This window comes from Streptomyces sp. NPDC001194, from assembly GCF_042896985.1.
Classification (GTDB): Bacteria; Actinomycetota; Actinomycetes; order Streptomycetales; family Streptomycetaceae; genus Streptomyces.
Window position 1 is genome coordinate 113536 of sequence record NZ_JBIAXU010000020.1, and the last position, 46237, is coordinate 159772.

The 46237-nt window shown below is 75.3% G+C and carries 36 protein-coding genes (1 of these 36 cut by a window edge); 24 read left to right on the plus strand and 12 right to left on the minus strand.

The window, feature by feature from the left end; translation table 11 throughout:
- The 4 genes in view from ACFY1T_RS30095 to ACFY1T_RS30110 are tightly spaced (at most 44 nt apart) and all read left to right on the plus strand, a layout consistent with a single transcriptional unit that may run on beyond the window.
- On the plus strand, positions 1-743 hold the 3' portion of the coding sequence (locus tag ACFY1T_RS30095) for an ABC transporter substrate-binding protein (protein WP_390790946.1). Its footprint begins 562 nt before the window's first position; only the last 743 of its 1305 coding nucleotides appear in the window; the start codon falls outside the window, past its left edge; its stop codon occupies positions 741-743.
- On the plus strand, positions 730-1707 hold the full coding sequence (locus tag ACFY1T_RS30100; protein WP_390790947.1) for a carbohydrate ABC transporter permease: 978 nt from the start codon (positions 730-732) through the stop codon (positions 1705-1707). The genes ACFY1T_RS30095 and ACFY1T_RS30100 overlap by 14 nt, the downstream gene beginning before the upstream one ends.
- Positions 1704-2537, plus strand: a complete 834-nt coding sequence (locus ACFY1T_RS30105; RefSeq protein ID WP_390790948.1) for a carbohydrate ABC transporter permease — start codon at positions 1704-1706, stop codon at positions 2535-2537. Before ACFY1T_RS30100 ends, ACFY1T_RS30105 begins: the two co-directional genes overlap by 4 nt.
- Before the next feature lie 44 nt (positions 2538-2581).
- A complete protein-coding gene (locus tag ACFY1T_RS30110; RefSeq protein WP_390790949.1) occupies positions 2582-4000 on the plus strand; it encodes a GH1 family beta-glucosidase in 1419 nt (472 codons plus the stop codon).
- Here ACFY1T_RS30110 and ACFY1T_RS30115 read toward each other — a convergent pair.
- The 4 genes from ACFY1T_RS30115 to ACFY1T_RS30130 all read right to left on the minus strand — a co-directional run bounded on the left by ACFY1T_RS30115 (position 3972) and on the right by ACFY1T_RS30130 (position 8155).
- Positions 3972-4586, minus strand: coding sequence for a HutD family protein (locus tag ACFY1T_RS30115; RefSeq protein WP_390790950.1), 615 nt, complete (start codon positions 4584-4586; stop codon positions 3972-3974). The two genes, ACFY1T_RS30110 and ACFY1T_RS30115, sit on opposite strands and share 29 nt — an antisense overlap.
- Positions 4587-4674: 88 nt before the next feature.
- Positions 4675-6423, minus strand: coding sequence for a glycosyl hydrolase family 18 protein (locus ACFY1T_RS30120; RefSeq protein ID WP_390790951.1), 1749 nt, complete (start codon positions 6421-6423; stop codon positions 4675-4677).
- 109 nt (positions 6424-6532) lie between these two features.
- Positions 6533-7267: a hypothetical protein gene (locus ACFY1T_RS30125; protein ID WP_390790952.1), complete on the minus strand. Its 735-nt coding sequence runs from the start codon at positions 7265-7267 to the stop codon at positions 6533-6535.
- A 156-nt stretch (positions 7268-7423) separates the two neighbouring features.
- Positions 7424-8155: an NADPH-dependent F420 reductase gene (locus ACFY1T_RS30130; RefSeq protein ID WP_390790953.1), complete on the minus strand. Its 732-nt coding sequence runs from the start codon at positions 8153-8155 to the stop codon at positions 7424-7426.
- Between the two features lie 381 nt (positions 8156-8536).
- On the opposite strand from ACFY1T_RS30130, the gene ACFY1T_RS30135 reads away from it, so the two are divergent.
- From ACFY1T_RS30135 to ACFY1T_RS30180, 10 genes are all read left to right on the plus strand, one after another.
- Positions 8537-10501, plus strand: coding sequence for a BTAD domain-containing putative transcriptional regulator (locus ACFY1T_RS30135; protein ID WP_390790954.1), 1965 nt, complete (start codon positions 8537-8539; stop codon positions 10499-10501).
- 120 nt (positions 10502-10621) lie between these two features.
- Positions 10622-12859 (plus strand): TOMM precursor leader peptide-binding protein, encoded by a 2238-nt coding sequence (locus ACFY1T_RS30140; RefSeq protein WP_390790955.1) that lies wholly within the window; start codon positions 10622-10624, stop codon positions 12857-12859.
- On the plus strand, positions 12849-14810 hold the full coding sequence (locus ACFY1T_RS30145) for a TOMM precursor leader peptide-binding protein (RefSeq protein ID WP_390790956.1): 1962 nt from the start codon (positions 12849-12851) through the stop codon (positions 14808-14810). Before ACFY1T_RS30140 ends, ACFY1T_RS30145 begins: the two co-directional genes overlap by 11 nt.
- Before the next feature lie 103 nt (positions 14811-14913).
- Positions 14914-16593: a SagB family peptide dehydrogenase gene (locus ACFY1T_RS30150; RefSeq protein ID WP_390790957.1), complete on the plus strand. Its 1680-nt coding sequence runs from the start codon at positions 14914-14916 to the stop codon at positions 16591-16593.
- An 80-nt stretch (positions 16594-16673) separates the two neighbouring features.
- The gene (locus ACFY1T_RS30155) at positions 16674-19412 is read left to right on the plus strand and encodes a lantibiotic dehydratase (protein WP_390790958.1); all 2739 of its coding nucleotides are present in this window, start codon (positions 16674-16676) and stop codon (positions 19410-19412) included.
- On the plus strand, positions 19400-20488 hold the full coding sequence (locus tag ACFY1T_RS30160) for a lantibiotic dehydratase C-terminal domain-containing protein (protein ID WP_390790959.1): 1089 nt from the start codon (positions 19400-19402) through the stop codon (positions 20486-20488). Before ACFY1T_RS30155 ends, ACFY1T_RS30160 begins: the two co-directional genes overlap by 13 nt.
- A complete protein-coding gene (locus ACFY1T_RS30165; protein ID WP_390790960.1) occupies positions 20485-21612 on the plus strand; it encodes a peptidase M50 in 1128 nt (375 codons plus the stop codon). Before ACFY1T_RS30160 ends, ACFY1T_RS30165 begins: the two co-directional genes overlap by 4 nt.
- A 39-nt stretch (positions 21613-21651) precedes the next feature.
- On the plus strand, positions 21652-22617 hold the full coding sequence (locus ACFY1T_RS30170) for an ABC transporter ATP-binding protein (RefSeq protein ID WP_030864046.1): 966 nt from the start codon (positions 21652-21654) through the stop codon (positions 22615-22617).
- Entirely contained in the window at positions 22614-23369 is a 756-nt protein-coding gene (locus tag ACFY1T_RS30175; RefSeq protein ID WP_390790961.1) for an ABC transporter permease, read from the plus strand. Before ACFY1T_RS30170 ends, ACFY1T_RS30175 begins: the two co-directional genes overlap by 4 nt.
- Positions 23366-25309, plus strand: a complete 1944-nt coding sequence (locus ACFY1T_RS30180) for a TOMM precursor leader peptide-binding protein (protein ID WP_390790962.1) — start codon at positions 23366-23368, stop codon at positions 25307-25309. The genes ACFY1T_RS30175 and ACFY1T_RS30180 overlap by 4 nt, the downstream gene beginning before the upstream one ends.
- A gap of 88 nt (positions 25310-25397) precedes the next feature.
- Here ACFY1T_RS30180 and ACFY1T_RS30185 read toward each other — a convergent pair whose 3' ends face one another.
- Positions 25398-25571, minus strand: a complete 174-nt coding sequence (locus ACFY1T_RS30185) for a thiazolylpeptide-type bacteriocin (RefSeq protein ID WP_007268044.1) — start codon at positions 25569-25571, stop codon at positions 25398-25400.
- Positions 25572-25728: 157 nt separating this feature from the next.
- Here ACFY1T_RS30185 and ACFY1T_RS30190 point away from each other — a divergent pair, with 157 nt between their 5' ends.
- Together ACFY1T_RS30190 and ACFY1T_RS30195 are read left to right on the plus strand one after the other, a co-directional pair.
- Entirely contained in the window at positions 25729-26961 is a 1233-nt protein-coding gene (locus tag ACFY1T_RS30190; RefSeq protein ID WP_390790963.1) for an amidohydrolase, read from the plus strand.
- A gap of 122 nt (positions 26962-27083) precedes the next feature.
- On the plus strand, positions 27084-27584 hold the full coding sequence (locus ACFY1T_RS30195) for a hypothetical protein (RefSeq protein ID WP_390790964.1): 501 nt from the start codon (positions 27084-27086) through the stop codon (positions 27582-27584).
- Between the two features lie 66 nt (positions 27585-27650).
- Here ACFY1T_RS30195 and ACFY1T_RS30200 read toward each other — a convergent pair whose 3' ends face one another.
- Positions 27651-29012, minus strand: a complete 1362-nt coding sequence (locus ACFY1T_RS30200; protein ID WP_390790965.1) for an FAD-dependent oxidoreductase — start codon at positions 29010-29012, stop codon at positions 27651-27653.
- Between the two features lie 174 nt (positions 29013-29186).
- Between ACFY1T_RS30200 and ACFY1T_RS30205 the strand changes: the two genes are divergently transcribed.
- A complete protein-coding gene (locus tag ACFY1T_RS30205; RefSeq protein WP_390790966.1) occupies positions 29187-30236 on the plus strand; it encodes a PHP domain-containing protein in 1050 nt (349 codons plus the stop codon).
- Between the two features lie 54 nt (positions 30237-30290).
- Here ACFY1T_RS30205 and ACFY1T_RS30210 read toward each other — a convergent pair whose 3' ends face one another.
- Positions 30291-31205 (minus strand): UbiA family prenyltransferase, encoded by a 915-nt coding sequence (locus tag ACFY1T_RS30210; RefSeq protein ID WP_390790967.1) that lies wholly within the window; start codon positions 31203-31205, stop codon positions 30291-30293.
- 76 nt (positions 31206-31281) lie between these two features.
- Here ACFY1T_RS30210 and ACFY1T_RS30215 point away from each other — a divergent pair, with 76 nt between their 5' ends.
- Genes ACFY1T_RS30215 through ACFY1T_RS30225 form a run of 3 tightly spaced genes read left to right on the plus strand, consistent with a single transcriptional unit; the run spans position 31282 to position 33945 of the window.
- The gene (locus ACFY1T_RS30215) at positions 31282-32343 is read left to right on the plus strand and encodes a type III polyketide synthase (protein ID WP_390790968.1); all 1062 of its coding nucleotides are present in this window, start codon (positions 31282-31284) and stop codon (positions 32341-32343) included.
- A 28-nt stretch (positions 32344-32371) separates the two neighbouring features.
- Positions 32372-32923, plus strand: coding sequence for an isoprenylcysteine carboxyl methyltransferase family protein (locus tag ACFY1T_RS30220; protein ID WP_390790986.1), 552 nt, complete (start codon positions 32372-32374; stop codon positions 32921-32923).
- Entirely contained in the window at positions 32920-33945 is a 1026-nt protein-coding gene (locus tag ACFY1T_RS30225; RefSeq protein WP_390790969.1) for an NAD(P)/FAD-dependent oxidoreductase, read from the plus strand. The genes ACFY1T_RS30220 and ACFY1T_RS30225 overlap by 4 nt, the downstream gene beginning before the upstream one ends.
- An 87-nt stretch (positions 33946-34032) precedes the next feature.
- On the opposite strand, the gene ACFY1T_RS30230 is transcribed toward ACFY1T_RS30225, so the two are convergent.
- Positions 34033-35079 (minus strand): hypothetical protein, encoded by a 1047-nt coding sequence (locus ACFY1T_RS30230; RefSeq protein WP_390790970.1) that lies wholly within the window; start codon positions 35077-35079, stop codon positions 34033-34035.
- A gap of 236 nt (positions 35080-35315) precedes the next feature.
- Here ACFY1T_RS30230 and ACFY1T_RS30235 point away from each other — a divergent pair, with 236 nt between their 5' ends.
- The 3 genes from ACFY1T_RS30235 (at position 35316) to ACFY1T_RS30245 (ending at position 37772) form a co-directional block, all read left to right on the plus strand.
- Entirely contained in the window at positions 35316-35504 is a 189-nt protein-coding gene (locus ACFY1T_RS30235; protein ID WP_372481535.1) for a DUF6381 family protein, read from the plus strand.
- A 91-nt stretch (positions 35505-35595) separates the two neighbouring features.
- Positions 35596-36105: a DinB family protein gene (locus tag ACFY1T_RS30240; RefSeq protein WP_390790971.1), complete on the plus strand. Its 510-nt coding sequence runs from the start codon at positions 35596-35598 to the stop codon at positions 36103-36105.
- Positions 36106-36170: 65 nt separating this feature from the next.
- Positions 36171-37772, plus strand: coding sequence for a carboxylesterase/lipase family protein (locus ACFY1T_RS30245; RefSeq protein WP_390790972.1), 1602 nt, complete (start codon positions 36171-36173; stop codon positions 37770-37772).
- A 7-nt stretch (positions 37773-37779) separates the two neighbouring features.
- On the opposite strand, the gene ACFY1T_RS30250 is transcribed toward ACFY1T_RS30245, so the two are convergent.
- A complete protein-coding gene (locus ACFY1T_RS30250; RefSeq protein WP_390790973.1) occupies positions 37780-38493 on the minus strand; it encodes a hypothetical protein in 714 nt (237 codons plus the stop codon).
- Positions 38494-38564: 71 nt separating this feature from the next.
- On the opposite strand from ACFY1T_RS30250, the gene ACFY1T_RS30255 reads away from it, so the two are divergent.
- Complete coding sequence (locus tag ACFY1T_RS30255) at positions 38565-39095, plus strand: hypothetical protein (protein ID WP_390790974.1); 531 nt, start codon at positions 38565-38567, stop codon at positions 39093-39095.
- 150 nt (positions 39096-39245) lie between these two features.
- Here ACFY1T_RS30255 and ACFY1T_RS30260 read toward each other — a convergent pair whose 3' ends face one another.
- Genes ACFY1T_RS30260 through ACFY1T_RS30270 form a run of 3 tightly spaced genes read right to left on the minus strand, consistent with a single transcriptional unit; the run spans position 39246 to position 46062 of the window.
- Positions 39246-41222, minus strand: a complete 1977-nt coding sequence (locus tag ACFY1T_RS30260) for a hypothetical protein (RefSeq protein ID WP_390790975.1) — start codon at positions 41220-41222, stop codon at positions 39246-39248.
- A 32-nt stretch (positions 41223-41254) separates the two neighbouring features.
- Entirely contained in the window at positions 41255-44902 is a 3648-nt protein-coding gene (locus tag ACFY1T_RS30265) for a DUF5682 family protein (protein ID WP_390790976.1), read from the minus strand.
- Entirely contained in the window at positions 44899-46062 is a 1164-nt protein-coding gene (locus ACFY1T_RS30270) for an AAA family ATPase (protein ID WP_390790977.1), read from the minus strand. Before ACFY1T_RS30270 ends, ACFY1T_RS30265 begins: the two co-directional genes overlap by 4 nt.
- Positions 46063-46237 lie beyond the last annotated feature (175 nt).

Consider the following 46237-nt stretch of genomic DNA (forward strand, 5'->3'; position numbering starts at 1 on the left):
GGGACGGTTACCTCGAACTCGGCCGCCAGTACAAGGCGAAGGCGCCCGCGGGCAGCGCCTGGCTCGACAGCGTGGGCAGCCTGAACGCGATCATGGTCGGGCAGGCGAAGGAGCGCTACTACGACGCCTCGGGCGCCCTGATCTACGAGAACAGTCCCGCGGTGAAGGCCGCCTGGGACGCCTCGGTCAAGGCCGCGGGCGAGGGGCTCAGCGCCAAACTGGACCAGTGGTCGCCGCCGTGGAACCAGGCGTTCTCCTCGGGCTCCTTCGCCACCCTGCCCTGCCCCGCCTGGATGCTCGGCTACATCAAGGGCCAGGCCGGGGACGCCGCCAAGGGCAAGTGGGACGTCGCGAAGCTGCCCGGCGGCGCGGGCAACTGGGGCGGCTCGTACCTGGCGGTGCCGACCGCGGCCGCCCACAAGAAGGAGGCGTACGAGCTGATCAAGTGGCTCACCGCGCCCGAGCAGCAGACCAAGGTCTTCCGCGGGCAGGGCAACTTCCCCTCCGCCACCAAGTCGATCAGCCGGATCGCCGACGCCAAGGACCCGTACTTCTCGGACGCGCCGATCGGGCAGATCTTCGGTGACGCGGCCGAACAGGCCCCCGTCCAGGTGCTCGGCCTGCACGACAAGGACATCGCCGACCAGATCAACAACGCGCTCAGCGAGGTCGAGCGCAAGGGCACGGCGCCCGAGACGGCCTGGTCGAACGCGAAGAAGGCCGTCAAGAATGCCCTCGGCTGAGCCGCTGTCCGCGCAGGCCCCGCCGGTGCCCGCGACCGTCCCGGAGCCGCCGGGGCCACTGCCCCGGCGGCGCGGGCGGCCCGTCCCGCTGTCCCCGTACGCCTTCCTCGTCCCCTTCTTCACCCTGTTCGCCGCGTTCGGGATCTTCCCGCTGCTCTACACGGCGTACGTCTCCCTCTACCGCGCCGAACTCCAGACCCCGGGCGAGCTGGAGTGGCGCGGGCTCGGCAACTACACGGCACTGTTCACCGATCCGTTCTTCTGGACGGCGCTGCGCAACACCTTCACCATCGGCGTGCTGTCCACCGTGCCCCAGCTGCTGATGGCCCTGGGCCTGGCCCACGTCCTCAACTACCGGCTGCGCGCCCGCACGTTCTTCCGCACCGCGCTGCTGCTGCCGTACGCCACCTCGGTCGCCGCCGCCTCGCTGATCTTCGCCCAGCTCTTCGGGCACGATTTCGGGCTGATCAACCGCCTGCTGGACCTGGTGGGCATCCACCCGGTCGACTGGCAGAACGGTACGGCGGCCTCCCAGATCGCCGTCTCCTCCATCGTCGTCTGGCGCTGGACCGGCTACAACGCGCTGATCTACCTGGCCGGCATGCAGACGATCCCCGTCGAGCTGTACGAGGCGGCCGAGGTCGACGGCGCCTCGCGCCTGCGGCAGTTCCTCCACGTGACCCTGCCCGGGCTTCGCCCCACGATCGTCTTCACCTCGGTCGTCTCGACGATCGGCGCGACCCAGCTGTTCGGCGAACCCCTCCTGTTCGAGGGGTCGGTGTCCGGCGGCATCTCGCACCAGTACCAGACCCTGGGGCTCTACATGTACGAGCAGGGCTGGGGCTTCTTCCACCTGGGCCGGGCGGCGGCCATCGCCTGGGTGATGTTCCTGCTGATCGTGGTGCTGGTCGGGGCCAACGCCCTGCCCGCGCGCCGCCGTTCCCGTAAGGAGGCCGGCCGATGAGCGCACGCGTCTGCGCCCGGCGTGGCGGCAGGCTGACGTACGCCGTCCTGATCTGCGCGGTGCTGGTCTCGGCCTTCCCGCTGTACTGGACCCTCGTCGCCGCGAGCCGCTCCAACGCCGAACTGGCCCGCCCCCTGCCGGCCTTGCTGCCCGGTCCGCGCCTCCTGGACAACCTCCGCTCGGTCCTGGACGAGGCGGCGATCGGCAAGGCGCTGCTCAACTCGCTCATCGTCTCGGGGGCGATCACCGTCGGCACGGTGCTCTGCTCCACGCTGGCCGGGTTCGCCTTCGCCAAGCTCCGTTTCCGCGGCCGCGGGGCGCTGCTCGGCGCCGTCGTCGCCTCGATGATGATCCCGCCGCAGCTCGGGGTGATCCCGCTCTTCATGCTGATCGTCGAACTGCACTGGGTGAACCAGCTGCAGGCCGTCATCCTGCCCGGACTCGTCTCGGCCTTCGGGGTGTTCTTCATGCGGCAGTTCCTGGTGCAGTCGCTGCCCGACGAACTGATCGAGGCGGCCCGGGTGGACGGGGCCTCGCACGCCCGGATCTTCTGGTCGATCGTCGTGCCGATCGCCCGGCCGGCCATGGCCGTCCTGGCCCTGCTGACCTTCATGACCGCCTGGAACGACTTCTTCTGGCCGGTCGTCGCGCTGTCCTCGCAGGAGCCGACGGTCCAGGTCGCGCTGCGCCAGCTGGGCGGCGGCTACGTCCACGACCAGTCCGTGATCATGGCGGGCACCCTGCTCGGCACCCTGCCCGTGCTGCTGGTCTTCGGGCTGCTCGGCCGCCAGATCGTCGGCGGCATCATGCAGGGCGCGGTGAAGGGCTGACGCAGCAGCCCCCGGCCCTCCCCTCATCCCTTTGGAGCCTTTCCATGACCACGCTCGACGCGTCCGCCCTCACGAGGACGGGGCTCGCCTTCCCGGCCGGTTTCCGCTGGGGCACGGCCACCGCCGCCTACCAGATCGAGGGCGCGGCCGCCCTGCACGGCCGGACGCCCTCCATCTGGGACACCTTCAGCCACACCCCCGGCAAGGTCCTCAACGGAGACACCGGGGACACGGCAGCCGACCACTACCACCGCATGGCCGAGGACGTGGCCCTGCTGCGGGACCTCGGCGTGAGCGACTACCGCTTCTCGGTGGCCTGGACGCGGGTCCAGCCCACCGGCCGGGGGCCCGCCGACCGGCGCGGCCTGGACTTCTACGGCAGGCTCGTCGACGCGCTGCTGGAGGCCGGGATCCGGCCGGTGGCCACGCTCTACCACTGGGACCTTCCGCAGGAGCTCGAGGACCTCGGCGGCTGGCCCGTACGGGAGACGGCCGAGCGGTTCGCCGAGTACGCGGGGCTCGTGGCGGCGGAGCTCGGCGACCGGGTGGCCGGCTGGACCACCTTCAACGAGCCCTGGTGCTCGGCCTTCTTCGGCTACGCCTCCGGCGCGCACGCCCCGGGGCGCACCGAGCCGGAGGCCGCGCTGCGGGCCGCGCACCACTTCAACCTGGCCCACGGCCTGGGCACGGCGGCCCTGCGCGCGGCCCTCCCCCCGTCGGCGGAGGTCTCCCTGACCCTGAACCTGCACGCGCTGCGGCCGCTGACCCTCTCGGACGCCGATCTGGACGCGGTGCGCCGGATCGACGCGGTGGGCAACAGGATCTTCCTCGATCCGGTCTTCCACGGGCGCCTGCCGCAGGACCTGGTCCGGGACACCGCCGGAGTGACGGACTGGTCCTTCGTCCGGGACGGCGATCTGGCGGCGGCCGCCCGGCCGATCGACTGGCTGGGCGTCAACTACTACTCCCCGACGGTGGTCGCGGCCGCCGGGCCCGGACCGGACATCGCGCCCGCCGGGCCCTCGCCGTGGGTGGGCGCCGAGGAGCACGTGCGCTTCCTGCCGGCTCCGGGACCGCGGACGGCCATGGACTGGCCCGTGGACGCGGGCGGTCTGCACGAGCTGCTGGTCCGGCTGCGCGACGAACTGCCGGGCGTACCGCTGCTGATCACGGAGAACGGCGCGGCGTACGGGGACTACGCCGACCCGGAGGGCCGCGTGCACGATCCGGAGCGCATCGGCTATCTGCGCGGCCATCTGGCCTCGGTGCACCGGGCGATCGAGGACGGGGCGGACGTGCGCGGGTACTTCGTGTGGTCGCTGCTGGACAACTTCGAGTGGGCCTACGGCTACAGCAAGCGGTTCGGCCTCGTCCACGTGGACTTCGCGACCCAGCGGCGCACCCCGAAGGACAGCGCCCGCTGGTACGCCGACGTCATCGCGCGGGGCGGACTGCCAGCCTGACCACCGCCGCGTGACCCCGGGTGCGCAGGCCGGCGGCGGCGCCGCCGGTGATCCGGACCGCGTCGTACGGACCGAGGGCGACGGGTCCGGGTCCGGGCCCGGCTCCGGCGTCGGCTCGCGCCTCGAGTTCCGCCGGCCCCCGCAGGGCCACGACCAGCAGGGTCTCCCCCGGCTCGGCGCGGAGCGCGAGGGCGCCCCGTACGACCGCGGTCTGCGCCCTCACCCGGTCCCGGCGGTACATCACGTTGAAGTTCACGACGGGCCCGTCGAGGAGCCTGCATGCGGTGGGGACGTCACCGGGGAAGTCCTGCGGTGCGCAGCGCTCGTCGACGAGGCGGCGGGCGCCGTCCACCGTGAGGTCCATGCCCGCGCCCTCGGCGAGGGTCAGTGTGCGGTCGACCCCGGGAAAGGCGGAGAACGGACCGTCGGCAGCCACCTCCGCGAGGCTGATCCGCCACCCGAAATCGGCCATCGCGGCGCCTTCGGGCCAGGCGGCGATCTCGCGGGTCACCCCGCCGCCGTTCTTCCAGGCGACCGCTTCGCGGTCGCCCGCGCGCAGGATCCGGACCTCGTCGCCGCCGGCCATGGCGCTGTTCCTTCCGTCGGGTACGCACCGCCCTGCGCGGGGCGGTGCGTACCCGGGCGGCCGTGGCCGAGCCTATCGACTCCGGGACCTATCCGAGCGAGAGGTCGTCCCCGTAGACCGCGCCCTGTCCGTACCAGCCGTGCAGGTAGACGGTGACCGTGCCGGAGGCGCCGGTCGTGAAGGGGACCGTCAGCTTCGACCACCCGGTCGAGCTGGTCCACGCGCTGGCGCTCGCGCCGCCGCGGACGCCCAGGTAGGCGTAGCCGCCCTGGACCCACCCGGCGAGCGTGTACTTCGTGTTCGGGGCGAGGGTCAGGGTCTGGGCGCACTCCCCCGTCCCGGAGGAGGTGGGTGCGCTCTTCAGGGCGTACGAGCCCCCGTGCGCGGGGGTGCCCACCACCGCGCCGCCGCTCTCGCAGGTCCACGGGGCGAGCGCGCCGCTTTCGAAACCGCCGTTGACCAGGGCGCCGCTCCCGCCGCCCGGTCCGGAGACCGTGAGGGTGAAGGCGGCGGTGTGCGTGAGTCCGCCCGAGGTGCCGGTGACGGTGATCGGGTACGTGCCCGGCGCGGCGGAGGCGGAGGCGGCGACCGTGAGCCGGGCCGAGCCGCCCGCCGTGACCGAGGCCGGGTCGAGGGACGCCGTCACTCCGGCGGGGGCGCCGGAGGCCGTCAGGGCGACGGTGTGCGCGGTGCCCGAGACCACCGCCGTGTTCACGGTGGCGGAGGTGGAGCCGCCGGGCGCCACCGAGGCGGAGCCGGGCGCGACGGCGAGCGAGAAGTCGTCGGCGACGGGACCGCCGCCGCCGGTGAACGGCGCGAAGGTGTGGCTGAAGTACCAGGGGTCCTGGACGATGCCCGAGCAGGAATCGGAGCCGCCGGTGCCGGGGCAGCCGCCGTTGTCGCGCTGGAGCGCCCAGAAGGACAGGGTGTTGATGCCCTTCTCCACCGCCCAGTCGCGGACGGCGGTGGCATCCGCGGTGGTGAAGGTCTCGGCGGGGCCGTAGTCGTCGATGCCCGGCATCTCGGTGACGCCGATCATGCCCCAGAGCTGGGCGGGGGTCTTGGCCGGGTAGAGGGCGGCGAGCTGGTCGTGCAGGCCGGCGGCGGCGGTCCGGGTGTCGGCCGCCATCCGGTGGGTGGCGCCGTCGTAGTAGTCGAAGGTCATCAGGTTCACGACGTCCACCTGCGCGCCCGCCGTCCTGGCGCTCTTGAGGACGGCGAGCCCGCTGCTCGCGAGGCCGCTCGTGGTGGTGGGGAGGGTGTACGAGACCTGCAGCGGGCGGCCGTTCGCCGCGGCCCAGTCCTGGACCTTCTTGATCGCCTGGTTGCGCCGGTCGATGCCCGCCTTGTCGGTCAGCGAGTTGTCCTCGATGTCCATGTCGAGCCGGGAGACCTCGTAGGTGGTGATCACCTTCTCGTACGCGGCGGCGATCGCGTCCACGCTGGTGCAGCTGTCGGCGATCTCGGTGCCGCCGTTGTCGGCCGCGTAGCCGCCGAAGGAGGGGATCACGTCGCCGCCGCGCGAGCGGATGGCGGCGAAGTCGGCGCCGAAGACGGAGGCGGAGACGGGCTGTCCCGTGTCGCCGTTCCAGTACGGGGTGCAAGAGCCCCTGGCCTCGGTCTGCACGAAGGCCATGGTCAGGTACTTGGCTCCGGACTTCTGGGCGAGGTCGGCGGGGCTGTCGCCGTTGTACGCCTCGAAGTACGGGGCGAAGACGTGCGCGGGCAGCGGGGTCGCGGCGTGGGCGGCGCCGCCGGCCCCGAGCACGAGACCTGCGGAGGCGAGGACCGTGGTCAGGACCGCGGATAAGGCATGGAGGGGCCTGGGACGTCTCATCGATGCTCCCGGTGGGGCGCGAGCGAACGGGCGGACGCCTCATGATTGGTCTGGACCAGGTGCGGGTCAAGGGTCCGGACCCCTTCGGTTGCCGCGGCGGGAACGGGAGTTACACGAGGCGCCGGGTGGTGAGGGGCACCGAGACGTGTCCGGGGTGTGCGAAGTCGGCGGAGCCGCCCTCGGCGGCGTCCGCGTCGATCGCGTACACCATGAGCGGGCTGCTGCCGGTGGGACCCGTGGCGGTGGCGCGCAGCCGGTAGCGCTCGGTGCGGACGGCGTCGGGGGCGAGGGCGGTGCCGCCCGCGTAGAGGTGGGCCGGCTTGGCGTCGGTGGCGATGCGCAGGTCCACGGGGCGCCAGGCACCGGTGGCCGGGTCGCGGTGTTCCAGGACGAAGGGGGCCGCGGGGCCGGGGAGGTCGCCGGGCTCGCCGGTGAGCGGTTCCATCTGGAAGGCGACGAGGAGGTGCCGGTAGGCCTGGGCATTGCCGTTGCGGACGGTGACCGTGAACTCCTGGGCGGGACCCCCGCGGACCAGGCGCAGCGCGCCTCCGGGGGCGGCCGCGGTGAGCGACAGCCGGGTCGCGGGGGCCGGGGGCGCCGTCGGCGCCTTCGCGGGCGCGGCCGAGGTCGCGGCGACGGGAGTGGCGGTCGGGGTCGGCGTGGGCGCCGGCGCGGCCGGGGTGGCCGGCGCGGTCGCCGTCGGGGACCCGGAGCCGGAGGGCGAGGGGCTCGACGACGGGGCGTGGGCGGCAGGGTGGTCCGGCCGGCCGGAGCAGGCCGTCAGGACGGCCGCGAGCGCGGCGAGTACCGCCGAGGCGATCAGCAGACGGGGTCTGACGTGCATGGTGGGCCCTCCTACGGCTCCGCGAGGGCAGGACCGTAGCAAGCCCGGCCCTCCCGGGCGCAGGGGCTGCGGATGACGCTTCGGTATCGGTTGGCCGCGCGGGACGCCGGGGGCGGGCGCGGGAGCCCCGTGAACTCCCGCGCCCGCGCGGGGTCGTCAGCCCTTGAAGGCCTCCTGGCGGACGGGAGACGCCTCGGCGAGGGCCTTCACGACCGCGTCGGTGCCCGCCCGGAGCCCGTACACGGGGGTGCCCGGCTGCTGGCGCCAGGAGTCGTCGATGCCGCCCGCGTCGACGGTGTCGAAGCCGAGCTCGTCGATGAGCTCCCGTACGGTCCGCTTCGCCCCGGCGTCGTCGCCGGCCACCGGGAGGGCCACCCGGTCCGGCGCCCCGGCCGGACGGTGCAGGGTCAGGATGTCCTCGGCGTAGGTCCCGTTGAAGGCCTTGACCACCGGATGCCCGAGGCGGCGCTGGCTCCAGCCGCTTTCGGTCAGCCCCTCGTCCTCGATCTCGTCGATGCGGCCGTCGCGCTGCTGCGGGTAGTAGTTCCCGGTCTCGATGAGGACGAAGTCCTCGGCCGCTCCGTCGAAGAGGCCCGCGGGCAGGTTCGCCACGTTCTTCAGGGGGACGGTGACCACGACGACCTCGGCGCCCCGCGCCGCCTCCGCGACGGTGACGGGCGTGGCTCCGGTCTCCTTCGCCAGGTCGGCCAGGGTCTCGGGGCCGCGGGAGTTCGCCACGGACACCTCGTGTCCGAGGGCGGTGAGGCGGCGGGTGAGGTTGCCGCCGATGTTGCCTGCGCCGATGATGCCGATCTTCATGAGCTCTCCAGTGCGTGCAGGGTGGTCGGGTGCTGCGTGGAGTCCGAACCACCGGGCGCCGCCGGGCATTCCGCCTCCGGCCCCGCGGGCTCCGCGGTTCCCCCGTACGGGTGGCCGGTTCACGTCCGTTCGAAATCAGCCAGGGAACTCCTGCGGCGCATGACCGGAAATCGACTTCGATAGCCGCGTGACGAGATCTGCACTCGGAATTCGTTTACACCTGAACATCCCGGCCAACCGGTGGTAACTTCACGGGACTCCAGAGTGACGGGAAGAAAGAGAATCGCGGTGCGGTCGAAAACAAGCCGTACACCACTCGACTTTCACAAGATCCCTTATGTAGTGTTTCATTCATTCGCCGCCCCACCGGGGGGCGGAGAGCAGGCGCGGCCGACCACCGCCCCTGTCCTGCTCGTTCGCGAAATATGTGACCCGACACGAGGGACCAGTATGCGGTTCCAGCTTTTGGGGCCGCTGAGTATTGCCCACGGCCCGGAAACCGTAGTTCTCAAGCCATCCAAGCCGACCAGCCTTCTCGCCGCTCTTCTTCTGCACCCCGGGGTCGTTGTTTCGACCACCTATCTGGTGAGCGCCGTGTGGGACGAGGAACCGCCTGCCACCGCGCGAGCCGCGTTGCAGACGTGCGTCCTGAGGCTTCGGAGGTTATTCACGAAGTACGGCATATCCACGACCACCATCGAGGCCGTGCCCGGCGGATACCGGATGCACAACGACGCCGAGACCCTCGACCTCGTCCTTTTCCGCTCCCTGACCTCGCAGGCACCGGCCGCGGGCGGGCCGGGCGAGGAGCTGTACCGGCTGCGCGAGGCGCTCTCGCTGTGGCACGGGCCGCCGCTCGCCAACGTGGCCTCGCGGATGCTGCGGCGCGACGCGGTGCCCTCGCTCGAACAGGAGCGGCTGCGCGTGCTGGAGCGGGTCTGCGATCTCGAACTCGCCGCCGGGAACTGCCATCAGGTGCTGGTCGACCTGTACGAGAGCGCCCGCCGCCACCCGGTGCGCGAGCGCTTCACCGAGCAGCTCATCGAAGCCCTGTACCGCACCGGGCGACAGGCGGAAGCCCTCGCCGAGTACCGCACGGTACGGGACCGGCTGCGCGACGAGCTCGGCGTCGACCCGGGGGCAGGGCTGCGCCGTCTGGAACTCGCGATCCTGCGCGCCGAGGAGATCGGCGGGCCGGAAGCGGCGGCCACGGGCACTGCGCCGCGGTCCGCTCCCGGGCCTGCAACCGGCCCTGGAACCGGTCCCGGACCCCGGCCCGGGAGCGGGCCCGGGAGCAAGGTCGCGGCGGCCGGACCCGTCACGGCTCCGGGGCCCGCGGCGCGGCCTGCCACCCGGCCCGAACTGCCGCGGGCGGCCGCCGCCCCCGGGGCGCCTCCCGTGCCGTCGGCGCGGGAGGGCGGGCCGGCGGCGGACAGCGGCTGGCGCGGGGTGCCCGCGAAGGGCCGCCCCGGCAGACCGGGCCTGGCTCCCGTGCCCGGGTTCGCCGGCCGGGAGGCCGACCGCAGGGCCATCGCCGCCCGGCTGACCTGCGCCGACGGACCCCGGCTGGTCGTCGTCTCGGGGGCGCCCGGCATCGGCAAGTCGGCGCTGGCCCACCAGTGCGCGTACGAGGTCCGCGGCGAGTTCCCCGGCGGGGTCTTCACGCTCGCGCTGACCCGGCCCGACGGAAGCCCCCTCGCCCTGGACGAGGCGCGGGAACTGCTGCCCGGGCCCGGCGACGCCGAGGACGGCCGCCGGCTGCTGGTCCTCGACGACGCGGCCGGCGCCGGGCAGGTGCTGCCGCTGCTGCCCGCTCCCGAGGACGCCGCCGTACTGGTCACCAGCAGACGGGGGCTCGCCGCGGTCGTCGCCACGCACGGAGGCGCCGTCCACCGGCTGGACGTCCTCGGGCCGGACGAGGCGTACGCACTGCTCGCCGGGCTCGTCGGCGCCGACCGGATCGCGGCCGAGGCACGAGCGGCGGCGGAACTCGCCGACGTCTGCGGCCGCTTCCCGCTCGCCCTGCGCATCGCGGCCGGCCGGCTGCTGACCCGGCCCGGACTGTCCGTGGCCGACTGCACGGCCTGGCTCGCGGAGGACCCACCCGCCCGGCTCGCCCTCGCCGAGGATCCGCGGCTCTCCGTACCGGAGGTGTTCGGGCAGGCCGTCGGGGCCCTCTCGCCCGAACTGCGCGAGGTCTTCCTCCGCCTGGGCACGCTCGGTCCGCGGGCCCCCCTCGCGGACGCCGGCTCCGAGACCGAGCTCGAACAGCTCGTGGAGGCCGGGATGCTGGAGGACGGACCGCCGGGCAAGCCGCCGTACCGCCTCCATTCCTTCCTTCTCGTCTACGCGCGTTGGCTGGCCCGCGGGCCCCTCCCGGCGCCCACGGCCCCCACCGCCCCCGTCACCCGCTGACCCCGTCACCCGCTGACCCCGTCACCCGCTGACCCTGTCACCCGCTTCCCCCGCTCTCCGCTCCTCCCCGCGTCTGCCTCCGTCGTCCGCCTCCACCCACACCGCACCCAGGGGTGTCCCATGTCCCAAGCCAGCTATGAGACCGTCGCCGCCTCCCGGCCCCGGATACGCCGGGACGTGCTCTTCACCGAGACGCCGGACGGTGTGCTGTTCCACAACTCCGACGGCGGGTTCCGCCTCACCGCCCGCACGGCGTACCGGTTCGCCGCGCTGATCGTCCCGCACCTCACCGGGGAACACTCCGTCGCGGAGATCTGCCAGGGCTTCGGCGACGCCCAGCGCGCGATGGTCGGCGAACTCGTCAAGACGCTGTACGAACGGGACTTCGCCCGCTCCGTCCCCGCCCCGCGGACCCCGGCCGCTCCGGCGCCCGCACCGGACGTGGCGCGGCGGTTCGCGCCGCAGATCGCGTACGTGGACCACTACGCCGACGAGGCCGAGGACCGCTTCCTGCGCTTCCGCGGCACCCGGGTCGCCGTCCTCGGCGAGGACCCCGTGGCCCGCTGGTGCGCCCTGAGCCTGGTGCGCAACGGCTGCGCGGTCGTCGGCGTCCTGCCCGGCGCGGAGCTCGGCCCCGTCGAGGCGGACGCGCAGGAGGCTCGGGCGGACGGCTGCCCGGTGGAGATACGGACCCTGGACCCGGGCGGGGAGTCCCTCGGGTGGGCGGAGCTGGACGGATTCGACTTCGTCGTGGTCACCGGGGGGCACGAGGCCCCCGCGCGGCTGCTCCCGCTGCTGCGCGCCGGGATACCGGAGGGCCGCAGCCTGCTTCCGGCCTGGTCGTACGGCACCGACGCCGTCGTCGGCCCCCTGATGACCGCGGACTCCGAGGGCTGCTGGGCCTGCGCCGCGCTGCGGCTGGGCTCCGCCCGCCCCGGCTCCGGGGCCGCCGACCTGTGGAGCGCGCTGGCCCTGCCGGGAAGCGTGCCCGTGTCCCGCACTCCCGTGCCGGGCCGTCCGCTGGCCGCGATGCTCGGCAATCTGCTCGGGTACGAGGTCTTCCGCGCGGCCACCGGAGCGCTGCCCGCCGAGACGTCCGGGCGGCTGGTCGTCCAGGACACGGAGTCGCTGGACGTCACCGCCGAACCGCTGTTCCCGCACCCGCGCTGCCCGTTCTGCGCCGGGGGTGACACAGTGGACGAGCGGGCGGCCGCCGAGCCGGTGGAGCTGACCGCGGCGGGGGCCTCGGGCGCACCCGAACTCCCCACCCTCCACACCGCCCGCGAAGCGGACGCACTGGTCGAGGAGTTGAACCGGCGCTCCGCCGTCGTCCGCCCGTACGCCGGGGTGTTCACGGGCTTCGCGGACGAGGCGCTCACCCAGATCCCGCTCAAGCTGGGCGTGGTCGAGCTGGGCATCGGACACGCCGGTGCGCGCTCCATCGCGGCCTTCGACATCCACCACGTCGCGGGCGCCCGGATGCGCGCGCTGGACGCGGCGGCGCTGGTGTACGCCGAGCACGTCGTCCCGGCGCGCGGACTCCTGACCGGCTCCCCCGGGCTCCTGCCCGGTTCCCGCGCGAAGGCCCCCGCTCTCGCCGTCGGCTCGGGGCTGCCCGGCGGGGCCACCGTCCACCAGCGGGCCGTCTCGCTGCTGACGAAGGAGCCCGTCCTCGTCCCCGCCGGAGCCGTCCGCCCCTTCGGACCCCACAACGCCGAGCGGCTCTTCGAGCGGACCCGGGCGGGGGCCGGTGCGGGTCCCGCGCCCGCCGACGCCGCCGCCGCGGGGCTGCTCTCGGCCCTCGCCCACGACGCGCTGCAGCGCACCGTACGGGGCACCCCCGCCACCCCGGTGCCGCTGCCGGACCCGGACGGGCCCGACGCCGAACTCGGCTTCCTCGTACGGTCGGCGGACCGGCTGGAACTGCCGGTGGAGCTGCTCGACCTCGGCGAGGGCGCCCGCAGCGGCGTGACCGTGCTGCTCGCCCGGTCCGCGGAGCGCTGGGCGGTCGGCACCGGGCTGGACCGGCGTACGGCGGCGGTGGCCGCGCTGAGCGAACTCCTGGGCGCGGCCCAGTACGAGGGCGACGGGGCGGGCGGCGGCCGGCCGGCCGACACCGGCGATCCGCTGCTGCGCGATCTCGATCCCCGGGCCCTGGCGGTCCGCGGCCCGCACGAGGGCGGCGGGGCGTACGGAACGGAAGGCGCGGTCGGCTGGCCGGAGGTGCTGGAGCGGATCGGCTCCGCCGGGCGGGACGCGTACCTGGTCCCGACGGGCGCGCCCGAGCTGGTGTCCGCGGGCGTCCACACCGTGCGGGTGCTGCTCACGGCGGTGCGGGAGCCCGGCGATGACGCGTAGCCGCCCCGCCGGGGTCCGCGCCGATCCCGCGGTGCGGGACGTGCTCGGGGCCGGAGCGGCCGAGCGGTTCACGACGCTGCTGGAGCGGGCCCTGGGCGCGCTCGGCGGGCCTCCGGTGGACCTTTCGGTGCTCGGGGCGGGCAATGCCTTCGCCGGGTCCGCTCGCTCCGGCGCCGCGGGCGCCGCCTTGCCCGTACGGCTGTACGGCCGCCAGGCCGTGGTCGGGCCGGCGCCGCTCCCGGGCGGCGGTCCGGGGTGTGCCCGGTGCCTGGAACGGCGCTGGCAGGCCGTACGGTCCGTCACCCTGCGCGATGCCCTGGAGCTGGGCGGGGGCACCCGGCCCGCGGGCGAGTGGCCGCACGCCCACGCCTTCGCCGCCGACGCCCTCGCGGCGCTGGTCGCGGGGGTCTCGGGGGGCGCCGACGACGCGGCCCCGCGGGGGCCGTTCCCCGAGGTGCGCTCCCTGGACCTCGGCACCGGCGCCGTGCGGCGGTACCCGCTCGTGCCCGACCCCGAGTGCCCGGTGTGCGCGGCGCCCGTCGCGGACGAGCCGCGCGCGCTGGAGCCGCTGCCGCCCGCGCCGAAGTACCGTCCCGGGGCCTTCCGCACCCGCCCCGTGGAGTCGTACGCCCTCGACGTGGCCGCCTTCGCCAATCCGCTCTGCGGGGCCCTGGGGCCCTCCCTCGTACAGGACATCTCCTCCACCTCCACCTCGGCGACCATCGGCTGCTTCTCGCTGCGCTCGGGCCCCTACCTGCGCGAGACCTTCTGGGGCGGCCACACCGACTCCTTCGACCGCAGCGCCCGCGTCGGGGTCCTGGAAGGGCTGGAGCGGTACGCGGGGATGCGCGCCCGGGCCCGGACGACCCGCGTCCGGGGCTCGCTCCGGCAGTTCGGGTCCGAAGCCGTGGACCCGCGCCGCGTCGGCCTGTACGGCGATCGGTTCTACGCGGACAACCCGCGCGTGCGGCCCTTCGACCCGGACCGGGAGATCCCGTGGGTCTGGGGCTGGTCGATGCGCGACCGGGCGCCGCGCCTGGTCCCCGAGGTGCTGACGTACTACCACTCGCCCGGTCTGGAGAACCGTTTCGTACAGGAGAGCTCCAACGGCTGCGCCACCGGCGGCAGTCTGGCCGAGGCGGTCTACTTCGGGCTGATGGAGGTCATCGAGCGGGACGCGTTCCTGCTCGCCTGGTACGGGCGCGAGCCCCTGCCCGAGATCGACCCGGCGTCCAGCGGCCGCACCTCGACCCGCGTGATGGTGGACCGGCTGGCCCTGTACGGGTACCGCGCACGGTTCTTCGACACCCGGATCACCTTCCCCGTCCCGGTGGTGACCGCCGTCGCCGAGCGGTTCGACGGCGGGACCGGCCGGATGTGCTTCGGGGCCGGCGCCGGACTGGACCCGGAGTCGGCCCTGGACTCGGCGCTGTGCGAGATCGCGACGGACGCCGTGAACCTGCCGGGGCGCACCGAGCGGGACGAGGCCCGGTTGCGCGCGATGGCCTCAGACTTCAACCTGGTCACCGCGCTCCACGACCACCCGCTGGTGTACGGGATCCCGGAAATGGGCCGGCACGCGGACTTCCTGCTGCGCCGTCCGGCCACGGAGCGGCTGCGGCCCCTCTCGGCGTTGCGCCCGCCCGGGGAACGGCGGGACGGCGCCGCCGCCCCGGACGACGTGCGCGAGGACCTCGCGCGGTGTGTCGCGGCGGTGACCGCCGAGGGCTTCGACGTGGTCGTGGTCGACCAGAGCCTGCCCGAGCAGCGGGTCCTGGGGCTGCACACGGTGAGCGTGATGGTGCCCGGGCTGCTGCCGATCGACTTCGGCTGGTCGCGCCAGCGGGCGCTCGGCATGCCCCGGCTGCGCACCGCCCTGCGAGCGGCGGGGCGGCGTGAACGGGACCTGGAGCCGGCCGAGTTCAATCCGGCGCCGCATCCCTTCCCCTGACCGGCCGCCTCCGCGTCCGCAGAGCCGTCCGACAGGCCGTCCGTCCGCCCGCCAGTCAGTCAGTTCGTCCGTCCGTCCGTCCGTCCCGACCGTAGGAGGACCCGTGGGCTACGCCCATGACTACGCCACCGCCATCATGCACCGCGGCCGGGTGCCGATGGAGCCCGTCGACTTCGTGCCCGACTGGGCCGACCGCCCGCGCAAGGCGAAGTTCCATCCGGGTGCGGAGACCCTGCCGTTGCCCGAGCCCGCGCACCACTCCTCGACCGGGCGCGCCGAGGGTTTCGACCTGCCGCTGCTCTCCGGGCTGTTGGAGGACTCGTACGGGCTGACCGGCCGGCGGCTCGGCATCCAGGCCAATACGGATCTGGCGGCGCTGCCGCACTACACCCAGGCCAACTGGTCCCGCGGGACGGCCTCCGGGGGCGGGCTCTACCCGGTCGCCGTCCACTGGGCGGCCGGACCGGGCGGGCCGCTCACGCCGGGTGTGTACCACTACGCACCGCACCGGCACGGGCTGCGGCGGCTGCTGACCGGCGATGTCACGGGTGACATCCGGGAGGCACTGGGGTCCGGCGCCCCCGCGCAGGCCCTGGGCGCCGGCCAGTACCTGATCCTCAGCGTCAAGTACTGGCAGAACTCCTTCAAGTACAACAGCTTCTCCTTCCACGCCGTGTGCATGGACGTGGGCACCGTGCTCCAGACCTGGCGGCTGTGGGCCCGGGAGCACGGGCTGCGGATCGCGCCCGTGCTCTGGTTCGACGAGGAGCGGATCGCCCGCCTGCTCGGCGTGGACCACCGGGAGGAGGGGGTCTTCGCGGTGGTGCCGCTGGAGTGGGCGGGCGACCGCGCGGCCGGGGACGGGGGCCCGGCGGACGCCCGTCGCAGCCCTGCCGGCTCCCCCGGCTCCCCCGGTTCTCCCGCTTCTCCCGCTTCTCCCGGTTCTCCCGGTTCTCCCGGTTCTCCCGGTTCTCCCGGTTCCGCGAACTCCCCCGTCCCCGCCGCCGTCCGCCACCGCGACCTCGAACGCTCCCGCCGCGTCCTCGCCTTCGAGACCCTGCACCGCATCCACGAGGCCACCCTCGGCCGCGCCGCCGACCGCCCGGCACCCGGCGCGCTCGACCGCGCCGCCGCGCTCGCGCCGCGCGGTGCGGACCCGCTGCCGCTGCCCGCGCCCGCCACCGCCCCGATCGGCGTCCACGCGGCGCTGCGGGCCCGGCGCAGCAGCTTCGGCCGGTTCGATGCGAGCCGCGCGCTCGCGCCGGAGCGGCTGGCCGCCGTACTGGCGGACTGCGCCGCGACGGCCGTCGGCAGCGAGGCCGAACGGCCCGAGGGGCCGGGGCTGACCTCGCTGTACGTCTTCGTCAACCACGTCGAGGGCCTCGCCCCCGGCGCGTACGCCTACGACCCGGCCGCCCGCGGCCTGCGCCTGGTGGTCCCGGGCCCGCCCGGCCCCTTCCTCCAGCGCAGCTACTTCCTCTCCAACTACAACCTGGAGCAGGCCGGTGCGGTGATCGTGCCGACCGTACGGACCACCGCGGTGCTCGACGCGGTGGGCGAGCGCGGCTACCGGCTCGTGGGCGCCGCCGTCGGGGCCGTCGCGCAGACCTTCTACACCAGCGCCGCGGCCCACGGGCTCGGCGCCGGGGTGGCACTCGGCTTCGACACCGTCAGCCACATCGAGGAGCTGGGGCTGACCGGCACCGACGAGGCACCGCTGCTGATCATGCTGCTCGGCCACGAGCGGCCGCGGCCCGCCGACTTCCGCCACGAGATCGCCTGAACCCGCCCCGCCCGCCCCGTAACCGACCGCGACCCGTTCCCGACCTCGACACCACCGACGACAGAACCAGGACGACCAGGATGAACAGCACCACCGAATGGCAGGCGGGCGACCGCTTCATGCTGCGCGTGGCCGGTCTGCCCCTGACCGCGGTCGACGCGCTGCGCTGCCCGGACACCAGCCGCTGGGCAGCCGAGGTGCTGTCGGCCGAGGAATCGCTGCGCGCCGACGCGGAACAGCTGAGCGAGGCGCTGCACAAGGCGGTCGGCGCGACCGACCCCGGCTCCGGCGGCGAGGGCGCGGCCCGGCGCCGCGCGCTGCTGCGGCTGCGCCGGCAGGTCCACAACGGCAGGCTGCCCGCCGACCCCGACACGGCCGTCCGTGAGGTCTCCGACGTGGACGGGGTCGCCGCCGGCCACCTCTGCGCGTGGGTGCTGCGGCGGCGCCGGCTGGACGCCCTGCTGACCGAGGGGGCCGGGCTGCTCGGCGCCGATCTCGGGCGGGGCCGTGCCGCGCTGCGCGAACTGCTCGGGGACGACCGGCTGCGCAGGGGCCTGCTGCTGGCCTCACCGGTCCTCGAAGCGCAGCTCGACGCGTACGTGCGGGCCACCGGCGTGCCCGGAGGCCGGGCCCGCAAGGTGGAGCGCTCGGCGCTCTCGTACGTCTACCGCACGGCCTGCAAGACGAGCCCGTTCAGCACCTTCACCGCGGTGGCCACGGGCCGGTTCACCCCCGGCGCGGCGCCCGGTGACGGCATCCGCACCGCGGACACCTGGACCAGCCATGTCCGGCTGAACGTCGTGGTGCTGGCCAGGATCGCCGAGCTGATCCTCGCCGATCCGGTCCGGCGGCGGGACCTGCCGCTGCGTCCGGCTCCCGGCTGGGGGCGGGAGGACGACCGGATCCGCTACGTACGGCGCTCGGTCACGGCGGGGGACGACGCGGCGGCCGTCACCTTCGACGCCGTCAAGGACCGGCTGTTCTTCCTGCGCCGCAGCGGCACCCTCGACCGGCTGCTCGCCCTGTTCGCGCAGCGCCCGGAGCTGCGCCACCGGGAGCTGGCCGACTGGCTGGCCGCCGAACACGGCGCCGCGCCGGCCGACTGCGAGGCGTACATCGGCGCGCTGCTCCAGCTGGGCATGGTGCGGGCGCCCTGCCTGGACACCGAGGTCCACGACGGGGATCCGCTGCGCGCGTTCCAGCGCTCGCTGTCCGCCCTGGAGCGGCCCTGGGCGGACGACCTCGCCGCCCTGCTCGACGCGCCCGCCGCCGTGCTGGAGCGGTATCCGGCGGCGGCCGCCGGCGAGCGGGCGGAGCTGTTGCGCGGACTGCGCTCGGGCCTGCGACGGGTACAGCTCGAGCTCGGCTGCCCGGACGCCGCGTTGCCTCAGACCCTGCTGTACGAGGACGTGAGCGCGGGCCGGGAGCTGGCCTGCCCGGAGCCGGCCTGGGCGGCGGCGGACGCCGGCGGCGGGGCGCTGCGCGCCGTCGAGCGGATCCTGCCGGCCTTCGACCTCACACTGGCCCAGCGGATCACCTTCGAGGGGTTCTTCACCGCACGCCACGGCTCCGGGGGCCGCTGCGAGGACCTGCTGGGCCTGGTGCACGACTTCCACGAGGACTTCTTCGACCAGTACCTGTCGTTCACGGCCCGCCGTACGCCCTTCGACGCGCGCGGGGAGTACGTGCCCGAGGAGAACTGGCTCTCCCTGCCGGGCATCCGGGCCCTGGACTCGGCGCGGCGCGCCTTCGTCGCCCGGATGCGGGCGGCGTGGGCCGCGTACGGGGAGCAGGGCGCGGGCGAACTGCGGCTCGGCGAGGCGGACATCGAGGAGGTCGCGGGCGAACTGGAGCCGGTACTGCCCGGTTTCGCACCGCGCTGCCACCATCTCCAGCAGGCCCGCGATCCGGCCACCGGGGAGCGGCTGACCGTGCTGAACCGCTCGTACGGCGGGCTGTCCTTCCCCTTCAGCCGGTTCACCCACGTGTACGGGGACGCCGGGCGCGGCCCGGAGCTGGCCGATCGGCTGCGGGCCACCGCCGCCGAAGTCACCCCGGAGGGTGCGGTGTTCGCGGAGGTCACGGGCGGCCCGGTGACCACCAACCTCAATCTGCACGGCCGGCTGACCGACTACGAGATCGTCTGCCCGGGTGAGAGCGGCACCCTGCCGCAGGACCGCCGGCTCCACCTCGACGACCTGTACGCCGAGCACGTCCCGGACACCGGCCGGGTCGTGCTGCGCTCGCGCCGGCTCGGCCTCGAGGTGATCCCGGTCTACCTCGGCTATCTCGTACCGCTGGCCCTGCCCGCGATCCCGCGGACACTGCTGCTGCTCTCCCCCTCCTCGATGTCCCCGCTGGACGTGTGGGCGGGGGTGCCGGAGGGCGACGCGCAGGGCGGTGTCCGCACCCGGCCGCGCGTCGTCCACGGGGACCTCGTGCTGAGCCGGCGCAGCTGGACCACCACGGCCGGTGGACTTCCGGTGCGGGGTGCCCGGGAGGCCGGGCACTTCCTGGACTGGCAGCGCTGGCGGCGGGCGCACGGGCTGCCGGAGCGGGTGTTCGCGACCGTTTCCGCCGGGCCGTCGGCACTGGGGGCCAAACCGCAGTACGTGGACTTCTCCAGCCTGCTCTCGCTCGCGGCGTTCGAGCCGCTGCTGCGCGATCCGGGCCACCGGGTGGTCTTCCGCGAGATGCTCCCGGACCCCGGCGGCCTGCACACGTACTCCGAGCACGGCGCCCACGTCGCCGAACTCGCCGTCGAGACCTTCACCACCCTCATCCGACGCCCGGAAGGCGGACCCCGATGTCAGGACTGACCGAGGCGCGCGGCGCCGACGAGCGCGGTGCGTGGCAGGCCGTGCACATCTTCTACGCCGCCAACCCGACGCCCCTGCTGGTGCAGTGCGTTCGGCCGCTGATCGCCGGTCTGTCGCGCGACGGGCTGCTCGCCGGGCACTTCTTCATCAACTACTGGCTGGAGGGCCCGCACGTACGGCTGCGGCTGCGCCCCGCGACGCCCGACGCCGGGCCCGAGGTGCGCCGCCGCACGGAGGAGGCCGTCACGGCCTTCCTCAAGGCCCGGCCCGCCCTCTACGAGGTCGATTCAGGCTTCCTCAACGAGTTCTACAACACCCTCTTCGACATCGAGTTCCCCGAGGGCGACCGGGCCGCGTTCATGGGCCCCGACGGCCGCATGAACCTCCGGCCCAACAACAGCCACGCCTACGAGCCGTACGAACCCGAGTACGGGAAGTACGGCGGCCCGGCCGGAGTCGAGCTCGCCGAATGGCATTTCGCGCACTCCAGCGACCTCGTCATGGACGCGCTGAGCGGGATGAACCTGCACCTGCGCACCGTGCTGCTGGGCACCTCGGCGCAGCTGATGATGGTGATGGCGGGGGTGTTCCTGCCCGACCGGGAGGAGCTCGGCGGCTACCTCGACCGTTACTACGAGTTCTGGCACCGGGCGTTCCCCGGCACCGGGTTCATCGGCTCGGCCGAGTACGACCGTACGTACGAGCAGACCGGGCCCGGGATCGCGCGCCGCTTCGCCGCCGTCCGCGAGGCGCTTGCCGAAGGGGAGACGGGCCGGCTCCCGGGCTTCCTGGCCGGGTGGGCGGAGCACTGCCGCGAGCTGCGCGGGCGGGCCGAGGAGCTCGCGAAGGCCGGGGAGCTGGTCTTCCGCTCCTGGGACGGCACCCGCGACGAGCGGGTGGACGACCCGGCGGCGGCCCTGCCGCTGCTGCTCTCCCCGTACATGCACATGACCAACAACCGGCTGCACGTGACCATCCGGGACGAGGCCTATCTCGCACACCTGCTGGGCCGGGTGCTGCGCGAGGGCGGCGGCCCGGCAGCCGGCTCCGGCCCGGCCGGGGCGGTCCCGGCGTGAGCACCTCCGCCGGGCTGCCGGAGTACCGGCCGGCGCTGCGCCCCGACATCCTGCTGTCCCCGCCGCTGCTGAACGGGCCGGCCGTGGTCCACCTGGTCAAGGACCCGGTGTCCGGGGCCTCGTTCGAGATCGGCCCGAAGGAGTTCTTCCTCGTCTCCCGCCTCGACGGGACCCGTACGCTCGCGGAGATCGGCGCGGCTTACGGGGAGGCCTTCGGCCGCCGGCTCGGCGAACGGAACTGGCAGCAGCTGCTGGCCCTGCTCGGCACCCGGCGGCTGCTCGCGGGCGGCCCGCCGCCGGCGGCGCCTCGGGCCCCCGGCCCACCGCGGACCGGGAACCTGCTGCGGGGCACCCTGCGGCTGGTCGCCGACGCCGACGCGACCACGGCCCGGCTGCACCGGTTCCTGCGGCCCGCCCTGCACCCGGCGGTACTGGGCCTGCTGCTCCTCGGCTGCCTGGCCATGGAGGGGGTGCTCGCCGCCTCGGCCGGTGAGCTCCTGCGCGATCTGCGGTGGCTGGCCTCGCACCCGGTGCCGCTGCTGGCCGTGGCCACGCTGCTGTGGCTCAGCACGGTCCTGCACGAGTTCGCGCACGGGATCGCCGCCCGCCACGTCGGCGGGACCGTGGGCGAGATCGGGCTGCGCTGGCGGCTGCCCGTCGCGATCATGTACTGCACCGTCGACAACTACCGCTATCTGCGCCGCCGCCGGGACCAGCTGGCCGTCGCCGCAGCGGGGGCCTTCGCCAACCTGCTCTTCCTGCTGCCGTTCTTCGGCTGGTGGACGGCTGGGCCCCCAGGTGACGCGACCGGCAGGGTGCTCGGCGCGCTGCTGTTGCTCGGCAGCGCCCAGGCCCTGGTCAACCTCGTCCCGCTGCCGCCGCTGGACGGCTACACGATGCTCGGCCACGCGCTGCGCGTGACCCGGCTGGCGCCCGCCGGTTCCGCGTACGTGCGGCTGCGGCTGCGCGACCGGGCCGCGGCGGCCGGCTATCCGGCGCGGGCCCGCCGGATCTACCTCGGCTACGCCGTCGGCTCGACCGTCCTCGTCCTGCTGGCGGCCTGCGCCCTGACGGCCGCCGCCTGGTACGCGATCGCCGCCGCCTCCTCCGTTTCTCCTTCCTGATCCCCGCATCCGCGACAACACCGAGGGAATGCACCGCCCATGACGACCGACAGCACCCAGCCTCCCGACTCCTCGGCCATCGCCGTCCGCGACGTACGCAAACGCTACGGCGACCGGCAGGCCGTGGACGGGGTCTCCCTCGACGTCCGGCGCGGCGAGTTCTTCGGACTGCTCGGCCCCAACGGCGCGGGCAAGACCACCCTCATAGAGATCATGGAAGGACTGCGGCAGGCCGATTCCGGCACGGTCCGGGTCCTGGACCACAGCCCCTGGCCGCGCAACACCGCGCTGCTGCCCCGGATGGGCGTGCAGACCCAGGCCTCGGCCTTCTTCGTACGGCAGAGCGCGCGCGAGCACCTGGCCACCGTCGCCGGGCTGTACCGCGCCGGACCGCAGGCCGCGGACCGCACCCTGGAGACCGTGGGGCTGACCGGGCAGCGCGACGTGCTGGTCGAGAACCTCTCGGGCGGGCAGCGCCAGCGCCTGGCCATCGCCTCGGCGCTGGTCCACGGCCCGGAGCTGATCTTCCTGGACGAGCCGACGGCCGCCCTCGATCCGCAGGCCCGCCGCGACCTGTGGGAGGTGCTGCGCGTCCTCAAGAGCGAGGGCCGCACGATCGTCTACACCACCCACCACCTCGACGAGGCCGAGGCCCTCTGCGACCGGGTGGCCATACTCGTCGACGGCAAGGTGGCAGCCCTGGACTCCCCGCACCGGCTGGTCACCGCCGCCGGGGCCCCCTCCCGGCTCCTCCTGCCCGTCGGCAGGATCGAGCTGGAGCGGGCCCGGGCCCTGCCCGGGGTGGACCGGGCGAGCCTCCAGGGCGGCTCGCTGGTCCTGGAGACCGCCGCGCCCGGCAAGGTGCTCCAGGCCGTCGACGCGCTGACCGGGCTCGACGGGGTGCTGACCCGTACGGCCACGCTGGAGGACGTCTACCTCGAACTCACCGGCCACGCCCACCCCGAACACCCCGCACACCCCCACACCACGGAGTCCCAGGCATGAGCGCGTACACGGCCCTGACGGCCGCCGGCTACCGGGCGCAGGTCCGGGACAAGGCCACCCTCTTCTTCACCTTCGCCTTCCCCCTGCTCTTCCTCGTCGTGTTCGGCCTGATCTTCAGCGGGCAGGACGTGGAACAGAGCGGCCGCCCGTACATCTCGTACATCGCGCCGGGCGTGATGGCGTGGGGCGTCGCCAACGCGGCGGTGTTCGGCATCGCGTTCACCCTGATGCAGTGGCGGCGCGACGACCTGCTCCGGCTGATCCGGCTCACCCCGACCCCCCTGACGACCGTCCTGGCCTCGCGGTACGTGCTGGCGCTCGTCGTCGGCGTCGTCCAGGCCGCGGTGTTCATCGCGGTCGCGATGCTGCCCGGCTTCGGGCTGGTGCTGGACGGGCGCTGGCCGCTGGTGCTGCCCGCGCTGGTCCTCGGCATCACCGCGTTCATGGCGATCGGCGTGATCGTCGGGACGTACGCGAACACGCCCGAGGCGGTCGCCGCGATCGCCAACTGCATGATGGTGCCGATGGCGTTCCTGTCCGGCTCCTTCCTGCCGCTGGACATGATGCCGTCCTGGCTCCGGTCGGTCTCCCGGGTGCTGCCGCTGCGCTACCTGAACGACGCGGCGACGGGCGCGCTCACCGGCTCCGGCTCGCTCGGGGCGATCGGCACCGGCTGCGCGGCCCTGGCCGGCTTCGCCCTGCTGTTCGGCGCGATCGGGCTCAAGACCTTCCGCTGGAGCAACCGGGCATGACCGACATGACGGCGACCCTCCCGGCCTCCCCGCTGGAGGCCACCCGGCGCGAACTCGCCGCGGCGCTGGCCGGACTCGGCGCCGGGGTGGTCACCCTGGGCGTCCACGACGCCCTCGGGCCGCGCACCGCCGACCCGTTCGCGCGGGCGCGCCCGGCGGCCACCGTCCACCTCAGCGGCCGGGCCGTGCTGATCGGCCCCTGGGGCGGGGACGGTACCGCACCGGCCTGCGGCCAGTGCCTGGCGATGCGCTGGCAGCGGCTGCGCAGCCGCAGCGAGCGCGACGCCCTGGAGACCGGCAGCGGCCCGCCCACCCCGGTGGCGGCGCGGTGGCCGCTGCTGACCCCTGCCCTGCGGGACGCCGCGTACGCGCTCCACCAGGCGGTGTTCGGCGGGTACGTGAGCGCCCCCGGGCCGGCGGCGGCCGACCGGGCGCTGCCCCAGGTCAGCCGGCTGGACCTGGAGACCCTCCAGGTCCGCACGTACCCGCTGGCCGCCGACCCGCTCTGCCCCGACTGCGGGCCGCGCGGCACCGACGGCCCGGCTCCCTTCACGCCCGTCCCGCGGCCCAAACCCGCCCCGGGAGCACAGCGGCTGCGCGCGGCCGGCTCGTACCCGATGCCGTACGCGGCGCTGGCCAACCCGGTGACCGGGGTCCTCGGCGGGGGCACCTGGACCGACATCACCTCGCCGACGACCGCGCCCGTCGCCGGCAGTGTCTTCATGCGCGGCTACGCGGGCCTGACCGACGTCACCTGGAGCGGTCAGGCCAACCGCTACACCGCCAGCCGCGACCTGGCGTTCCTCGAAGGGCTGGAGCGGTACGCCGGCACCCACCGCCGCACCGGGAGCCGGCTGCTCACCGCCTCCTACGCCGAGTTGGGCGAACGGGCGCTGGACCCGGCGGAGTGCGGGTTCTACGCCCCGCGGACCTACCGCGAGGATCCGCTGGTCTCGCCCTTCGACCCGCAGCGGCCGATCCCGTGGGTGTACGGGCATTCGCTGCGCGACGACCGGCCGGTGCTGGTCCCGGCACGGCTGGTGCACTACAGCGCGGGGCTGGCGGCCGACAATTTCGTCTTCGAGTGCTCCAACGGCTGCGCGATCGGAAGCTGTACGGAGGAGGCGCTGCTGGGCGCGCTGCTGGAACTGATCGAGCGGGACGCCTTCCTGCTCGCCTGGTACGGCGGGCTGCCGCTGACCGAGATCGACCTGGCCTCGGTACCGGGGCGGGCCGTCCGGACGATGGCCGACCGGGCCGCTCTCCAGGGGTACGAGGTGCACGCGTTCGACAACCGGATCGACCTGGCGGTGCCCGTGGTCACCGGGCTCGCGGTACGCCGGGACGGCGGGCCCGGCCTGTTCGCCTTCGGCGCGGGCGCGGCGCTCGATCCGGCGGCCGCGGTGGAGGCAGCGCTCTCCGAGGTCCTCACCTACATCCCGCACCTGCCCCGGCAGGTCGCGGAGCGCCGGGGCGAACTGGAGGCGATGGCAGGTGACTTCGGCCTGGTGCGCCACCTCAAGGACCATGCCCAGCTGTACGGGCTGCCCGCGATGGCCCCGTACGTACGGCCCTACACGGAGCCGGCGGGGATCCGGCCGATGGACGCTCTGTACCGTTCGTGGCGGAACCCGCCGGAGGGCTCGGCCGGACGGCCGGCCACCGGGGATCTCCGCGATGATCTGCTGTGCTGCGTCGGCGAGTTGACGGGCGCCGGGCACGATGTGATCGTCGTCGACCAGACCACTCCCGAGCAGCTGCGGATCGGGCTGCGCACCGTGTGCGCGGTGGTGCCCGGGCTGCTGCCGATCGACTTCGGCTGGTCGCGGCAGCGGGCCCCGTACCTGCCGCGGCTGCGGACGGCGCCGCGCCGGGCGGGGCTGCGCAGGACGGATCTGACGGAGGCGGAGATCCGGATGGTCCCGCACCCGTTCCCCTGACCCCGCCCCTTCCTCGTACGACGGTGCCCCGGCCCCCGCGCAGTGCGCGGGGGCCGGGGCACCGGTGTGCCTGCGGTCCGACCCGGGGTCAGGCGCTGCAGGAGGTCGTGCTGGTGGTGGAGGAGCAGGTCGAGGTCGAGCTGCAGCTCGTGGAACCGGCGAGCACGACCTCGCTGGCGTCCGAGTAGTCGGAGATCTCGAACGTCTCGGATTCGAGCTCGAGGATCTCGTCGGCGAGCGAGGCGAGGGGCGACTTCTCCATGATGGCTCCTTCGGTCGGTGGGCGGGGGTGTGCCGCCGCCCCTCCATCAGAGCCGGTCGCGCCGTCAGCTCACCCTCCGGACCGCTGGCACCTCTCTGACAGGAAGTGTCAGCGCCCTGACGCGTCCGCCCCGCGGGCCCTGTCCGACCATGGGTCCATGCTCTCCGCTCTGATCAGGCCGCTGACCACGCTCTACCTGGAACTGCACCGGGATCCCGAGCTGTCGGGCGAGGAGCGGCGCACGGCGGCGCGGTTCGCCGGCGCGCTCGAAGCCGAGGGGTACGCGGTGACGCGCGGCATCGGCGGGCACGGCGTCGCCGGAGTGCTGCGGGGCGGCGACGGGCCGACGGTGCTGCTGCGCGCCGAACTCGACGCCCTGCCCGTACGGGAGACGACGGGGCTGCCGTACGCGAGCGAGGGCGACGCGGCGCACGCCTGCGGGCACGACCTGCACCTGGCCGCGGCGGCCGGGGCCGCAGCCCTGCTGGCTCGGGAGCGGAGCGGCTGGCGGGGCACGCTCGTCGTGGTCGGCCAGCCCGCCGAGGAGACCCTGGAGGGGGCCCGGGCCATGCTGGCGGACGGCCTGTACGAGCGGGTCGGACGGCCCGATGCCGTGCTGGCCCAGCACGCAGCTCCGCTGCCGGCCGGGATGGTGGCGCACGGGTACGGGCCGATGACCGCCGGGAGCGTCACCTTCCGGATCGTGGTGCACGGCCGCGGCGGCCACGCCGGGGCCCCGCACCTGACCGTGGACCCGGTGGTGACGGCGGCCCACGTGGTGGCCCGGCTGCAGACGGTGGTGGCGCGCGAGGCGGCCCCCTCGGAGCAGGTGGCCGTCACCGTCGGCTCGTTCCGGGCGGGCGAGCGCGCGAACGTCGTGCCCGACCGGGCCGAGCTGGGAGTCACCGTACGGGCGGCCGGGGAGGCCGCGCTGACCCGGGCGGCGGCCGCCGTGGAGCGGATCGTCCGCGCCGAGTGCGCCGCCTCGGACTGCCCGCGGGAGCCGGAGATCGTCCGCCTCGGCTCCTCCCCCGTCACCCACCCCGATCCGGCGACGACCGCGGCCGTACGGGAGGCGCACGCGGCGGAGTTCGGCGCGGAGCGCGTGGCCATGTGGCCCCCGTCGCTGGCCACGGAGGACTTCGGGCTGTTCGGTGACGCGGGCCGGGCGCTGCACGGGGCGCGCGGGGTGCGCCTCGCGTACTGGATGCTGGGCGTGATCGGCCCGGCCGCCTGGTCGGCGGCGCCGGGTGGGACCGCGGCGGAGAAGCTGGCCGTCCTGCCGGCCAACCACGCGCCGGATTTCGCACCGGACGTGCGCACGGCGCTCCCGGCGGGCGTACGGGCGCTGCGGGCGGCGGCGCTGAACTGCCTCGGTTCGCCCCGATAGGCGGCTGTACGCCATACGCGTCGCATTCAGGCCATTTCGCACGATCCGAGAACCGCGGGCCTCGGTGGCGGCGTCGGTGGGTTCAGCTACTCGGCAACCGAGCACGGCGAAAGGTCCGAACGATGTCCAAGTCTCCGGCCAAGGCCAAGCGCACCGCTTCCCTCGCCCTCGCGGCCGCCGCCGCGACGGCCGCACTCACCCTCGCCTTCGTCACCAGCGCCTCCGCGACCGCCGGCGCGGACGCGCCGCGGGACGGCCGGGCGGCCGCCGCGGCCCCGTCCGTGTCCGGCAGCCCGGAGGGCGCCTTCTCCCGGATCGCCACCTTCTACGGTGCGTACGTCGACGCGGTCTACGACAACGACGGCACGCGCGCGAAGCAGCTGCGGGCCGCCTACCTCTCCCCGGCGCTCCAGCGCGAGCTGGCGAAGTGGGAGGAGACCAACCACGCGGACGGCGTGCTGCGCGCCCAGAACGTGCCGCTGGAGTGGAAGGTCACCCACGTGGACAGCGGGATGGGCAAGACCAACGCCACCGTCACCCTGACCTGGAGCGGGACCGACACCACCCGGCTCCACGTCCAGGCCGACCTGAAGACCCGGAAGATCCTCTCCATCACGGACTGACGGGCGCCGGACATGCGGGTGGGGGCCGCCGCCGGCGGCGCCCACCCGGTCGGGTACGCGCCGTGGTTACGCGCCGCTCGCCTTGAGCATGTCCTCGCGCTCGACGATCTTCACGCGCTCACGGCCCTCGGGCTCGCCGAGCGCCTTCTCGGCCGCGTCGAGCTTGTACCAGCCCTCCCACGTCGTGAAGCGGACGTTCCGCTCGGCCAGGAAGGCCTCGACGGCCTCCGGCGCGGGCGCGGCGGGCGTCCGCAGGCGGCCGTCCGCGTGGTCCGCGAGGAGGTTCGCGACCGTCTCGTTCGCGTCGCCCTTGGTGTGGCCGATGAGGCCGATGGGACCGCGCCGGATCCAGCCGGTGACGTACGTGGACTGCAGGTGCGCGCCGGCTTCGATCACGCGGCCGCCCTCGTCCGGGACCGTACCGCTCTCGACGTCCCACGGAAGCTTGGGCAGCTCGTCGGAGAGGTAGCCCACGGCGCGGTAGACGGACTGGACGTCCCAGTCGGTGAACCGGCCGGTGCCCTTGACGTTGCCCGTGCCGTCGAGCTCGGTGCGCTCGGTGCGCAGGCCCACGACCTTGCCGTCCTCGCCGAGGATCTCGGCGGGCGACTCGAAGAAGTGCAGGAAGAGCTTGTGGGGGCGCTCGCCGATGTCGCGGATCGCCCAGTTCTCCAGGGTCTTGGCGACCATGTCCGCCTGCTTGTTGGAGCGGCGGGTGGCGATCGAGCCCTCGTCGTAGTCGATGTCCTCGGGGTTGACGATGACCTCGATGTTGGGCGAGTGGTCGAGCTCGCGCAGCTCCATCGGGCTGAACTTCGCCTGCGCCGGGCCGCGACGGCCGAAGACGTGGACCTCGAGCGCCTTGTTGGCCTTGAGCCCCTCGTGGACGTTGGCGGGGATCTCGGTCGGCAGCAGCTCGTCGGCGGTCTTCGCGAGGATGCGCGCGACGTCGAGCGCGACGTTGCCGACGCCGAGCACGGCGACCTTCTCGGCCTCCAGCGGCCAGGTGCGCGGGACGTCGGGGTGGCCGTCGTACCAGGAGACGAAGTCGGCGGCGCCGTAGGAGCCGTCGAGTTCGACGCCCGGTATGGCGAGCGCGCGGTCGGCGGTCGCGCCGGTGGAGAAGATCACCGCGTCGTAGAACGAGTGGAGTTCGTCGAGGCTGATGTCGTTCGGGTAGTCCACGTTGCCGAACAGGCGGACCTGCGGCTTGTCGAGCACCTGGTGCAGGGCGGTGATGATGCCCTTGATCCGCGGGTGGTCGGGGGCGACGCCGTACCGGATCAGGCCGAAGGGGGCGGGCATCCGCTCGAACAGGTCGATGGAGACACCCGGCTCGACGGCCGCCTCGGACTTCAGCAGCGCGTCGGCGGCGTAGATTCCGGCGGGGCCGGCACCGACGATTGCTACCCGGAGAGGGCGAGGCATGACTGGTTCCCTTCGACCGAAAAACACTGGATCACGGGAAACCATAAACTAAGGGAACCCTAACTCAGCACCCGCCCCCCGCTTATGACCCTATAAACAGAGCTTATGACCTCCCCAAGACATCCTTGGGGGTTGCGGTCACACTGGACGCAGGAGGCACTCGGGAGGTACCGCATGGATCCGGTCGCGGCACTGGAGCGGATCGCCTACCTGCTGGAACGCGGGCAGGCGCCGACCTACCGGGTGCAGGCCTTCCGGAAGGCCGCGGCCGCCCTCGTACGGATGGGCGAGCCCGAGGTGCGGGAACGAGTCGGGGCCGGGACCCTCGAAGCGGTCAAGGGGATCGGGCCGAAAACCGCCCAGGTGGTGCGGGAGGCGGTCGGCGGGGCCGTCCCCGCTTACCTTCAGGCCCTGGAGGACGAGGTCGCCGCCCACCCCGGGGGCCCGCCGGCCGATCCCGCCGCCCTCGCGCTGCGCGCGGCCCTGCGCGGGGACTGCCATCTGCACTCCGAGTGGTCCGACGGCGGCAGCCCGATCGAGGCCATGGGCCGGGCGGCGGCCGCGCTCGGCCACGAGTGGGCCGTGCTCACGGACCACTCGCCGAGCCTGACCGTCGCCCGGGGGCTCTCGCCGGAGCGGCTGCGCGAGCAGCTGGACGTGGTGGCGGAGCTGAACGCGGCGTGGGCGCCCTTCCGGCTGCTGACCGGCATCGAGTGCGACATCCTCCTCGACGGCTCGCTGGACCAGGAACCGGAACTGCTGGAGCGGCTGGACCTCGTGGTCGGATCCGTCCATTCGAAGCTGCGGATGGAGTCGCTCGCGATGACGCGCCGGCTGCTGGCGGCGGTACGCAATCCCCTGATGGACGTCCTGGGCCACTGCACGGGACGGCTGGTGACGGGGCGCACCCGCCCCGAGTCGCGGTTCGACGCCGAGGCGGTGTTCGCCGCCTGCGCGGAGTCCGGGACCGCCGTGGAGATCAACAGCCGGCCCGAGCGGCTGGACCCGCCGCGCCGGCTCCTGCGGTCCGCCGTGGAAGCCGGGGCCCTGTTCGCGATCGACACGGACGCGCACGCTCCGGGCCAGCTGGACTGGCAGCTCACCGGGTGCGAGCGGGCCGTGGAGTGCGGGGTGCCGGCCGAACGGGTGGTGAACACCTGGCCCCGGGAGCAGCTGCTGGAGTGGACCCGGACCCGGCGGCCACCGGCGACCGCGGCCGCCTGAAGCCGCCGGCGACCGGCTACGGCTACGGCTACGGCTACGGCTACGGCTACGGCTTCAGCGCAGCCCCGCCAGGCCGGCCCCGCGGACCACCAGCAGCACGACGTCGGCGCCGGCGACCGCCATCGTCGCCAGGAAGGGGATCCGGCTCCGGCCGGCCGACCGCCCGGCCCCGAGGAGTACCGCCGCGGCCGTCGCCGCGAACAGCGCCCAGCCGTACGGCGGCACCCGCCCGGGCGGTCCGGCGACCAGGGCCGCGGCCGAGCCGAGCACGAGCAGGCCCCCCACGGCCGCCGAGCCCCGTGCGCCGATCCGGTGCGGCAGCCCCGACACCCCCGTGGCCAGGTCGTCTTCGATGTCGGGCAGCACGTTGGCGAAGTGCGCGCCCGCTCCCAGCAGGGCCGCCGCGGCCGTAAGCCACCACGGCGGCCACGGCGCTCCGGGCAGACCGAGGGTGACGAAGGCCGGAAGCAGCCCGAAGGCGAGGGCGTACGGGAGCCACGAGAGGGCGGTGCTCTTCAGCCGCAGGTTGTACGCCCAGGCGGCGACCACCCCGCACAGGTGCGCGCAGCCGGCGAGCCGTCCGCCCGCCAGCGACAGCGGAACGCAGAGCAGCAGGGCCGTGAGCGCCGCCGCCGTCACGGCGGCGGGCCGGACGGCGCCGGAGACCAGCGGTTTGTCGCGGCGGCCGGTCGCCAGGTCCCGGCGCAGGTCCACCCTGTCGTTGCACCAGCCCACCGACAGCTGGCCCGCCGCCACCGCGGCCACGGTGACCGCGGCCCCGGGGAGGCTGCGGCCCACGGCCGCGGCCAGGGCGGCGGCGAGGAGCGTCACGGCGGCGGCGGGCACCGGGTGGCAGGCCCTGAGCAGGCCGAACAGGTGGGACGCGGCGGGCCGCGGCGGGCCGGTCCCGGCCGTCACGGCGGGCGCGGGAAGGGTTTCGTCTGCGGCTTCGGCTCTGACGCGGGGCACGCGGTCACGCTATGCCGCGCCGCGCCCGGTATGCCGCATTCATCACGAAGTGTCAGTTGTTCCCTATGTTGGGCCAATGACGCGTGTCCTGGCCGTGAGCAGTGTGTTCCCGCCCCACCGCTATCGGCAGTCCGAGATCGCGACGGCGCTCGCCCGCTTCCTTCCGCCGGGGGCCGACACCGCCCTCCTCCACCGGCTGCACGCCGCGGTCGGCGTCGACTCCCGCCACCTCGCGCTCCCACTGGAACGCTACGGTCCGTCGAACGACTTCGGCGGGACGAACGCCCTCTTCCTGGAGAACGCCGAGGAGCTCGGCATCCGGGCCGTCGAGGCCGCCCTGGCCGCGGCCGGACTGGCGGCCCGCGAGGTCGACCTCGTCATGTCGACCACGGTCACCGGGCTGGCCACTCCCTCGCTGGAGGCCCGCATCGCCGGGCGGACCGGTCTGCGCCCGGACGTGAAGAGGCTGCCGCTCTTCGGCCTCGGCTGCGCGGCGGGCGCCGCCGGGCTCGGCCACCTCCACGACCATCTGACGGGCCGCCCCGATCACGCGGCCCTGCTGCTGTCCACCGAGCTGTGCTCGCTCACCCTCCAGCCCTCGGACACCTCCGTGGCGAACCTGGTGGCCGGAGCCCTCTTCGGCGACGGGGCAGGGGCCCTGCTCGCGGTGGGCCGCGGCCATCCGCTGCACGGCACGCGGCCGGGGCCCTCGGTGGTGGCCGCGCGCAGCCGCCTCTACCCCGGCACCGAGGGGCTCCTCGGCTGGGACATCGGCCACTGGGGCTTCCGGATGGTGCTGGGCCGGGAACTGCCCGCCCTGGTCCGGCTGCACGTGGCCGAGGAGGTCGAGACCTTCCTCGCCCGGCACGACCTCAAGCCGCCGGACGTCGACGCGTGGATCGTCCACCCCGGCGGACCGAAGGTCCTCGACGTGCTGGCGGACGCGCTGGGACTGCCCGACTCCGCCTTCGCGGCGAGCCGGCGCTCCCTCGCGGACGCGGGCAACCTCTCCTCGGCGTCGGTCCTGCACATCCTGAACACGATCGAGGCCTCCGGTCCGCCCGCACCGGGCTCCGTCGGTCTGATGATCGCCTTCGGGCCGGGCTTCGCCTCCGAACTCGTCCTCCTGCGCTGGTGATCCCGTGTCCGTGACATCGACCCCCTCCATGGAGCCGTACCTGCTCCTCATCGGCCTGGTCGCGCTCGAGCGGCTCGCCGAACTCGCCACGGCCCGGCGCAACACGCGCCGGAGCCTGTCCCTCGGAGCCATCGAGTACGGCCGCGGCCACTACCCCGCCATGGTCGCCCTGCACACCGCGCTGCTCCTGGGCTGCGTGGTGGAACCGCTGGTCGCCGACCGCCCGTTCCTGCCCGCGCTGGGCTGGCCCGCCCTCGCCCTCGTCGTCGCCGCCCAGGGCCTGCGCTGGTGGTGCATCGCCACTCTCGGCCCGCAGTGGAACACCCGGGTCCTGGTCGTCCCGGGACGACCGCTGGTGGCGGCCGGTCCGTACCGGCTGCTGCGCCACCCGAACTACGTCGCCGTCGTCGTGGAGGGCGCGGCGCTGCCGCTCGTCCACACCGCCTGGGTGACGGCGGCCGCCTTCACCCTGCTGAACCTCGCGCTGCTCGGCGTACGCATCCGCTGCGAGGAGGACGCCCTCGCCCATGCCGCGCCCGTCCACCGCAGCCCGGTACCGGCGGAGGGCCGGGCCCGGTGATCGACCTGCTCGTCGCGGGCGGCGGCCCCGCCGGCCTGGCCACGGCCATCCACGGAGCGCTGGCCGGGATGGAGGTCGTGGTCCTGGAGCCGCGCCCCACCCCGATCGACAAGGCCTGCGGCGAGGGACTGATGCCGGGGGCCGTACGCGGCCTGCAGGAGCTGGGCGTGACCGTGCCGGGCCGGCCCTTCCACGGGATCCGCTATCTGGACGGGGTGAGCGGCCTGCACGCGGAAGGGCGGTTCCGCACCGGGCCGGGTCTCGGCGCCCGCCGGCCCGTCCTCCAGGCCGCGCTGGCGCGGCGGGCCGAGGAGCTGGGCGTACGGGTGCTCGCGCGGCGCGTCGGCGAGGTCCGCCAGGACGCGGACCGGGTCGGTGCGGCAGGCCTGACCGCCCGCCACCTCGTGGCGGCGGACGGCCTGCACTCCCCCGTCCGGCGCGGTCTGGGCCTGGCGGCGCCGCCCGCCCCGGGCCGGCCGCCGCGCTACGGGCTGCGCCGCCACTACGCGGTGGAGCCCTGGAGCGACCTGGTCGAGGTCCACTGGTCGGCGCACTGCGAGGCGTACGTGACCCCGCTGGGGCCCGACCGGGTCGGCGTCGCGGTGCTCACCACCGAGCGCGCCCCCTTCGACGTACAGCTGGCCCGGTTCCCCCTGCTGCGCGCGCGGCTGGCCGGCTCCGCCGGCTCGGCGGTGCGCGGCGCCGGACCGCTGCGCCAGGGGGCCCGGGTACGGGTCGCGGGGCGGGTGCTGTTCGTCGGGGACGCCGCGGGGTACGTGGACGCGCTGACGGGCGAGGGGCTGACCCTGGCCGTGACGGCGGCGGGTGAACTCGTGCGCTGCGTACGGGAGGGCCGGCCGCAGGCGTACGAGCGGGCCTGGCGGGAGCTGTCGCGCAGCTACCGCACCCTGACCGCGTCCTTGCTCTGGGCGCGCCGGCAGCCCCGGCTGGCGGGGCGGATCGTTCCGTTGGCGGCGCGGCTGCCCCGGGTGTTCACGCTCGGGGTCAACCTGCTCGCGTAGCGCGTCCGGTGGCGTGGCCGCCGTGCGCGCGCATGCCACGGGGGCGGAACCGGAGCACGTGGCACCGGTCCCGCCCCCGTCGCTCGGTCAGCCGCCGGCGCCCGCCCGGGCACGCGGCGATCGGTTCCCGAGCGCCAGACCGGCCAGGACGGCGGCGGCCGCGGCACAGAACACCGCCGCGACGCCCGCCCAGGTCAGGGAGGCGCTCACCGCACCCTCCAGCGGGTCGAAGGCCGCGAGGCCGCCGACCACGTGCAGGGCGACGACGGCGAGGGCGCCCACGGCAGCGGCCCGCCATGCTCCGGCCGTGTCGCGCACCGCGATCAGCGCGCCGAGCCCGAGGCACAGCACGGTGGCGAGGAGCGGCGGGAACGCGGTCGGGGTCCCGGACGACAGCGCCGTCACGTCACTCGGCAGGTGCAGGACCCCGCAGACCAGCAGCGCCGCCGCCACGGGCCAGCGCAGCCGGTGGCGCAGCGGGCCGGAGCGGGCCGGGGCCGCCGTGGCCCGGCCGCCGTCGGGGCCGCGCCCGTGCTGTCGCCGGTACTCCGCGAGGGACTCGTACCGCTCGTCCTCGTAGGGGTCGTCGAACGGCTCTTCGGCCGGCTGCCCGGGCCGTCGGGCGCGGCGCCGGCCGTCCCTCGGCCGTGGTTCGGCCGGGCCGGCGGGGACCGCCGGCGGCCGGGCCGGGTGCACGGACGGCACGACCGGTACGGCCTGGACAGGCTCCCGCGGCGCGGCGGCCGCCGGTGACCGGTCGGTCGAGCCGGGGTGCGCGGGCGGGACGGGGTGCGCGGGCTCGGGGCCCCGGGCCGTCGGCGGGGGGTCCGAGTGCGGCACGCGGTCCTCGTCCGTCCCGAGGATGCCGGCCAGCAGGGCCACGTCCTGGACGGGGCGTCCGACGGCGGCCGCCCGCAGCGTCTGGTGGCCGTGGCCCGGGCCCTGTCCGGTCTCCTCGAGGAGGTTCACCAGTTGGGCTACTTCCTCGAGGGGCCGGCAGGTGCCGGCCGTCTCCAGCAAGGTGCGTATGGGCTCGGTCCCCGTCGGGGTCGGTGCGCTGGTGGGATCGGGGTCGTGGAGCTCGCGGGGGTCGTCGTCCTGCGTCGTCGCCGCGAGCGTGATGGGGTCGTTCATGGAAAGCTCCGTTCGCCGACGCGCGGGTCTACACATCGCACGCCGGTCAACGTGCGTCATGGGATGCGCACGCTCGGTCACCATTCAGCGGCACCGCGCGCCGCTGCGCCATACGGGGCGGGCAAACGGGGGAGCCGCCCACCCGGCGTCCGGCGGGGGCGACGGTTCGAGATGCGCCCTCGCGGCGCTGCTGGTTCGCTGAATCGGGCCTCCTTGCCCCGCACACCCGAGGAGTGATCATGAGCGCAGGCGAATCCCGCGGCCGGGTCCGGCAGTTGCGCGAGAAGGCGCAAGAGCTGAACACGGCTGCCGAACGCTCCACCGATCCGGAAGAGCGCCGAAGGCTCCAGGAGAAGGCCCGCCGGCTCCAGGAGCAGAGCGAGAAGGAAGACAAGATCGACGACCGGGGCATGGATCCCATGTAGCCCCGCGCCGGTTCCCCCGTCGGCCGGTCGCCACGCGGCACCGGCCGATGTCGCACGTCAGGTGGGACGACGTCACGCCAGGAGGCGGTGCATGAAGGCCACGGAGGTACTCGCCGATGCGTACGGGCGCATCCGCGAGGTGGTGCACGAGGTGGTCGAGGGGCTCTCGGCCGAGGAGTTGAACGCGCGGATCGACCCGGAGGCGAACTCGATCGCGTGGCTGGTGTGGCACCTGACCCGGGTGCAGGACGACCACATGGCCGACGCGTCGGGTCTGGAGCAGGTCTGGACGGCGCAGGAGTGGTTCACCCGGTTCGCGCTGCCGCTGCCCGCCGAGGCCACCGGCTACGGGCACACGGCCAAGCAGGTCGGCACGGTCCTGGTCGGGTCCGACGAGCTGCTGCTGGGGTACTTCGACGCCGTCCACGAGCGGACCACCGGCTTCGTGCGGGGGCTTTCCGCCGCCGATCTGGACCGCGTGGTCGACACGGGCTGGGACCCGCCGGTCACCTTGGGGGTACGGCTGGTCAGCATCGTCTCCGACGACCTCCAGCACGCCGGCCAGGCGGCGTACGTACGGGGCGTTCTGCGGCGCGGATAGCGTCGCCCCGGGGGTGCGCGGCCCGGGAAACGCAGAGGACAGGGGGCGACGAGGAAAGGCGGTCGATGGTGGCCCGTGCCCGCTTCGTACGACGCTGGAGCGCCGCGTGCTGCGCCCTTCTGACGCTCGCCGCCGGGGCCGCGGCGGCGCCCGCCGCGGCGGGTGCGGACCGGCCCGTCGTGGAGACCGACCGGGGGCCCCTACGGGGCACCGCGCACGGCACGTACCGGACCTTCGAGGGGATCCCGTACGCGGCGCCGCCGACCGGCCCGCTGCGCTGGCGGCTTCCGCAGCCCGCCGCCCCCTGGACGGGCGTACGCGACGCCGGGGCGCCGGGGGCGCGCTGCGTGCAGCTGCCGGCGGTGGGGCCGGGCGGGCCGAGCGGCTCCGAGGACTGCCTGTACCTGAACGTCACCACGCCGTCGACGGGCGGGAGCGGACGCCCCGTCATGGTCTGGTTCCACGGCGGCGGCTTCGTCAACGGCGCCGGCGACTCGTACCGCGCGGAGCGGCCGGCCGTCCAGGGCGGCGCCGTGGTCGTCACCGTCAACTACCGCCTCGGGATCTTCGGCCTCTTCGGGCATCCCTCGCTCGGCGGGGCCCCCGACTTCGCCATCGCCGACCAGCGGGCGGCGCTGCGCTGGGTGCGCTCCAACGCCGCCCGCTTCGGCGGCGACCCGTCCGACGTGACGCTGTTCGGCGAGTCGGCGGGCGGGCTGAGCGTCTGCGCGCACCTGACCTCACCGGGGTCGGCGGGCCTGTTCCAGCGGGCCGTCCTGCAGAGCGGATCCTGCTCGACCACGATGCCGCCCCGCTCGCTGCTGCCCTCGCAGGCCCGGTACGAACCCTTCGTGCCCGAGTCGCGCACCGTCGCGAACGGGGTCGCGGCGGCGTCCGGGCTGGGCTGCGACCGGCCGGAGCCGGCCGCCGTGCTGGAGTGCCTGCGCGGCAAGGAGGCGGCGGCGCTCGCGACCCCGGAGCTGATGATGCGGTTCTCGCTCGTCTCCTACGGCGACGGCAACGGGGTGCTGCCCGAGGAGCCCCGGCGGGCCCTGGAGGGCGGCCGCTTCCACCGGGTGCCCGTGATCGAGGGCGTCAACCGGGACGAGATGCGGATCTTCCTGGCGCAGGGCCTGGGTGCGTTCCCCATCCCCGACGCGGCCGCCTACCGGGCCCGGGTGGAGCAGTCCTTCGGCGCCGACGCCGTGCCGGCCGTCGAGGCGCAGTACCCGGTGGCCGCGTACCCGACCCCGGCACTGGCCTGGGCCGCCGTACTGTCCGACGCCTCGTTCATCTGCCCGGCGCTGCGGGACGGCCGGGCCATGGCCCGCCACGTGCCGGTGTACGCGTACCGGTTCAGCGACCGGGACGCGCCGAACTTCACCGGCCTGCCGGAGGTGCCGGGCTTCCCGTACGGGGCCTCGCACGGACTCGAACTGCCCTACCTGTTCACGATGGATGCCGCCCTGACCGCCGCGCAGCGCGCGCTGTCGCGGCGGATGACGGCCGACTGGACGGAGTTCGCCCGCACGGGCAGGCCGCCGGCGTGGCCGCGGTTCGATTCGGCGGAGCCGGTACTGTCCCTGGCGCCGGGCCCGGGCGGGATCCACCCGGTGGACGGCCCGGCGGAGCACCACTGCGCGTTGTGGGACGCCCGGTGGCCGTGAGCGAGCCTCACCACGTCGAGGTGGCGATGACCTCCCCGTCGCCCGTGCGGACGGACACGGTGCCGTGGTCCTGGTACACCTGCCGCCGCCAGGACACGAACACGTCCGCCACCCGACGGCCGTCCTCGGCCAGGCCCTTGCCCACGGCCCGGGTCGTGAAGGTCACGAGCGCCTCCCCGGCGTCCCGTCCCTTGCGCACGCGGGCCTGTGCGACGGCCCGCTCGGGGAGGAACTGATCCGCCTTGGTGCGCCGCTGGGCGTAGTAGGCGTTGAAGTCCCGCGTCATGTCGAACCACCCCGCCCCACCGCAGGGCCCGGCACCGTTGGTGATGTCCCCGTCGGTGGGCGGACCCGCGTACCCGCCGCTCTCCTCATCGGTCGGCGGACCCGCGTACCCGCCGGTCTCCTCATCGGTCGGCGGACCGGCGTAACTACCCGTCTCCTGATCGGTGGGCGGACCCGCGTACCCGCCAGTCTCCTCATCGGTCGGCGGACCGGCGTACCCGCCGCCCGTCTGCTCTTCCGTCGGCGGATCGGGCGTGCCCGTACCGCTGCCGCCCGTGGTCCGGTCGAGACCGCAGGTCTCGTTCACCGGTGCGGCCGGCGCGGCGACCTCGCCACCGGCGTGCCGCGTACCGCAGGCCGCCAGCACGGCGCACATGAACCCCACCGCCGCCGCTCTCCCGGCGGCCCTGGACACGGCTGCCCTCGTCATCGTCATGGTCATCCCCCTTGCCCACGAAGAGGGGATCCCACCGCCCCCGGTTCCACCCCACGGGCTACGGTGCCGCCATGACCGGACCAGTCCTGCGCCCCCTCCTCTTCCTCGACGTCGACGGACCGCTCATCCCGTTCGGGGCCGGCGCCCACGAGCTGCCGGGCGGCTACCCCGCGTACGGGACGGGCCACGACGCGAACCCCCTCCTCGCCAGGCTCGATCCCGCCCTCGGCCCCCGCCTCCTGGCGCTGCCGTGCGAGCTGGTCTGGGCCACGACCTGGATGGCCGACGCGAACGCGTGGGTGGCACCGCGGATCCGTCTGCCGGACCTGCCGATGGTGTCCTGGCCGGACCCGTCCGAGGAGGAGGACCACGGTCGCACCCACTGGAAGACGCCCGCCCTGGCCGCCTACGCCGCCGGACGGCCGTTCGCCTGGGTCGACGACGAGATCACCCCCGCCGACCGCACCTGGGTCCGCGCGCACCACCCGGCCCCGGCGCTGCTCCACCGCGTGGACCCCCGCTTCGGCCTCGGCCCGGCAGACTTCGCCACGCTGGCCGCATGGCTGCGCCGCCACGCACTCCCCCGGGAGGTCACCGCATGACGCCCGTCCCTCCCCTGCCCGCGCACGCCGGACGGCACGACACGGGCACGGGTTCCGCCCGGCCCGGCACGCCTCCCGCGGAGCCGTCCCCGCCCTGACGGCCGGGCCCGCCGCGCCGCGGCGGGCGCCGCGCCGCGGGATCGGCAACGGTCAGAGGGGGATGCTCCGGCTCCAGGACCAGGACGCGGCCACCAGGGAGCGTTCCGCCGCCGCCAGGTGGGTGGAAGCGGCCAGCCAGGCGTGCGCGTAGGCGGCGGGTGAGGGATCCGTCAGGCGGCCGAAGGGGTCGCGCGGGCGCCGGTCCGCCTCGGCGGCGAGGGCCGTGGCGAGTTCCGCCGCCGCGGTGAAGCCCGCCCGGCGCAGGGGACCGTACGCGGCCGCCGGCCCGGTGGTGCGGGCCGCCTCCGCGACGGCGCGGCGGCCGCCCGCGACCCCGCTCTCGAGCAGTCGGCGCACCCGCCACAGCGGTGAGTCGGCCAGGACGTCCGGCCCCGCGTCGGCGGCCGGCGCGCCGGCGTCGGCCGCACCGGGCGGGAAGTGGCCGCCCTGGAGCACGTCGTATCCGAGGTCGGCGCGGCCCAGCCACTCCTCGGGCAGGCGCAGCGTGTACTGCGCACCCGGGACCGGCCCGACGGCCAGCGGACGCAGGGTCGCCGCGCGGTCCAGGTCGGGGCGGCCCAGGACGCGGAGCAGCAGCCCCGGGTGGGCGGCGATACGGCGCAGGTTGGCCGTGTGCGGCAGCTCCGGATGGGGGTGGGCGGCGCGCAGCCGCAGCAGGGGCGCGTCCTCGCGTACCTCGCGGACCAGGAGGTCCTCCCCCGCCGCGCCGACGACCACGACCTCGCAGCCGAGCAGGGCGGGCTCCGCCGCGTCCGGGTCGCCGTCCCGCTCGGCGAGCCGGGCGGCCACCGCCTCGGCCGCCGGTCGGGCGAAGAGCGCGGCGACCGGCTCCTCGGTCCACGGGACACCGCGCAGCGGGGTCGCCTGGACCCCGCGTCCGGCGCCGAGGCGGCCGTCGGCGGAGACGGTGGCCCCGGCGATGCGAAGTCCCCCGCGCGCGAGCCCGGCGTGGTCGAGTGCGGCTCCGCCGAGCGCCACGGAGGCGGATCCGGCTCCGCGGGCGCGGGCCAGGCCGCCGGGGCGGACGTCGGAGACGGAGTAGCGGGAGCCGTCGGCGGCGAGCAGGTGGGTGACCACTCCCCCGTACCCGGTGGCCGAGAGGACCGGCTCCCGGCACAGCCCGTACACCCGCAGGCCGCCGCCGGGCCGGTAGGCGCGGCGGGCGGTGCCGGTGAGCGCGGGGCCGGCCGCACCGGAGGCCAGCAGTGCGGCGGTGTGCAGGAGTTCGCGGAAGGCTGCGGTGAGGTCGGCGAGCCGGTGGCCGCCGCTGCGCTCCCGGGCGGCGCGCAGGCCCCGTACGACCCGCAGGGTGGCGGCCTCGGCGCGGGGCAGTCCGGCGAGGCGTGCGGTGTGGGCCGCCCGCAGCAGCTCGGCCTGGACCACCGCGCCGCCGGCCGTGACCCCGGCGGCGAGCGCCTCCGCGGCGGCCCGCCAGAGCGCGGCGGCAGCGGCGTGCTGGGCGGCGGTGAGCACCTCGGGGGCGGGCTCGGATCCGCGATCGGGCTCGGCCCCGGGCACGGCCCCCGCCCCGGGCGCGGAACCGGGCGCGGAACCGGAACCGGGCGCGGGCCCTGCCTTGGGCGCGGGTACGGCATCGGACCCGCCCGCCGCCGCGCCCGCGCGACCGGCATCGGGCCCGGGGCCGGACTCGGCCCCGGCACCGGGCCCCGAACCGGGCTCCGGATGCGGTTCGGGCCGCGGCAGTCGGTCCGGGTCGGCCAGCGGGGCCGCGCCCAGGGCCGCCGCGCGGTGCAGGCAGCGCGGTGCCAGCAGGCAGGTGCAGGTGGCCTGGCCGGCTGCCGTGACCGCACCCTCCGGGCCCGGCCGCAGGGTGACGAGCGCGTCCTCGCCGAAGCGGATGGTCACACCCCCGTCGTCCCCGCGGACCGCGCCCGCGGCGCAGCCCTCGATCGCGGCGTCGAGCTTCTTGCGCAGCCGGGCCGTGAGGTTCTCGACGGCCTCGGCGAGGACCTCGGGGGCCACGGGGGGCAGCAGACCTGTGTTCAACTCGGCACTCGACTCACTGCTCGGCTCACTGCTCAACGGGATTCTCCACGGAGGCGGTCGCCCACCCAGCGGGCGAGGGCGAGCGGACTGAGGGCGGCCACCGGCATGCCGGCCGCGACGAGCTGCCGGGCGACCGGGACCGAGTACCGGGGCGCGCCCGCGTCGTCGAGCGCGGCGCAGCCCAGCAGGTGGGCGCCGGACGCGGCCAGCGCGCGGACCTCCCCGAGGAGGCCGCCGATCGGCGCGCCCTCCTCGAAGTCGCTGACCACGACGACGAGCGTGCGGCTCGGCACGGTCATCAGCGAGCGCGCGTGAGCGAGACCCGCCGCGATGTGCGTACCGCCGCCGACACGGACCTCCAGCAACAGCGACAGCGGGTCCTCGACCCGGTCGGTCAGGTCCACCACCTGGGTGGAGAAGGCCAGGAAGTGGGTGGACAGGGTCGGCACACCGCCGAGGACGGCGGCGGTCAGGGCCGACCAGATGACCGAGGCCTCCATCGATCCGGAGACGTCGACGACGAGGATCAGCCGCCAGTCCGCCTCGCGGCTGACCCGGGTGCTGAACACGGGCCGTTCCGGGACGACGACCACGCGGCCGTCCCCGAGGCGGCGGGTGTGCGCGAGGTTGGCGCGCAGGGTCCGCGCCAGGTCGAGCCTGCCGCCGGGGCGGCGGGTGGGACGCGGGGTGGCGAGACCGGAGAGCGCCGGTCGCATCCGGGTGGCGAGCTCCTTGGCGAGCTCGTCGACCAGCCGCCTGACCAGGGGCCGCAGCCGGGCGAGTCGGGCCTCCGGCATACCGCCGGCCAGCGAGAGCACGGAGCTGAGGAGTTCCACCGAGGGGCGGACCGCCGCCGGGTCGAGCTGGCTCAGCACGTCGGCGCGGCCCGAGTCGGCCGCGTCGGCGAGCACCTCCTCGCGCACGTCGGCCCCGAAGAGCGCCTCGAGCTCCTGCGACCATTCGCGGGCCGTGGGGAACGAGGCTTCCCGACCGCCACCGCCGCCACTGCCCCGGCCGCCCTCGAGGTCGGCGGAGCCTTCGCCGCGGCCGTTGCCGTACAGCTCGTCGAGGGCGTGCGCGTAGCGCCGGGCGCCGGCGGGGAGGCGGTCGCGCTGGCGGCCGAGCAGCAGGCGCCAGCGGTCGGCGGGGGCGAGGCGCCGGTCGCCCTGGCGCACGGATTCGGGTACGGACACCGCGGACGGTGCGGGTGCCTGCGGCGACGCGCCGACCCCCGGAGCCGGAGCGTCGCCGACCGGCAGCCCCTCCAGGGCCTTGAGCGCGGCGGCGCCGGCGGCGTCCGCGGCGGCCCACAGGGCGAGCAGCGGGGGCGGGGCGTCGAGGGACAGGTCGAGGCGGTCGCCGAGGCGCTCGGTGACGGTCTCCAGCAACCGGTCGCGGGCGGCCGGTGCGAGTACGTCGAAGCCGCCGCGCAGGGCCGGGAGCCGCTCCAGGAACTCCTGGTCGGTGAGGCCGTCGACACGGTCCAGGACCGGGGTGAGGGCGGCGGAGGAGGACTGGAGCAGGGGTCCGGCGGCGGCCAGGACGCCGCCGAGGCGGCGGGCGAGGGAGCGCCGGGCGTCGGGGGTGGCGGCGCCGTCGATCCACCCGGCGGCCCGGTCGCCGAGGCCGGCGGCCGGGTCGAGGTCGAGCAGCACCCGTACCGCCAGCGCGGCGCCCTGCATCAACGGCGACGCGGTGGCGGCGAGTTCCTCGAGGGCTGCGTCCATCCGCAGGCCCAGGTGGAGGGTGGCGGCCCGGTCGGCGAGGGCCACGAGGGCGCGCGCGTCGGCGGGTTCCTCGCTGCCGGCCAGGCCGGGCAGCGACCGTACGGCGGCTTCGAGCAGCGGGGCGGTGAGCGCGGCCGCGGCGGCGCGGGAGCCGTCGGAGGTACCGGGGAAGTGCCCGCGGGAGAGACCCTCCAAGAGGTCCAGCGACTCCAGGAGTTCGGGCAGGGCCGCGGTCTGCGGGAGGATCCCGGCGGCCTCGTCCAGCCGTGCGGAGACCAGCTCGGGCAGATCGCACCGCGCGGCGGCGGCCAGGCCGGTCAGGACCTGGGCCGGGGTCGGGCCGCCCTCCGCCGCGGCCCGCCGGGCGGTCTCGCGCAGTGTCCCGGCGGCGGCCTGGGCGGCGGTGACCCCGCGGACGCCGGCCAGGTCGAGGCGGGCCGGGACGGAGGGCGTCCAGGTCAGTCGCCACTTGGTGCCGAGTGCCGTGCCGTCGCCGGTGCCGGCCACGTCGAGGGGCTCCCCGTACGCGGCCCCGCAGACGGCCAGCCGCCGGAGCAGGACCTCGCGGCGGCCGTCGAGCGGGGAGCGGAGCGGATCGAGGCGGACCTCGCGGGGGGCGGGGTCCTCGGGGCCGGGCAGGCGCAGCTCCGCCAGCTCGGCCTCGACGGAGGGGCCGAGGCCCGAGCGCGGGGCGTGCGGGGTGATCCGGCCGCGGCCGGAGCCGATGAGCACGGCTTCCAGGGCGCGGGCCAGCGCCCGGCCCCGGCCGAGGAGTTCGCCCTGGCCGAGCACGGTGGTGACGGCTTCGAGGAGCTCGCCCCGGCCGGGCGCGGGAAGCCCGCGCAGGACGGCCAGATCGCAGGCGAGCCGCAGCGTCTCGGCGGCCTCGCCGGTCCCGGCGGTGTGCCCGGCGCGGCGCAGCTCCCGGCAGATGCCGGTGACGGCGACGGAGGCGGCTTCGCGCACCGCGCCGGCGTCGCCACCGGCCTGGAGCACGGCCTGCTGCCACAGCGGATCCCGGATCCCGGCGGGGTAGCCGGAGCGGGAGTCCAGCAGGTCGAAGGAGTAGGGGACGAGGGAGGTCACGGCCCCGCCGCCGTCGCCCGCTCCCCCCGTGCCGGCGGCCGCGGTGAGGGCCTGCACGGCGGCTGCCGGCGCCCCTGCGTCCGCCGGATCAGGACCCGAGGCCGCGCCGGCGGCCACGGCGCCCGGGGCCGGCGCGGACGCGTCCGGGCGGAGCAGGGCCGGGGCGTGGAAGGCGCCGATGAGCGCGGCGACCCTTCGGCCGTCGGCCGCGGCGGCGCCGATGACACCGCGCATGTGGGCCTCGCGGGCCAGGTCGGTCGCGGGGACGGGGCCGTCCTGGCGCAGGGCCCAGCCCACGCCGAGGGCGGCCCGCCGCACGGCTTCCGGGGCGCAGCCGGGGGCCAGTACCTCCACGGCCCGGTCCCACAGGTCGTCGCCGTCGCGCCCGGTGCCGGAGGCGGCCAGCGCCTGCGCGTACGAACGGTGGCCCGGCGGCGCCGGGTCGCCGGCCCGGGCGGCGGTCCAGCCCGGGTCGGTCAGCGGGAGGTCGCAGCAGCGGACCTCCGCCCCGCGCGCCCGCGCCCAGCGGATGGCGGCCAGCTCCGGGGAGAAGTCCGCGAACGGGTAGAACGCGAGCCCGCCCTCCCGGCCCGTGCCCGCCAGGGCGACGGGGGCGACGGTCTCGGGGTCCGCCAAGTGGTCCAGCCACGGCTGGAAGTCGGCCGGCAGCTCGACGCACACGACCTCCGCCCGCGCGGCGTCCAGCAGCGCGGGCACCACCGCCGCCAGCGCGGGGCTGTGGTGCCGTACGCCCAGCAGGTACGGCGCCGTCGACGCGGCGAGCGCGTCCACGGCCGTCCGCGGATCGGCTCCCGGCAGCGGGGCGGCGGGCGCGGTGGGCCCGGTGCGGTCGTCAGGGGCCTTCATCGGAGGTTCCCGCGCAGGTCCCACAGACGGCGCCACATCGCCGAGCCGTCTTCGGCGCGGCGGCGGACCGGGCCGTCCCAGTAGCCCAGCAGGCGGCCGTGGTCGGCCGGGTCGTCCTTGCGGACCACGCCCAGCAGGTGTCCGGGCAGCAGGTCCAGTACGTCGCCGGCCGGCAGGTACGCCGCGGCCACGCCCAGCGAGGCCGCCACCTGGACCGCTTCGGCGGTGGACATGACCGTACCGGGCCGCTCCACGTCCCAGCCCTCGGCCGAGCGCCCCGACCGCAGGTCCCGGAAGACCGTGACCAGCGCGTCGAGCACGGAGTCGTCCACGGCGAACGCCGCGCCCGCCCGCTGCACGGCCGCCACCGCCTGGCGGCGGATCAGCGTGGCCTCGGCGTCCGCGTCCGCGATCGGGGCCACCGTCTCGAAGTTGAAGCGCCGCTTGAGGGCGGCGGACATCTCGGAGACCCCGCGGTCGCGCAGGTTGGCGGTGGCGATGACCGTGAATCCGGGGGCGGCGCAGACCACCGCGTCCTCGGTGGCGGTCAGTTCGGGCACGCTCACCCGCCGGTCGGACAGGATCGACACGAGCGCGTCCTGCACCTCGGGCAGGCAGCGGGTGATCTCCTCGACCCGGACCACCCGTCCCGTCCGCATGGCGGAGAGCACCGGGGAGTCGACGAGCGCCTGGGAGGTCGGGCCCTGGGCGAGCAGCAGGGCGTAGTTCCAGCCGTACCGGAAGGCGTCCTCGGTCGTACCGGCCGTGCCCTGCACGGTGAGCGCGCTGGTGCCGCAGACGGCTGCCGCCAGCAGCTCGGACAGCATCGACTTCGCGGTGCCGGGCTCGCCGGTGAGCAGCAGGCCGCGTTCCCCGGCGAGGGTGACGACGCAGCGCTCGACCAGGGCGCGTTCGCCGACGAACTTCGGGGGGATCACCAGCTTGGCCGGGAGTCCGGCGGGGCGGCGGCCGGCGAGGGCCAGCTCCGCGCCCTCGCTGCCGCACACGAAGGTGACCACGGCGCGCGGGGTGAGCGCCCAGCCGGGCGGGCGGGGACCGGTGTCCTGGGCCGCGAGGAAGGCGAGTTCGGCGGCGTACCGCTCCTCGGCGGGCAGCGATTGCCGGGCGGGGCTCTGAACGGATGTGTCGGTCAGGGTCATGACGTGGTGTTTCCTTCGCGAGATGTGGGCGTACGGGGTGGCGGGCGGCGGGGCGGCGCCCCCCCCCCGGGGGGGGGGGGGCCCCCCCCCCCCGGCGGCGGGGGGGGGGGGGGGGGGGGGCGGGGCGCGGTTGCATAAGGGCCCCGGACCCCCGGTACGCCCCCAACCCGGCCCC

What these genes read in the sequence shown, in the direction of transcription:
- ACFY1T_RS30180 (WP_390790962.1), top strand. Translation starts at nt 23,366, where the DNA reads ATGACCGACATGACGGCGACCCTCCCGGCCTCCCCGCTGGAGGCCACC.
- ACFY1T_RS30200 (WP_390790965.1), bottom strand. Translation starts at nt 29,012, where the DNA reads ATGCCTCGCCCTCTCCGGGTAGCAATCGTCGGTGCCGGCCCCGCCGGA.
- ACFY1T_RS30170 (WP_030864046.1), top strand. Translation starts at nt 21,652, where the DNA reads ATGACGACCGACAGCACCCAGCCTCCCGACTCCTCGGCCATCGCCGTC.
- ACFY1T_RS30145 (WP_390790956.1), top strand. Translation starts at nt 12,849, where the DNA reads ATGACGCGTAGCCGCCCCGCCGGGGTCCGCGCCGATCCCGCGGTGCGG.
- ACFY1T_RS30130 (WP_390790953.1), bottom strand. Translation starts at nt 8,155, where the DNA reads ATGCCCGGCGGCGCCCGGTGGTTCGGACTCCACGCAGCACCCGACCAC.
- ACFY1T_RS30250 (WP_390790973.1), bottom strand. Translation starts at nt 38,493, where the DNA reads ATGACGATGACGAGGGCAGCCGTGTCCAGGGCCGCCGGGAGAGCGGCG.
- ACFY1T_RS30160 (WP_390790959.1), top strand. Translation starts at nt 19,400, where the DNA reads ATGTCAGGACTGACCGAGGCGCGCGGCGCCGACGAGCGCGGTGCGTGG.
- ACFY1T_RS30220 (WP_390790986.1), top strand. Translation starts at nt 32,372, where the DNA reads ATGGAGCCGTACCTGCTCCTCATCGGCCTGGTCGCGCTCGAGCGGCTC.
- ACFY1T_RS30185 (WP_007268044.1), bottom strand. Translation starts at nt 25,571, where the DNA reads ATGGAGAAGTCGCCCCTCGCCTCGCTCGCCGACGAGATCCTCGAGCTC.
- ACFY1T_RS30140 (WP_390790955.1), top strand. Translation starts at nt 10,622, where the DNA reads ATGTCCCAAGCCAGCTATGAGACCGTCGCCGCCTCCCGGCCCCGGATA.
- ACFY1T_RS30205 (WP_390790966.1), top strand. Translation starts at nt 29,187, where the DNA reads ATGGATCCGGTCGCGGCACTGGAGCGGATCGCCTACCTGCTGGAACGC.
- ACFY1T_RS30100 (WP_390790947.1), top strand. Translation starts at nt 730, where the DNA reads ATGCCCTCGGCTGAGCCGCTGTCCGCGCAGGCCCCGCCGGTGCCCGCG.
- ACFY1T_RS30125 (WP_390790952.1), bottom strand. Translation starts at nt 7,267, where the DNA reads ATGCACGTCAGACCCCGTCTGCTGATCGCCTCGGCGGTACTCGCCGCG.
- ACFY1T_RS30215 (WP_390790968.1), top strand. Translation starts at nt 31,282, where the DNA reads ATGACGCGTGTCCTGGCCGTGAGCAGTGTGTTCCCGCCCCACCGCTAT.
- ACFY1T_RS30110 (WP_390790949.1), top strand. Translation starts at nt 2,582, where the DNA reads ATGACCACGCTCGACGCGTCCGCCCTCACGAGGACGGGGCTCGCCTTC.
- ACFY1T_RS30230 (WP_390790970.1), bottom strand. Translation starts at nt 35,079, where the DNA reads ATGAACGACCCCATCACGCTCGCGGCGACGACGCAGGACGACGACCCC.
- ACFY1T_RS30155 (WP_390790958.1), top strand. Translation starts at nt 16,674, where the DNA reads ATGAACAGCACCACCGAATGGCAGGCGGGCGACCGCTTCATGCTGCGC.
- ACFY1T_RS30195 (WP_390790964.1), top strand. Translation starts at nt 27,084, where the DNA reads ATGTCCAAGTCTCCGGCCAAGGCCAAGCGCACCGCTTCCCTCGCCCTC.
- ACFY1T_RS30105 (WP_390790948.1), top strand. Translation starts at nt 1,704, where the DNA reads ATGAGCGCACGCGTCTGCGCCCGGCGTGGCGGCAGGCTGACGTACGCC.
- ACFY1T_RS30265 (WP_390790976.1), bottom strand. Translation starts at nt 44,902, where the DNA reads ATGAAGGCCCCTGACGACCGCACCGGGCCCACCGCGCCCGCCGCCCCG.
- ACFY1T_RS30190 (WP_390790963.1), top strand. Translation starts at nt 25,729, where the DNA reads ATGCTCTCCGCTCTGATCAGGCCGCTGACCACGCTCTACCTGGAACTG.
- ACFY1T_RS30135 (WP_390790954.1), top strand. Translation starts at nt 8,537, where the DNA reads ATGCGGTTCCAGCTTTTGGGGCCGCTGAGTATTGCCCACGGCCCGGAA.
- ACFY1T_RS30270 (WP_390790977.1), bottom strand. Translation starts at nt 46,062, where the DNA reads ATGACCCTGACCGACACATCCGTTCAGAGCCCCGCCCGGCAATCGCTG.
- ACFY1T_RS30240 (WP_390790971.1), top strand. Translation starts at nt 35,596, where the DNA reads ATGAAGGCCACGGAGGTACTCGCCGATGCGTACGGGCGCATCCGCGAG.
- ACFY1T_RS30175 (WP_390790961.1), top strand. Translation starts at nt 22,614, where the DNA reads ATGAGCGCGTACACGGCCCTGACGGCCGCCGGCTACCGGGCGCAGGTC.
- ACFY1T_RS30245 (WP_390790972.1), top strand. Translation starts at nt 36,171, where the DNA reads ATGGTGGCCCGTGCCCGCTTCGTACGACGCTGGAGCGCCGCGTGCTGC.
- ACFY1T_RS30255 (WP_390790974.1), top strand. Translation starts at nt 38,565, where the DNA reads ATGACCGGACCAGTCCTGCGCCCCCTCCTCTTCCTCGACGTCGACGGA.
- ACFY1T_RS30115 (WP_390790950.1), bottom strand. Translation starts at nt 4,586, where the DNA reads ATGGCCGGCGGCGACGAGGTCCGGATCCTGCGCGCGGGCGACCGCGAA.
- ACFY1T_RS30120 (WP_390790951.1), bottom strand. Translation starts at nt 6,423, where the DNA reads ATGAGACGTCCCAGGCCCCTCCATGCCTTATCCGCGGTCCTGACCACG.